The 57671-nt window shown below is 49.6% G+C and carries 62 protein-coding genes, 1 pseudogene and 1 riboswitch (2 of these 64 running past the window's edge); of the genes and pseudogenes, 14 read left to right on the forward strand and 49 right to left on the reverse strand.

What is annotated here, in order from left to right; translation table 11 throughout:
- The 15 genes from lysA to ald form a co-directional block, all read right to left on the reverse strand.
- Positions 1–626, reverse strand: the 5' end (the start) of a protein-coding gene (gene lysA / locus TY10_RS08770) for a diaminopimelate decarboxylase (protein WP_042162624.1). Its footprint begins 706 nt before the window's first position; the window shows 626 of its 1332 coding nt (coding positions 1–626); it begins with the start codon at positions 624–626; its stop codon lies beyond the left edge, outside the window.
- 144 nt (positions 627–770) lie between these two features.
- Complete coding sequence (locus TY10_RS08775) at positions 771–2423, reverse strand: spore germination protein (protein WP_042162625.1); 1653 nt, start codon at positions 2421–2423, stop codon at positions 771–773.
- A gap of 34 nt (positions 2424–2457) precedes the next feature.
- Positions 2458–2898 carry a stage V sporulation protein AB gene (locus TY10_RS08780; RefSeq protein WP_420329390.1) on the reverse strand — a complete coding sequence of 147 codons (441 nt, stop codon included), beginning with the start codon at positions 2896–2898 and terminating at the stop codon, positions 2458–2460.
- The gene (locus TY10_RS08785; RefSeq protein ID WP_042162627.1) at positions 2879–3529 is read right to left on the reverse strand and encodes a stage V sporulation protein AA; all 651 of its coding nucleotides are present in this window, start codon (positions 3527–3529) and stop codon (positions 2879–2881) included. Before TY10_RS08785 ends, TY10_RS08780 begins: the two co-directional genes overlap by 20 nt.
- A gap of 106 nt (positions 3530–3635) precedes the next feature.
- A complete protein-coding gene (gene sigF, locus TY10_RS08790) occupies positions 3636–4394 on the reverse strand; it encodes an RNA polymerase sporulation sigma factor SigF (protein ID WP_042162628.1) in 759 nt (252 codons plus the stop codon).
- Positions 4395–4413: 19 nt separating this feature from the next.
- A complete protein-coding gene (gene spoIIAB, locus TY10_RS08795; protein ID WP_042162687.1) occupies positions 4414–4842 on the reverse strand; it encodes an anti-sigma F factor in 429 nt (142 codons plus the stop codon).
- Positions 4843–4856: 14 nt separating this feature from the next.
- A complete protein-coding gene (spoIIAA, locus tag TY10_RS08800) occupies positions 4857–5210 on the reverse strand; it encodes an anti-sigma F factor antagonist (protein WP_042162629.1) in 354 nt (117 codons plus the stop codon).
- 140 nt (positions 5211–5350) lie between these two features.
- Complete coding sequence (locus TY10_RS08805; RefSeq protein WP_042162630.1) at positions 5351–6529, reverse strand: D-alanyl-D-alanine carboxypeptidase family protein; 1179 nt, start codon at positions 6527–6529, stop codon at positions 5351–5353.
- A gap of 1057 nt (positions 6530–7586) precedes the next feature.
- Positions 7587–8918, reverse strand: coding sequence for a pyrimidine-nucleoside phosphorylase (locus TY10_RS08815; RefSeq protein WP_042162632.1), 1332 nt, complete (start codon positions 8916–8918; stop codon positions 7587–7589).
- Positions 8919–8955: 37 nt separating this feature from the next.
- On the reverse strand, positions 8956–9126 hold the full coding sequence (locus TY10_RS08820) for an aspartyl-phosphate phosphatase Spo0E family protein (protein WP_042162633.1): 171 nt from the start codon (positions 9124–9126) through the stop codon (positions 8956–8958).
- A 107-nt stretch (positions 9127–9233) separates the two neighbouring features.
- Positions 9234–10058, reverse strand: coding sequence for a purine-nucleoside phosphorylase (locus TY10_RS08825; RefSeq protein WP_042162634.1), 825 nt, complete (start codon positions 10056–10058; stop codon positions 9234–9236).
- Between the two features lie 43 nt (positions 10059–10101).
- Complete coding sequence (deoB, locus tag TY10_RS08830) at positions 10102–11298, reverse strand: phosphopentomutase (RefSeq protein WP_042162688.1); 1197 nt, start codon at positions 11296–11298, stop codon at positions 10102–10104.
- Positions 11299–11333: 35 nt separating this feature from the next.
- A complete protein-coding gene (xerD, locus tag TY10_RS08835) occupies positions 11334–12224 on the reverse strand; it encodes a site-specific tyrosine recombinase XerD (protein WP_042162635.1) in 891 nt (296 codons plus the stop codon).
- Positions 12225–12343: 119 nt separating this feature from the next.
- Entirely contained in the window at positions 12344–12577 is a 234-nt protein-coding gene (locus TY10_RS08840) for a DUF4227 family protein (protein WP_042162636.1), read from the reverse strand.
- A gap of 86 nt (positions 12578–12663) precedes the next feature.
- Positions 12664–13806 carry an alanine dehydrogenase gene (ald, locus tag TY10_RS08845; protein ID WP_042162637.1) on the reverse strand — a complete coding sequence of 381 codons (1143 nt, stop codon included), beginning with the start codon at positions 13804–13806 and terminating at the stop codon, positions 12664–12666.
- A gap of 233 nt (positions 13807–14039) precedes the next feature.
- Between ald and TY10_RS08850 the strand changes: the two genes are divergently transcribed.
- Positions 14040–15245, forward strand: a complete 1206-nt coding sequence (locus tag TY10_RS08850) for a S8 family peptidase (RefSeq protein WP_042162638.1) — start codon at positions 14040–14042, stop codon at positions 15243–15245.
- Positions 15246–15306: 61 nt separating this feature from the next.
- On the opposite strand, the gene fur is transcribed toward TY10_RS08850, so the two are convergent.
- The 3 genes from fur to TY10_RS08865 all read right to left on the reverse strand — a co-directional run bounded on the left by fur (position 15307) and on the right by TY10_RS08865 (position 17149).
- Complete coding sequence (fur, locus tag TY10_RS08855) at positions 15307–15768, reverse strand: ferric iron uptake transcriptional regulator (protein WP_042162640.1); 462 nt, start codon at positions 15766–15768, stop codon at positions 15307–15309.
- Positions 15769–15855: 87 nt separating this feature from the next.
- Positions 15856–16500, reverse strand: a complete 645-nt coding sequence (gene spoIIM, locus TY10_RS08860) for a stage II sporulation protein M (protein ID WP_052350444.1) — start codon at positions 16498–16500, stop codon at positions 15856–15858.
- Positions 16501–16588: 88 nt separating this feature from the next.
- Positions 16589–17149, reverse strand: coding sequence for an NUDIX hydrolase (locus TY10_RS08865; protein WP_042162642.1), 561 nt, complete (start codon positions 17147–17149; stop codon positions 16589–16591).
- A 111-nt stretch (positions 17150–17260) separates the two neighbouring features.
- Here TY10_RS08865 and mciZ point away from each other — a divergent pair, with 111 nt between their 5' ends.
- Entirely contained in the window at positions 17261–17398 is a 138-nt protein-coding gene (mciZ, locus tag TY10_RS29700) for a Z-ring formation inhibitor MciZ (protein WP_081735170.1), read from the forward strand.
- A gap of 86 nt (positions 17399–17484) precedes the next feature.
- Here the strand turns inward: mciZ and TY10_RS08870 are convergent, their stop codons facing one another.
- Positions 17485–18618, reverse strand: coding sequence for a M20/M25/M40 family metallo-hydrolase (locus tag TY10_RS08870; RefSeq protein WP_042162643.1), 1134 nt, complete (start codon positions 18616–18618; stop codon positions 17485–17487).
- A gap of 83 nt (positions 18619–18701) precedes the next feature.
- Here TY10_RS08870 and TY10_RS32660 point away from each other — a divergent pair, with 83 nt between their 5' ends.
- Complete coding sequence (locus TY10_RS32660; protein WP_475098912.1) at positions 18702–18800, forward strand: stressosome-associated protein Prli42; 99 nt, start codon at positions 18702–18704, stop codon at positions 18798–18800.
- On the opposite strand, the gene lipB is transcribed toward TY10_RS32660, so the two are convergent.
- The 5 genes from lipB to lpdA all read right to left on the reverse strand — a co-directional run bounded on the left by lipB (position 18777) and on the right by lpdA (position 24472).
- Complete coding sequence (gene lipB / locus TY10_RS08875; RefSeq protein WP_042162644.1) at positions 18777–19499, reverse strand: lipoyl(octanoyl) transferase LipB; 723 nt, start codon at positions 19497–19499, stop codon at positions 18777–18779. The two genes, TY10_RS32660 and lipB, sit on opposite strands and share 24 nt — an antisense overlap.
- 39 nt (positions 19500–19538) lie before the next feature.
- A complete protein-coding gene (locus tag TY10_RS08880) occupies positions 19539–20816 on the reverse strand; it encodes a dihydrolipoamide acetyltransferase family protein (protein WP_042162645.1) in 1278 nt (425 codons plus the stop codon).
- Between the two features lie 70 nt (positions 20817–20886).
- Positions 20887–21870 (reverse strand): alpha-ketoacid dehydrogenase subunit beta, encoded by a 984-nt coding sequence (locus TY10_RS08885; RefSeq protein ID WP_042162646.1) that lies wholly within the window; start codon positions 21868–21870, stop codon positions 20887–20889.
- A gap of 3 nt (positions 21871–21873) precedes the next feature.
- Positions 21874–22905: a thiamine pyrophosphate-dependent dehydrogenase E1 component subunit alpha gene (locus tag TY10_RS08890; protein ID WP_042162647.1), complete on the reverse strand. Its 1032-nt coding sequence runs from the start codon at positions 22903–22905 to the stop codon at positions 21874–21876.
- A 139-nt stretch (positions 22906–23044) separates the two neighbouring features.
- Entirely contained in the window at positions 23045–24472 is a 1428-nt protein-coding gene (gene lpdA, locus TY10_RS08895) for a dihydrolipoyl dehydrogenase (protein WP_042162649.1), read from the reverse strand.
- Between the two features lie 163 nt (positions 24473–24635).
- On the opposite strand from lpdA, the gene TY10_RS08900 reads away from it, so the two are divergent.
- Complete coding sequence (locus TY10_RS08900; protein WP_042162650.1) at positions 24636–24929, forward strand: DUF2627 domain-containing protein; 294 nt, start codon at positions 24636–24638, stop codon at positions 24927–24929.
- 63 nt (positions 24930–24992) lie between these two features.
- On the opposite strand, the gene TY10_RS08905 is transcribed toward TY10_RS08900, so the two are convergent.
- Positions 24993–26819, reverse strand: a complete 1827-nt coding sequence (locus TY10_RS08905) for an APC family permease (protein WP_042162689.1) — start codon at positions 26817–26819, stop codon at positions 24993–24995.
- A gap of 151 nt (positions 26820–26970) precedes the next feature.
- Positions 26971–27143, reverse strand: a riboswitch (cyclic di-AMP (ydaO/yuaA leader).
- Between the two features lie 234 nt (positions 27144–27377).
- The gene (locus tag TY10_RS08910; protein ID WP_042162652.1) at positions 27378–28232 is read right to left on the reverse strand and encodes an alpha/beta fold hydrolase; all 855 of its coding nucleotides are present in this window, start codon (positions 28230–28232) and stop codon (positions 27378–27380) included.
- 206 nt (positions 28233–28438) lie between these two features.
- Between TY10_RS08910 and TY10_RS08915 the strand changes: the two genes are divergently transcribed.
- The 7 genes from TY10_RS08915 (at position 28439) to TY10_RS08945 (ending at position 32620) form a co-directional block, all read left to right on the forward strand.
- The gene (locus TY10_RS08915; RefSeq protein WP_042162653.1) at positions 28439–29041 is read left to right on the forward strand and encodes a nitroreductase family protein; all 603 of its coding nucleotides are present in this window, start codon (positions 28439–28441) and stop codon (positions 29039–29041) included.
- Positions 29042–29345: 304 nt separating this feature from the next.
- Positions 29346–29507 (forward strand): DUF1328 domain-containing protein, encoded by a 162-nt coding sequence (locus TY10_RS29705; protein WP_042162654.1) that lies wholly within the window; start codon positions 29346–29348, stop codon positions 29505–29507.
- A 55-nt stretch (positions 29508–29562) separates the two neighbouring features.
- Positions 29563–29967 (forward strand): YflT domain-containing protein, encoded by a 405-nt coding sequence (locus TY10_RS08925; RefSeq protein ID WP_042162655.1) that lies wholly within the window; start codon positions 29563–29565, stop codon positions 29965–29967.
- Positions 29968–30070: 103 nt separating this feature from the next.
- Entirely contained in the window at positions 30071–31207 is a 1137-nt protein-coding gene (locus TY10_RS08930) for a SpoIIE family protein phosphatase (protein ID WP_042162656.1), read from the forward strand.
- Positions 31208–31292: 85 nt separating this feature from the next.
- Complete coding sequence (locus TY10_RS08935) at positions 31293–31775, forward strand: hypothetical protein (protein WP_042162657.1); 483 nt, start codon at positions 31293–31295, stop codon at positions 31773–31775.
- Between the two features lie 87 nt (positions 31776–31862).
- Positions 31863–32195 (forward strand): STAS domain-containing protein, encoded by a 333-nt coding sequence (locus TY10_RS08940; protein ID WP_042162658.1) that lies wholly within the window; start codon positions 31863–31865, stop codon positions 32193–32195.
- Positions 32192–32620 carry an ATP-binding protein gene (locus tag TY10_RS08945; RefSeq protein ID WP_042162659.1) on the forward strand — a complete coding sequence of 143 codons (429 nt, stop codon included), beginning with the start codon at positions 32192–32194 and terminating at the stop codon, positions 32618–32620. Before TY10_RS08940 ends, TY10_RS08945 begins: the two co-directional genes overlap by 4 nt.
- Before the next feature lie 70 nt (positions 32621–32690).
- Here TY10_RS08945 and TY10_RS08950 read toward each other — a convergent pair whose 3' ends face one another.
- Together TY10_RS08950 and TY10_RS08955 are read right to left on the reverse strand one after the other, a co-directional pair.
- Positions 32691–33563, reverse strand: coding sequence for a CheR family methyltransferase (locus TY10_RS08950; protein ID WP_081735172.1), 873 nt, complete (start codon positions 33561–33563; stop codon positions 32691–32693).
- Positions 33560–36316 (reverse strand): ATP-binding protein, encoded by a 2757-nt coding sequence (locus TY10_RS08955; RefSeq protein WP_042162660.1) that lies wholly within the window; start codon positions 36314–36316, stop codon positions 33560–33562. The genes TY10_RS08950 and TY10_RS08955 overlap by 4 nt, the downstream gene beginning before the upstream one ends.
- A 120-nt stretch (positions 36317–36436) precedes the next feature.
- Between TY10_RS08955 and TY10_RS08960 the strand changes: the two genes are divergently transcribed.
- The 3 genes from TY10_RS08960 to TY10_RS08970 are packed head-to-tail and all read left to right on the forward strand — an operon-like array spanning position 36437 to position 38160.
- Entirely contained in the window at positions 36437–36901 is a 465-nt protein-coding gene (locus TY10_RS08960; RefSeq protein WP_042162661.1) for a DUF948 domain-containing protein, read from the forward strand.
- Between the two features lie 39 nt (positions 36902–36940).
- Positions 36941–37384: an anti-sigma B factor RsbW gene (rsbW, locus tag TY10_RS08965; protein WP_042162662.1), complete on the forward strand. Its 444-nt coding sequence runs from the start codon at positions 36941–36943 to the stop codon at positions 37382–37384.
- Entirely contained in the window at positions 37381–38160 is a 780-nt protein-coding gene (locus TY10_RS08970) for a sigma-70 family RNA polymerase sigma factor (protein ID WP_042162663.1), read from the forward strand. The genes rsbW and TY10_RS08970 overlap by 4 nt, the downstream gene beginning before the upstream one ends.
- Positions 38161–38313: 153 nt before the next feature.
- Here the strand turns inward: TY10_RS08970 and TY10_RS30340 are convergent, their stop codons facing one another.
- The 21 genes and pseudogenes from TY10_RS30340 to TY10_RS30740 all read right to left on the reverse strand — a co-directional run.
- The gene (locus tag TY10_RS30340; RefSeq protein ID WP_042162691.1) at positions 38314–38637 is read right to left on the reverse strand and encodes a YtxH domain-containing protein; all 324 of its coding nucleotides are present in this window, start codon (positions 38635–38637) and stop codon (positions 38314–38316) included.
- 382 nt (positions 38638–39019) lie between these two features.
- Positions 39020–40804, reverse strand: a complete 1785-nt coding sequence (locus tag TY10_RS08980; protein ID WP_238327516.1) for an ABC1 kinase family protein — start codon at positions 40802–40804, stop codon at positions 39020–39022.
- Positions 40779–40982 (reverse strand): hypothetical protein, encoded by a 204-nt coding sequence (locus TY10_RS31415; protein ID WP_238327517.1) that lies wholly within the window; start codon positions 40980–40982, stop codon positions 40779–40781. Before TY10_RS31415 ends, TY10_RS08980 begins: the two co-directional genes overlap by 26 nt.
- Before the next feature lie 176 nt (positions 40983–41158).
- Positions 41159–41968 carry a sporulation transcription factor Spo0A gene (gene spo0A / locus TY10_RS08985; RefSeq protein ID WP_042162664.1) on the reverse strand — a complete coding sequence of 270 codons (810 nt, stop codon included), beginning with the start codon at positions 41966–41968 and terminating at the stop codon, positions 41159–41161.
- Between the two features lie 271 nt (positions 41969–42239).
- Positions 42240–43589, reverse strand: a complete 1350-nt coding sequence (gene spoIVB, locus TY10_RS08990; RefSeq protein ID WP_202903166.1) for a SpoIVB peptidase — start codon at positions 43587–43589, stop codon at positions 42240–42242.
- 123 nt (positions 43590–43712) lie between these two features.
- Positions 43713–45431, reverse strand: coding sequence for a DNA repair protein RecN (gene recN / locus TY10_RS08995; protein ID WP_042162666.1), 1719 nt, complete (start codon positions 45429–45431; stop codon positions 43713–43715).
- A 38-nt stretch (positions 45432–45469) separates the two neighbouring features.
- Entirely contained in the window at positions 45470–45922 is a 453-nt protein-coding gene (gene ahrC, locus TY10_RS09000; RefSeq protein WP_042162667.1) for a transcriptional regulator AhrC/ArgR, read from the reverse strand.
- 19 nt (positions 45923–45941) lie between these two features.
- A complete protein-coding gene (locus tag TY10_RS09005) occupies positions 45942–46400 on the reverse strand; it encodes a hypothetical protein (protein WP_042162669.1) in 459 nt (152 codons plus the stop codon).
- A gap of 195 nt (positions 46401–46595) precedes the next feature.
- Positions 46596–47429: a TlyA family RNA methyltransferase gene (locus tag TY10_RS09010; protein WP_042162670.1), complete on the reverse strand. Its 834-nt coding sequence runs from the start codon at positions 47427–47429 to the stop codon at positions 46596–46598.
- A 17-nt stretch (positions 47430–47446) separates the two neighbouring features.
- Positions 47447–49372 carry a 1-deoxy-D-xylulose-5-phosphate synthase gene (gene dxs / locus TY10_RS09015; protein ID WP_202903168.1) on the reverse strand — a complete coding sequence of 642 codons (1926 nt, stop codon included), beginning with the start codon at positions 49370–49372 and terminating at the stop codon, positions 47447–47449.
- A 92-nt stretch (positions 49373–49464) separates the two neighbouring features.
- The gene (locus TY10_RS09020) at positions 49465–50379 is read right to left on the reverse strand and encodes a polyprenyl synthetase family protein (RefSeq protein WP_052350446.1); all 915 of its coding nucleotides are present in this window, start codon (positions 50377–50379) and stop codon (positions 49465–49467) included.
- A complete protein-coding gene (gene xseB, locus TY10_RS09025; protein ID WP_042162673.1) occupies positions 50376–50630 on the reverse strand; it encodes an exodeoxyribonuclease VII small subunit in 255 nt (84 codons plus the stop codon). Before xseB ends, TY10_RS09020 begins: the two co-directional genes overlap by 4 nt.
- Positions 50614–51984, reverse strand: a complete 1371-nt coding sequence (gene xseA, locus TY10_RS09030) for an exodeoxyribonuclease VII large subunit (RefSeq protein WP_042162674.1) — start codon at positions 51982–51984, stop codon at positions 50614–50616. Before xseA ends, xseB begins: the two co-directional genes overlap by 17 nt.
- A gap of 7 nt (positions 51985–51991) precedes the next feature.
- Complete coding sequence (gene folD, locus TY10_RS09035) at positions 51992–52852, reverse strand: bifunctional methylenetetrahydrofolate dehydrogenase/methenyltetrahydrofolate cyclohydrolase FolD (RefSeq protein WP_042162675.1); 861 nt, start codon at positions 52850–52852, stop codon at positions 51992–51994.
- Positions 52853–52891: 39 nt separating this feature from the next.
- Positions 52892–53365, reverse strand: coding sequence for a transcription antitermination factor NusB (nusB, locus tag TY10_RS09040; protein ID WP_042162676.1), 474 nt, complete (start codon positions 53363–53365; stop codon positions 52892–52894).
- A gap of 132 nt (positions 53366–53497) precedes the next feature.
- The gene (locus TY10_RS09045) at positions 53498–53728 is read right to left on the reverse strand and encodes a DUF2273 domain-containing protein (RefSeq protein WP_052350447.1); all 231 of its coding nucleotides are present in this window, start codon (positions 53726–53728) and stop codon (positions 53498–53500) included.
- A gap of 14 nt (positions 53729–53742) precedes the next feature.
- Positions 53743–54300 carry an alkaline shock response membrane anchor protein AmaP gene (amaP, locus tag TY10_RS09050; RefSeq protein ID WP_042162677.1) on the reverse strand — a complete coding sequence of 186 codons (558 nt, stop codon included), beginning with the start codon at positions 54298–54300 and terminating at the stop codon, positions 53743–53745.
- Positions 54301–54397: 97 nt separating this feature from the next.
- Positions 54398–54805 carry an Asp23/Gls24 family envelope stress response protein gene (locus TY10_RS09055; protein ID WP_042162678.1) on the reverse strand — a complete coding sequence of 136 codons (408 nt, stop codon included), beginning with the start codon at positions 54803–54805 and terminating at the stop codon, positions 54398–54400.
- A gap of 120 nt (positions 54806–54925) precedes the next feature.
- A pseudogene (gene accC / locus TY10_RS09060) lies at positions 54926–56270 on the reverse strand (acetyl-CoA carboxylase biotin carboxylase subunit).
- 48 nt (positions 56271–56318) lie between these two features.
- Positions 56319–56822 (reverse strand): acetyl-CoA carboxylase biotin carboxyl carrier protein, encoded by a 504-nt coding sequence (gene accB / locus TY10_RS09065; protein WP_042162679.1) that lies wholly within the window; start codon positions 56820–56822, stop codon positions 56319–56321.
- Between the two features lie 653 nt (positions 56823–57475).
- Positions 57476–57671, reverse strand: part of the annotated coding region (locus tag TY10_RS30740) for a hypothetical protein (protein ID WP_162160592.1) (this coding region is incomplete at its 5' end). 117 nt of the annotated region lie beyond the right edge of the window; 196 of its 313 annotated nt are in view.

The raw sequence follows: 57671 nt of genomic DNA on the forward strand, positions 1-57671 counted from the left end.
CCGATATGCGAGTGAACGCCAAGCACTTCTAGGTTGGCAAGCGCAAGCGCTTCTTGAATCGCTTTCTTAGCTGCGCCATTCGCAAGGTCAAAGCCGAACTTGGAATCCTGTTGTCCAGTCGAAATGTATTCATGTGTATGCGCCTCTACACCTGGCGTAATACGAAGCAAAATCTTAACAGTCAGACCTTTTTCCGCAGCCAGTGCGTTGAGAAGGTGCAGCTCGACAAAGTTATCAACAACGAAGCAGCCAATGCCCGCTTCAAGCGCCATGTTGATCTCGTCAGGCGTTTTGTTGTTGCCGTGGAAGTGGATACGCTCGACCGGGAAGCCGGCTTGCAGAGCCGTATACAGTTCGCCGTCGGATACGACGTCAAGGGAGAGTCCTTCCTGCTCTGCAATCGCGCACATCGCCATAACGCTAAACGCTTTGCTCGCATAAGCAACTTGGAATTTCAGGCCGGAAGCTTTGAACGCCTCCACGTATTCGGATGCACGCTGGCGCACAAGCGCCTCGTCAACGATATATAGCGGCGTACCGAACTCCTTCGCCAGATCGGTCGTGTCGACACCGCCGATTTCCAAATGCCCTTTGGCATTGATTTTGCTCGTTCCATGCAAATACATTTAATTATCCCCCTCGGATTTCTTCTATCCCAATGGATAGAGTACGAATCGATGCGATTCGAACGAATATCAACAGTATATCGCAATATATCGCCGAGAGAAATGGATAATTTCACAATTCATTTGCACTTTTTTTAGCCTAAATCATCTGCGGCGAGGCATCTTGTCCATCTGCTGCGGGCGAAGCAGATTTGGCCTTGTCCGGTTTTTCAGCACCGGCTGGCGTACGATAATGTTCCACATTGCCCTTGGGTCGAATGGAATGAACGGCCACATGTAAGGTCTGTTGAACGAGCGTTCCATACAGAGCACCATCATTACAGCAGTCGTTGCAATCATAAAGCCCGGCACCTGGAAGGCGGCGACTGCAACGATCAGCAAGAGCCGCACGATACGGTTGGCAAGCCCAAGCTCATAGCTCGGCGTGGCGAACATGCCGATCGCGGCGATGGCCATATAGAGCACAACTTCATTGATGAACAGCCCGGTTTTTACCGCTATGTCCCCGATCATAATCGCCGCGACCAACGACATTGCCGTTGCCAGCGAAGTAGGCGTATGGACGGAAGCCATCCTCAGCAAATCGACGCCGATCTCCACGAGCAGAAACTGGAGAACAAGCGGCATCATGCCTGTCTTTTGCGGACCCAGAAAAGAAAGAACGGCCGGCTTAAGCTCCGGATGCATGACGAACAGCAGCCACATCGGAAGCAGAAACAGCGAAGCGAAAATCCCGAGAAATCGAACCCAGCGCAAATAGGTTCCGATAAAAGGCGTCTGCCGGTTTTCTTCCGCATGCTGCACCAGATCGAAGAAAGTCGTCGGCAAAATCATGACGCTGGGCGACGTGTCGACAAAGACAGTGACGTTGCCTTCAAGCAAATGAGCAGCGACGACATCCGGCCGCTCCGAATAACGAACTAGCGGATAAGGGTTCCAGCCCCGCTTCACGGTAGCCTCCTCCAGCTGCTTGTCCGCGAGCGGCAAACCGTCGATTTCGACGAGGCTAATTTTGTCTTTGATCGATTTCAGCAGTTCTTTGTCTACCAGGTCATCGATGTACGCGATACAAATGTCCGATTGCGTCCGTTCTCCCACTCTTACGAGCTCATAGCGAAGGTGAGTATCGCGCAGCCTTCTGCGCACGAGCGAAATATTGACCATCAGCGTCTCGGTGAATCCGTCCCTGCTTCCCCTCACTACCCGTTCAAGAGATGGCTCCTCCGGACCCCGTGACGGAAAGTTTTTGGCATCGATGACGAGCGCAGTCGATTCCTTGTCGATGAAAAAAGCGGTGTCACCGGACATGACATGGGTCAGCACGTCGTTCCAATCGTCAACAGGCGTCACCTGCGCAGCGGGAACATACAGATCAAAGAAGGATCGAAAGGCATGGCCGGACAGCTCATCCGGATGCAGATAAGTCAGCCTCTTCAAAATATCAGTCAGCAGCACGCTTTGCGAAAGGCCGTTCATGAAAAACATCGCGGTCCGGTGCTCCCCGAACGTCATCTCGCGGACGACGATATCAAAGCTTGTTTTGTAGCCGATATCATGGGTCAACCGTTCCAGCACCTCATCCAGACTGCTAGGAATGGCCGAGACCTTCTGCTCTTTGGTCCCGCTTTGGCTGCCGCCTTTGGATGGGCCATTCGTTTGTTTATATTCGGATTGAGAATTTTGGGCTGCACCCGGAGATAAGCCCGTCTCCTCATTCAACTGCTCCCTCGGCACATAGCCTGCCGGCGGCATAGGCTCTGAATCGCTGCCTTGCCGCTCTTTATCGAAATCCGTCATGCTGCTTAGCCCCCTTCATTTCGTCATCTGCAAATTACCATTGATAGTAGAACCAATCAAATAGCGAACCGATCGTTTTGCCAAGCACCATTGCCATCACGAGACTAACTAAATAGCCGGAAAGATTCATTCGTTTGGCTAGTATCGGCAGCACATTCATGACCTCCGTGAGCGCTGCCGCCAGCATGCCGACAAAGATGCCTTCCAACAGCCCCGCTGGTATTAGAAAAGCTGCTTTAGGCAGCGCAAGCCGCCAATCGAGAAAATCGGCGAACGTCCAGTACATCGCTCCTCCAACAATCGCGGTCTCGAACCAGGCCGACATCCGGTAGGCTCGCGCCACCTGTGCCAATCGCGGAACCAGATCGAATACAATCAGCAATGCGACCAACCCGCTGCCGACGGCCAGCCCGCCAGACAAACCGATTAGCGCAGCGAGCAAATTGCGGGCAAGATCAATGATCATCGGTGGCATGCCCTTCGCTCGTACTATTTTTTTTGCGCATCTCGTCGGCGATGACGTAGGCATTTACATTTTCCTGATACGTATACAACTCCACTTCAAGCGGATTCGGCTCTTCATTGAAACGCTTGCGGAACAAATGATTGAAGAACAGGATCATCCCGAGACCGATGCCGAGCGAGTAAGGAATTTGAAACCAGAGAGGATGTTCTGTTCTTTCTCCGGTTATGAGCTCCACGATTCGGATATGAACCTCTCTCATACTGACGTCAGTATGAAAGTTCATAATCGCCAGCCCCGCACCGAAAAATAACAGCAGCCAGGCGAACAGCAGCACAACAATGCGCGGCTTCACCGGCTTCTCGGATACCATGATCAGCACCTGCGGATCGCCGTAAGCTTCGACGGTAAGACTGGGTTCAGCCTCTCGAATCGCTTTGACGATCTGCAGCAGGTCGATAACGACCCGGTTCCCGTCCGCCTTCGCATGGCGATACAGCACAAGATCCCCGAGACGCTGCTCCTGCTCGTCATTGGCAGCCAGCAGCCGGGCCACTTGTCCTAGCGTTACTTTATGTCTGGGACGAATCGAAATTCGTTTTTTGAGACGCAGATAGAGAGCCGATTGACGGGGTACGTCCATCTGTCATCATTCCTAACGTATTGGATTCACTTCCCTTTTAGTATGAGAAAAGGAGACGGCGGATAGTCATGCTTATCTAGGTAAAAAATTGAAAAGACCAAACCGCCTATTGGGCGATTTGGTCTCGAATGGACTGTAATATTTTTTTCTCCAGCCGCGATACCTGAACTTGGGAAATGCCCAGTCTGCTTGCTACCTCAGATTGCGTCTTATCCCGGTAATACCGCAGATAGACGATCAGCCGCTCCCGCTCGTTGAGGCCTTCGATCGCTTCCACCAGCGCCAGCTTATCGAACCAGCGCTCCTGGGAATCATCCGCAATCTGGTCCATCAGCGTAATGGGATCACCGTCATTCTCGAATACCGTCTCATGAATCGAGGTTGGCGGCTTATTCGCTTCTTGGGCGAACACGACATCCTCCGGAGTGATTCCAAGGCGCTCCGCGACCTCGCTAATCGTCGGCAGGCGCCCAAGCGTTTTGGACAGCTCATCCTTCATCTTCCGTACTTTGTTCGCCGTTTCCTTAAGTGAGCGGCTCACCTTAAGCGTGCCGTCATCGCGTAAAAACCGCTGTATTTCCCCGATAATCATCGGGACCGCATAGGTAGAAAACTTCACGTCATAGGACAAATCGAATTTGTCCACGGACTTCAATAGTCCGATACAGCCGATCTGGAACAAATCCTCCGGTTCGTAGCCGCGGTTGATAAACCGCTGCACGACCGACCATACGAGCCGGATATTGCATTGCACGAGCGTATCTCTTGCCAACGTGTCGCCAGACTGGCTTAGCGCTATAAGCCGCTTTACTTCTGCGTCATCCAAATACGGCTGAGCCGTTTGCTTCTTCAAATCGACATCCATGAGGTTCAACCCCTATGCGCTAGTTGTATAGCGCTTTTTTCGATTCGATTCGTTTCAGCATCGACAGACGGGTGCCCCCGCCAAGATCGCTGGAAACCTCGAAACGGTCCATAAAATTTTCCATAATCGTAAAACCCATGCCCGAGCGCTCGAGCTCCGGCTTCGACGTATAAAGCGGCTGGCGGGCCAAATCCAAATCCTCAATGCCGTGTCCTTTATCGCTGATAATAATGGATACGGAGTCACCTTCAATCGAGGCTTCAATCGTTACTTTGCCGGAAGGGTCACTATCATAGCCATGAATTATGGCATTAGTTACTGCTTCCGACACCGCGGTTTTCAAATCATTCAGCTCCTCCAATGTCGGATCAAGCTGAGATACGAAGGACGCGATAGCAACGCGTGCAAAAGCTTCATTCTCCGAGCGCGCGCTAAAGGTTAGCGTCATTTCATTCCGTCCGTTCACGAGACCACCTCCAGACTTGATATCGCTGTTCGCTCATTGTCATGAATCTCCAATATTTTGAACAGGCCTGACATTTCGAACAGCCGATACACATTCGGATTTACATCGCAGACGACCATCTTGCCGCCTTTGCTTTTCACCTGCTTGTACCTGCCGAGGATGACGCCGAGCCCGGAGCTGTCCATAAATTGCAGCTCTTTCAAGCTTAAGAGAATATGAACGCTCGAGCCGCGGGCGATCGCTTCCTCCATTTTGTACCGGACGACATCGGCGGTATGATGGTCAAGCTCTCCTCGCAGACGTACGATAAGCACGTTCCGGTAATGCTCCAATTCCGCTTGCAAACTCATTATCGCTGTTCATCTCCTTCTGCTACGCATTTGGATCGAACTAGCATTTCTCCAAGCTGAAGCCCGTTTCCTGCATGGCGACAAAACTAGAAGCATACCGCTAGAAGGCGACAATTTACGCCGGAGTATTTATCGGAAACCTAAGTAAATAATCCGCCTAATGAGCGTTGGAGCATTTTCCACCAGCCTGCTCTGTCAATCGATTGCGGTGCGTCTACAGGAAATTCCTTAAGCACTTGATCGCCCTGGAAGACGATCAGCTTGCCGATCGGCTGGCCGATCTTCACCGGCGCTTTCAACGGCTCAAGCTGCAGCTCGTAACGGATATCCGTCGTAGGTGTTCCTTTTTTCAACAGCACGCTGTACTGATGTTTGGCAACAATTGGCATCTGGGCGACAGCGCCCTTCTCGATGTTGACATTGCCCATCGCATCGCCTTCTTTAAAGATCGAATGGGTCATGTACTGGGCAAAAGCGTAATCGAACATCTGCGCCACTTCATTGTTTCTTGTTTTCGTATTTGGTTCGCCCATCACGACAGCGATGATCCGCAGATCATCACGTCTAGCGGTAGCGGATAAGCAAAATTTCGCCTCGCTTGTAAAGCCGGTTTTCAGCCCGTCTGCGCCGCTATAAAAGCGAACCAGCTTGTTCGTATTCACAAGCCAGAATGGCTTCTCCGATGTTTTCCGGAGATAATCCTGGTAGAGCCCCGTGTACTTCGTAATTTCCGAATGCTTGAGCAATTCTCTCGACATTACCGCTATATCATGGGCAGAAGAGTAATGATCAGTTGTCGGCAAGCCGTTGCAATTGGCAAAATGGGTATCCTTCAGCCCAAGCTGCTGCGCTTTTTCATTCATTTTCGCTACAAACTGCTGCTCCGTGCCGGCCAGCTTCTCTGCCATCGCTACGGATGCGTCATTGCCAGATGCCAGCGCAATTCCTTTAATCATGTCGTCTACCGTCATTTCCTCACCGGGCTCTAGAAAAATTTGCGATCCGCCCATCGAGGATGCATATTCGCTGGCCTGAACTTTGTCCGTCAGCTTAATCGTTCCGTCGTCAATGGCTTCCATAATAAGAAGCATCGTCATAATTTTCGTAATACTCGCAGGCGGCAGTTTATCATTGCTGTTTTTTTCATAGATGATCGTGCCGCTGTCTGCATCCATCAAGATCGCTGATCTAGCGGAAGGAGCCAGGTCGGCGGCCGAGCCCGCATTCGCCGGTGCTTTCTCTTCAGCGAATGCCGCGATAGGCATCGCCATACATAGTGCGGCTGCTAGTAGAAATAGTCTCATACATCGTTTTTTCATGGCAGGTCCCTCCAAAAGATGATGCGGCCAGGGATGACCGCAATTCGGCTAATTTTTCCTCTACAGTGTCGGCTTGTTTGTAGAAAATTATTCCACGTTTGAAATAATATCCGGGAGTGCAGCAGTAAAGCTTGGGATCACTGCGTGAAGTAACCCCGGGTCACTGCGTGTTTTGGTCCATGCTGACGTTCTTGATCCATTCCCCCATCGCTTACACGATGAATAATGAATCGAATCTGCAAAATGTCAGCCTGCACTCAAAACACTCCGTTCACCCTGAGTGCAAGTGCAACGCACACAAAATAAACACTTCAGTGCTTGCTACATTAAGCAGGATTTAGCGTTTCACTAATTTATAGGGTAGTGGTAGCGTTCTGGAATGCTAGCGATCAGCTACCATCATTTTGACTATCATTTACGCGTCGAGAGCAAGGTTGAGAAGGGTAGAAACGAAACAAAATGCAAAAGTGCAGGTTGTCAGCCGTTTTTTCGACGATTTATGGCATCAAAATGTAAAAGTGCAGGTTGATTGGCCTAAAAAGCTTAAAAAAGGCGAAAATCGGCCATTTCAAATGTATTTTTGCATTTTGATAGGTAGATTCGGCCTTTTAAGACTCATCAGCATGTATTTTTACATTTTGATTCTCAGGATGGGTAACCTCAGCAGCTAGTTGTATATACTTAAACGATTCATTGCAGCATCGCATTACTACTTGGGCAGGGAATATGCCGAAATGTGTCCGTAAATGAAGAGTTGTGAGAGACACAGCTCTTTTAGGCGAAAGCGCGAAGTTGTCTCCAGAAAGCCTGCAAGTAGACAAAAAAATTGTTCATCCGACGCGCCCGTCCCAGATACGTCTTGAAGGCAAAAAGCATAGTAAAACAAAATAACAAGATAAAACAAAGACAATAAGGAAAACAATAAGGAAACCAAAAACAACAATCAAAAACAAAAAGAAAAAAGAAAAACAAAAAGAAAAACAAAAAGAAAAAAGAAAAAGAGAAACCTCACGTTTTCAAAACACGCTGGTTTCTCTTTTTCTTTTTGTTCAATCCTTTATTCACTTCGCATTACGCCATCAGCTGTCACAATCGACAGCAGCAGCGGCCGCAGGTTCGGCTTCACCGAATCGACGGCATACGCGCCGCGGACTTGGTCGGCGATCTCTGCCTCCGCCTCGCTGTTGCCTCTTGCGTGAAGTACGGCCAGCGTCTCGCCTGCGCGAACCTGATCGCCGACTTTCTTCATCATAACGATGCCGACGGCATAATCGATCTGGGCGTCCTTCGTCGCCCTGCCCGCTCCAAGCAGCATGGCGGCTGTACCGAGGCGTTCGGCTTCAATTGCTTGTACGTAGCCATCATCTGTCGCCTTTACCTCGATAATGACAGGTGCAGCAGGCAGCCTGGAGGTGTCATCCACAACCGCGCCGTCTCCGCCTTGCGCGGTGACGAACTGTCTGAACTTTTCCAGTGCAGCGCCGTTTTCCAGTTGGGCACGCAGCAGCCCCTTCGCTTCCTCAACATTTTGCGCCTTACCGCCCAGCACCGTCATATGCGCGCCAAGCACCAGACAAAGCTCAGTTAAATCCGCAGGCCCTTTCCCCTGCAGCGTCTCAATGGATTCCTTCACTTCCAGCGCATTACCGATTGCAAAGCCAAGCGGCTGGTCCATATCGCTAATGATGGCCGCCGTCTGACGGCCAACCTTCGTTCCGATTGCCACCATCGCCTGGGCCAGCTCCTCGGATTGCTCCAGCGTCTTCATAAAAGCGCCGCTGCCCGTCTTGACATCAAGCACGATTGCATCGGCTCCTGCCGCAATCTTTTTGCTCATTACCGAGCTCGCGATTAAAGGAATGGACTCTACCGTTCCCGTTACGTCGCGAAGCGCATATAGCTTTTTATCCGCCGGAGTCATGTTGCCGCTTTGCCCGATAACGGACAAACCGAGCTCATTCACCTGATTCATAAATTTCTCACGGGAAAGCTCCGTCTGAAAGCCCGCGATCGACTCCAGCTTGTCAATCGTTCCTCCTGTATGTCCAAGGCCGCGCCCGGACATCTTCGCTACCGGAACGCCTATGGAAGCAACTAACGGCGCCACGATTAAGGTGGTTTTGTCGCCCACGCCGCCAGTGCTGTGCTTGTCTACTTTGATGCCGGCTATCGGCGCAAGATCAACCTGATCGCCGGAGTTCGCCATTGCTAAAGTAAGTGCTGCGGTCTCCGCCGCAGTCATTCCGCGAAAGAGCACGGCCATCGCCCAAGCCGACATCTGATAATCAGGGATATCGCCTTCACAATAGCCGTCGACAAGAAAAGTAAGCTCCGCAGCGGTCAATTCACCGCCATCCCGCTTTTTCTGTATTAAATCCACTGTGCGCATGTCATTCTCTCCCGTCCGCAGAACTTGAAGTCAAGTCTCATCTCATTTTTGCTAATTCCCGCTGCTCTACTTGGGCCCGGACAATGAGCTTGTCCAATGACTGGCTGAGCAGAAGCACCTCACGATTCAGCAAATTTTGCTTTAATAACGCCGTTTCCACCATTTTTCCGCGCAATTTCTCCATTTCGAAGAGCAATTGCTTGTCCATGTTCACTTCACTCCATCGTTCTGTAATCATGGACATTATACGACGAGTACCATCACAAAAACTGTCACAATAAGTCGAGGCAAATATTACAATTGTGTTACAAAATCTTAAAATCGAGGAATTATAGCTTTAACAAGCGCTAAAAACTGGGATTTCACACGTTCTGTCGTCTCTATTACTTCGGCATGCGACAAGGGCTGGTCCAAAATACCTGCGGCCATATTGCTTATACAGGAGATGCCGAGCACCTCAAGACCCGTATGTCTGGCGGCGAGAACCTCAGCAACGGTCGACATTCCGACCGCATCCGCGCCCAGCGTACGCAGCATCCTGATTTCAGCCGGCGTCTCATAGTTAGGTCCAAGCAATCCAGCGTATACGCCCTCCCGCAGCGTTAGCCCCTGCGTCACTGCGATTTCCCGTGCGACGGCACGCAGCCTTTTGCTGTAAGCCTCCGACATATCCGGGAATCGTACGCCGAGCTCATCGTCGTTAGGACCAACAAGCGGATTTTTGCCCGTCAGGTTCAGATGGTCAGAAATAACCATCAGATCGCCCGGCTCAAAACTCGTATTAACGCCGCCTGCGGCATTCGTTACTAGCAGAGCCTTCGCACCCAGCGATTTCATCACTCGAACCGGAAAAGCTGTCAGCTCAGGTCCATAACCCTCATACATGTGAAAACGTCCGCGCATAAGCACAACCGGCCGTCCCGATAAGCTTCCCACTAGCAGTTCTCCGGCATGACCCTCAACAGTTGACACCGGAAAATACGGAATGCTCTCGTAAGGAATGACGACAGCATCCTCCAAATGATCACCCAGAACGCCGAGGCCCGAGCCCATAATGAGGCCAATCTCCGGCTTAAGCGGGGTTAGGCCGGTAATATAGGCTGCCGCCTCGTTAATTTGCACTGCTGTCAATGGTTGCATCGCTCACCTCTCCTATTCCCCAGTTCGCTGTACATTTCAGTCCTTATTCCCTATTCGTATCCGTAATCAACAAATCCAGAAAACTTGTCCCGTTAGGCGGAGCTTGAACACCGAAATTATCGGCAATGGTGGCGCCCAAATCCGAAAAGGTCGTCCTAGGCTGCAATTGCCTGCATTGGCTAAAAGCCGGACTATAGAGCAGCAGAGGCACATATTCACGCGTATGATCCGTCCCCGGATGAATGGGATCATTGCCGTGATCGGCTGTCACGATCAGCAGATCACGTTCCCCGATTCGTTTCTCCAGCTCCGGCAGCGCAAGATCAAATTGCTCCAATGCTTTCGCGTAGCCTTCGGGATCACGGCGATGACCGTAGAGGGAGTCGAAGTCGACCAGATTGGTAAACAGCAGTCCATTGAAGGGTTCATCAAGCGCATCCAGCGTTTTAGCAATACCGTCGGCATTACTTTTTGTCGGAGTCGCCGCCCCGATTCCCTCACTGTCAAAAATATCGTTGATTTTGCCAACAGCAATTGTCGCATAGCCGCCATTCTGCAATGCGTTCAATACGGTAGGCTCTGGCGGTTTAACCGCGTAATCATGGCGGTGGGGCGTTCGCTTGAAAGCGCCAGGCGCACCTGTGTATGGGCGTGCAATTACGCGCCCGACTGCATAACGATCATCCAGCGTCAGCTCTCTGGCAATCTCGCAGGCCCGGTACAATTCTTCCAGCGGGATGATTTCTTCATGCGCAGCAATTTGAAAGACGCTGTCTGCGGACGTATAGACAATCCAATCTCCGCTCTCCAACTGCTGTGCACCAAGCTCGTCCAAGATGTCGGTTCCGCTGGCCGGCTTATTACCGATTACTTTACGTCCTGTACGTTCCTCGAACGCGGAGATAAGCTCCTGCGGGAAGCCTTCGGGGAAGGTCTGAAATGGCACCGTCAGCTTCAGACCCATCAGCTCCCAATGGCCGGTCATCGTATCCTTCCCGACGGATACCTCCGCCATTTTACCGAAATAAGCCTCTGTGTCGCCCGCAGCAGGCTCCCACCCGCTAATCTTCGCAATCCGGTCGAGCCCCCATCTGCGCAAATTCGGAAGCTGGATGGACGGAACACGCTCTACGATATGTCCAAGTGTGTGCGAGCCTTTATCCCCAAAGGATTCCGCATCCGGAAGCTCTCCGATGCCCACGCTGTCCAGTACAATTAATGCGATACGGTCGAATTTCATCGGCATAGGCGCTTCATTTCCCCTCTTATTATGTATTAAGCGCGCGGATGTGCCTGGGTATAGGCATCTTTCATCCGCACCTTCGCAAGCCGGGTATATCTTTGCGTTGTCGATATGTCCGCATGTCCAAGCAGCTCCTGAACAGCCCGCAGATCGGCGCCATTTTCAAGCAAATGCGCAGCAAAGGAATGACGCAGCGTGTGCGGTGTAATATCTTCTACGATCCCTGCTGCCTTCGCATACTTCTTAATCATCTTCCAGAACCCTTGCCTCGTCATTCTCGTACCCAGCACATTAACAAACAGCGCTTCCTCACCAGGCGACCTCTTGAGCAGTTCGTTCCGTGAAGCGTCCAAATAATGCTCTAGCGCCTCCTTGGCCATACGGCCGAAAGGAATTATCCGCTCCTTCATCCCGCTGCCAACGCATCTGATAATATTGAGCTGCATATTAACGCTGTCCAGATTGAGCATAATTAATTCAGTCACCCGGATGCCCGTTGCGTACAGCAGCTCTAGCATCGCCTTGTCGCGAATGCCTGCCGTTGTTACCGGCTCCGGCGCATCCAGCAACAAGCCGGCAGCTTCTATCGACAGAACGCTGGGCTCTCTTTTCTCCTGCTTGGGCGATTCCAAATAAATCGCAGGGTTATGCGCAATGACGCCTTCCAGCGCCAAATAATGAAAAAAAGCGCGGATCGATACGATATGTCTCGTCAGAGTAGCCGCTTTGCGGCCGGTTTCCTTCAGTTGCAGCATGTAATGCGACAGATGATGCCGCTGCACATCAGCCGGACGGCTGACTTCAAACTCTGACAAGTAGTCCACCAGGCTGCTCAAATCACGTCCATACGATTCAAGAGTGCTTGGAGACAATGATCGCTCCACCGCTAAATGCCGAATAAACGACTGTACTTGATCATTCATTGCAATTGGAAATTCCTTTCATTGGCGTTCCTATGGCTATCAAAAAATACTATCCATATCTTCCACGCCAACCCTCGCAAATCCTGCTTTCAAGCAAACATTGAACCGGATGCGGCCACTTATTCGCCATACCAATAAAACCAGCGAAGCCGGTCCGCTAAGCTTCCGTTGCCCGGAATCATCGGATCGGCTTGAAACACTTTCATAGCAGCGCCCTTCGGTTTATGATACGGATGCACCGGCGAGATCACATCCACGAGCCAGCTATACCCGCCAGTTGCAAGTATCAGCAGCATCGAGAAGATGATAGCGAATACTATACGGCTAATCCATTTGCGAAGCGATAGCACCATATCGGCAGCTCCCCTTTCCATTGTCCGGATGCAAAAAATGCTCGTCCGTACCACCATATGAAAAAGGGAGTCACATTATGTTAGAACTATGGCTCCAACCGGTCGTAAGCAATGGCATTCAGCCAGCGTTCCAGCGGTGTATGGGCTATTCCGGTGGAGTTAGCCACCTGCTCATGAGTAACAGCCCCGGCATGCGTATTGACGCCCTTCTGCAGCGGTACGCTGCCTTTCACAGCTTCCCAGCCGCGATTGGCGAGATCCAGTGCATAGGGAATCGTTGCATTCGTCAAGGCAAAGGTAGAGGTTCGCGGAACAGCGCCCGGTATGTTGGCTACCGCGTAATGTATAACACCATGCTTAATATAGATGGGATCCGTATGCGTCGTCGGCCGGTCTACCGTCGCAATCGAGCCTCCCTGGTCAACGGCTACGTCGACAATAACAGCACCCTTCTTCATCCCTTGCACCATTTGATCCGTAACCAGATGAGGTGCTTTGGCACCCGGAATAAGCACCGCTCCTATCAGTAAATCCGCTCTGCTGACCGCTTCCGCTATATGATAAGGACTCGACATGACCGTTTTGATCCGACCGCCAAAAATATCGTCCAAATAACGCATCCGATCGGCGCTTTTTTCCAATATAACGACATTCGCTCCCATACCGATCGCGATTTTAGCCGCATTCGTACCTACGACGCCTCCGCCGACAATAACAACATCTGCGGGAGGAACCCCTGGCACTCCGCCCAGCAGGACGCCCCGACCGCCGTTGAACGCCTCCAGAAACTGCGAGCCTACCTGCACCGCCATCCGGCCAGCTACCTCGCTCATTGGCGTAAGCAGCGGCAAGCTACCGTTCGCCAGCTGGATTGTTTCATATGCAATCGCCGTCACCTGTTTGTCGACAAGCGCCTGCGTCAAATCCGGAGCTGCCGCCAAGTGAAGGTAAGTAAACAATAGAAGCCCTGCTCGAAAATAACCAAATTCCGAGGCAAGCGGCTCCTTTACTTTCATAATCATATCCGCCTGCTCCCATACCTCCGAAGCTGTCGCTTTAACGACAGCACCCTCACGCTCATAGTCCCGGTCCTCAAAGCCGCTTCCTTCGCCGGCTCCCGTCTCCACGAACACTTCGTGGCCTGCGGCCGTCAGCATCGTAACACCCGCCGGTGTCAAGGCGACGCGGTATTCGCTCGCTTTAATCTCTTTCGGTATCCCGATTTTCATGATCTGACCCGCCTTCCTAGTTGGTCTTATTATGGTGTATGATTCGCTCTATCTGAATGTCCATCCTGCATGTAAATAACGCAATATTCGATGCACCTCAATGTCACGTTAATCACACATATGCTGTCTTATTTCCATGCAAATTATGTGCATTTGGACGTATACCCCTGCCGTCCGGATACCTCCGTTCATAATCTGAACTAATGCGGACAATGACAAGGAGGTTCCCTTCAATGCCCAGACTTGAACAACTGCTCACCATTCACTCCAGGAGAGCTCCCTCAAAGTATACTGTTCGTAAGCTCATCGCTTTAAAGACGGGTAACTCCTATAAACGCTGTATCCGGCACTTGAGGCTGAGCGGCATCCGGCCTTTTAAACGTATCCCTGGAAGCAGGCTCATTGGCTGCCACTTCGACAGCCGGCTGTCATGGGAGAAGCTAAGACGGCATCCCAGCGTCAGACTTATCGAGCCGGATAAAAAAATAAGAACACATACTATTCTGCCGTCCCGTCCAGCAACGGTAACAGGAAAATCCAAATCGGCACATACACCGCGGTTAAAAGCTGCAAGCAAGCGCAGCATGCAAAGAAACACACGTGCCTCGGTGCTTTCGGATGCTTGTCCGGCAGATCTGCCTTGGAATTTATGTGCGATCGCGGCGCATAAAGCATGGAAACGTTCGGACGGTGATTCTGTTAAAATTGCGATCATCGATACCGGTATCGCACCGCATCCAAGCCTGAGAATTGCTGGCGGAGTTAACACAGTCGACGGCGGCAGCTATATAGACGACAACGGCCATGGCACGCATGTAGCGGGTATTGCAGCAGCTATCGGCACGAAAGGCTGTAAAGGCGTAGCGCCAAAAGTGAAGCTCTATGCGGTCAAAGCTCTTGATCATGCGGGGGCAGGTTATGTATCTGACATTATTGACGGTATCGAATGGTGTATCCGCAACAAAATGTCGATTATTAATATGAGTTTTGGCTTAGAGCGAGGAGATTCGAGCCAAGTGCTTCATAACTCGATTAAAAAAGCGGTCAGCAAAGGCATTATTGTCGTTGCCTCTGCCGGCAATTCTGGTCCTAACACATTCCAGCTGGATGAACCGGCCGCATTCTCGGAGACGATTGCCGTTGCGGCAACAACAAGGGAGAACCGAATTGCGAACTTCAGCAATAGAGGTAGCGGCATCGCGATTGCGGCGCCGGGTGAGGATGTTCGTTCAACTTGGCTGAACGGAAATTTCTTGACTGTGTCGGGAACGAGCATGGCTTCGCCTCATGTAACGGGAGGAGCTGCTTTGCTGCTGGCGCTCAAACCTGGCCTCAATCCAAGCGAAGTCAAAGCGTTATTGAAAAAGCAGGCGCATACGTTGGACGGTTTCCCGTCTTTTGCCCAAGGCTCTGGTCTGCTGCAGCTTGATTTTTTATAGGACAATTCCCCTAAAAACGCCAAAACGGCTCGCCGTCCAGTTAACTGGGCAGCAAAGCCGTTTATTGTTCATTAGGTTTGTCGTTTTTTGCGTTGCAGCGGTGGCAAATGCCTTGGAAATCAAGTCGGTGATCCAGTACGGTAAAACCGAACTCCTGCTCAAGACGCTCTTCGAGCGGCAAAAGCCAATCCTCTTTGATCTCATCCATGGAACCGCACTGCACACATATCAGGTGATGATGGTGGTGTTTGCTGCTGTCCGTACGCAGGTCGTAACGGGCAACGCCATCGCCAAAGTTCAGCTTCTCCACCACATGCATTTCGCTCAACAGCTCCAATGTCCGGTAAACGGTAGCTAGACCGATTTCCGGGGCTTTGTCTCTAACGAGCATGAATACATCTTCTGCACTCAAATGGTCGTCTTCGTTTTCGAGCAATACTCGAACTGTTGCCTCACGCTGCGGGGTTAATTTGTAGCCCTGCGACTGCAACTGTTGTTTGATCTTCTCAATCCGGGCTTCCATGATTTCCCCCCTACCACATGTCTGCGCCAACTTCCGGTTTGCTTTTATTATAGGGGTTAATGGCGGAAAAAGTCAAACGTTTTGGCTTTATACGGCCGATGCGGTTCCTGTCATCAGCGGTGTTACCCACTGCATAAGAATGGGCGAAACATAGGCTTCGAGCAGTGCCGCCCCCGCAAGCAGCAGAAGCATGAATAGCGCAGTTGACGAAAAAGCCGCTATTTGCGGCGCCAGACTGCCCTTTTGCTGGAACAGCCGGTTTTTGATGACATATGTCGAAAACGAGATGGCAGCGACGCTCGCTACCATCAGCGCGGGAACGACGATTAAATTCGGCGGCGCTACGGAGACAAGAGAGAACAGCAGCCCTTCCCAGGCGTGCTGGCTTATTAAAGTACCGATTGAGAACCCGACGAGCACCCCTTTTAGAAAATCGAGCGCCAGTACAAAAGGGATACCGACTACCGTTATGCCGAGCAGCCATAACAGCAGCAGCCATTTGCCGTAAAACATAAACCGCTCCCAGAAGGAATGCGCCTCGTCGGCAACCGTTCCGTTATTGACCAAATGAATATATTGATTGACGTTGGAGGCCAGATCCTGCTGCTGCTCCAGCGTCAGCGCTTGCACCATAAGTCCGCCGAAAATGACGCCAACAACGAATAAGACCGCCACAAAAACATAAAGCGTGAAATGATTTTTGCCATTTTCCTGCAGCATAGCCGTACGCAAAACCAGCCACTCCCTTCGGACAAGATATACGTTCATTGTATGATCCGGTGTCCGTTTCTATGACGGGAGCTTTCCCTATCCTAATCTATTAAATGCTGCCGTTCGCAAGATAGAGCTTCCATGCGTATACAGCCAGTATCGTCTTCGCGTCGCTGATGCGCCCTTCAGCTATGTATGCCTCCGCTTGCTCCAGCGTGATCGCCTCGTTCTCCAAGTACTCATCCTCATCGGGATTTAAAGTTCCCGGCACGACCTTATCGGCAAAATATAAATACAGCTTCTCATCGGCGAAGCCAGGCGACGTATAAAAGGCGCTGACAAGCTTCAGCTCCTCTGCCCTGTAACCTGTCTCTTCCTCCAGTTCGCGTGCGGCAGCAACTGCCGGATCTTCTCCGGGATCGAGCTTTCCGGCCGGAATTTCGATCTGGAATTTCTCAAGCGGTTTGCGGAATTGCTCCACAACGAGCAGTTTGCCATCCAGAAGCGCCATGACAGCTGCAGCACCCGGATGCTTCACGATTTCTCTTGTTGCCGTCTTGCCGTCTGGCAGCGCAACAGTATCTACTTGTAACGAAATTATTTTCCCGTTAAAAATAGAATCCGTGCTTACCGTTTCTTCACGCCATTGCTTCAGCTCATCTTGTCCCATGTTGATCCGCTCCTTATTTTTCAAATCCTTGATGTATTTATTCAGAAGGGTATAACTTGTCCGCTCTGGACATAGATATCATTATACCAAATCACAAGGGGTGCGATAAGGATGAAACAGTATATGAGCGGCAAAGAGCTTCGATTGGTAGGAAAGGCCTGGGAAGTACGTCACAAGCTTCGCAAGCTGACCGCCTCTCACGCACCAGAACAGACGCTTCGCCAACTGCTGGCATCAAAACAAACTTAACTACTGCAATGCCGGTTCCTATAAAAAAAGGCTTCTCCGCCTATGCTCACGCATGGAGGGGAAGCCTTTTTCTCGTATCAGCAATCTTAACCCTTTGCCGCCTGTTGAATAACGGAGACGACAAACTCGGTTACTTTGACCAGATTCGATACCTTAATCTGCTCTTTGGTTGTATGAATATGCTCGTAGCCCACGGCAAGATTGACGGTAGGCAGACCTAATCCATTGAAAATATTAGCGTCGCTGCCGCCGCCGGAATGAAAGCCGCGCGGCTCCAAGCCGATTGCACGAGCAGCAGCTTGCGCCACTTGAACGACATGCGACTGCTCGTCATGTGCATATGCGGGATATACGATGCTGCTCTCAAACTCGCCCTTCGCACCGCAATCCTTCGCCGCGCTTTCTACCGCTTCGCGCATCGCATCCAGCTGACGCTCCAGCTTCTCCTGCACGATACTTCGCGCCTCTGCATCCAGCCGCACGAAGTCGCATACGATGTTCGTTGCGCCGCCGCCCTCGAAACGGCCGATATTGGCAGTCGTCTCCTTATCGATCCGGCCAAGCGGCATGCGGCTAATTGCTTTGGATGCCACTTGAATGGCGCTAATACCATCCTCCGGATTGACGCCGGCATGCGCGGATCTGCCATGCAGCTTGATCGTTACCTTCGCTTGCGCCGGAGCAGCAATCGCGATATCGCCAATTGCTCCGTTCGAGTCGATCGCATAGCCGAAGTCGGCCAGCAGCTTAGCAGGATCGATCGCTGCAGCGCCGACAAGACCTGATTCCTCGCCTACAGTGATAACAAATTGAATCCGTCCATGCGGGATTTGCTGTTCCTTCAGCACCCGTATCGCTTCCAGCAGAGCTGCTATTCCAGCTTTGTCGTCGGCGCCCAGAATGGTCGTGCCGTCGCTGCGGATATATCCGTCATCGTCCAGCTGAGGCTTGATGCCAACGCCCGGCGTCACGGTGTCCATATGGCAAGTAAATAATATCGTCGGCGCCGACTGGGCGCCGGACGGCTCCAGCAGCAGGAACAGGTTTCCCGCGCCATGCCCGGTTTGAGCCGCCGCATCATCCTCTTCTACAGTAAGACCCAGCTCTTCGAACTTTTTACGGAGCACGCGGCTAATTTCCTGCTCATGCTTCGTCTCGCTATCGACCTGCACCAGTTCCATGAACTCTTTCACAATTCGTTCCTGATTGACCACAGCCATTTCCTCCTTCGCCTTTTTCGATTAAACTAGAATAGACTTGTTTAAGATGCACGTCCAATTCCATGGAAAGGAGCGCTTTTAAGATGAACTCACAGAAAATGATCCGCCTCGTAGCGATTATCGTCGCGGGCGCGGTGCTGCTGTCCACGGTAATCGCCTCACTCGGCTGGCTCTTCTACTAGTGTATGCTGCCCATACTGAAATACGGAGCTGAAATGCGGCACGATTTCCCGTGCCGCTTGGGCCACGCTCATATTCTTCCCCGTTAAATCATTAAATGATGTTACACCGAACTGTTCAATGCCGCACGGAATAATACCGCTAAATCCCGCCTGGCCGATGCCGGATTCAATATTTAAGGCAAAGCCGTGTGACGTAATGAATCCCTTCCGTCCTCGAGACCGGTTGAACTTCACCCCGATTGCCGCAATTTTCTCATCGCCGACCCATACACCTGTATATTCGGGCTTTCTTCCCGCCTCAATTCCATAATCCGCCAACCAGTTAATTAGAACCTGCTCCACACTGCGCAAATAGCCGTGCAAATCAAGTCCTTCCGCCTGAAGAAATAGCAGCGGATAGCCGACCAACTGACCTGGCCCATGATAGGTAATATCGCCGCCCCGGTCAATTTCGAATACCGTTATGCCCCGCTCCTTAAGCTCCTCTTCATCCAAGAGCAAATGCTCCGGATGCCGATCCGAACCAAGCGTATAGGTAGGGGGATGCTGAAGAAGGAGAAGCGTCTCTGGACGCTCCTCCTTATCAACTTGCGTTACGGTCGATTTTTGCAAATCCCAGGCCTGGGCATAATCGAGTAACGGTATATAACGGGCTTCCAGTGTCGTCCTCGCGCCATGTTGCTTAGCTGCGTCAGTCATCTGTATACCCCATTTCTGTCTATCATACTGTAACTTCGCTTAATACAGCTTTGTATCTGTATTGAAGCTCTCCAAGTTATCCTTCACGCGCTGCAGGAAGCGGCCGCAAATGATGCCGTCCAAAATCCGGTGATCCAGCGAGAAGCACATGTTCGCAATCGAACGTATAGCAATCATATCATTAATGACGACTGGTCGCTTTACGATTGATTCGAACGTAATGATGGCCGCCTGCGGATAATTGATAATCGGATTCGTGATGATGGAACCAAACGAACCTGTATTGTTGACAGTAAACGTACCGCCTTGCATATCGGACAGCGTCAGTTTCCCTTCGCGGCCGCGGCGGGCCAGATCGTCGATTTCTTTGGCGAGTCCGGCAATCGTTTTGTGGTCGGCGTTTTTAATAACCGGTGTTGCTACCGATTCCTCTGTACCAACCGCGAGCGAAATATTAATATCCCGCTTTACGATAATTTTGTCAGCAGCCCACATGGAGTTGATAATCGGGAAATCCTTAATTGCATTGACGACCGCCTTCAGGACGAAAGCGAGGTAGGTCAGATTGACGCCTTCCCGTTTCATGAATTCATCCTTCAGCTTGTTGCGCAGGGCAACCAGGTTCGTCACATCCACCTCGATCATCATCCAGCCATGCGGTATTTCTGTGACACTTTGCTTCATATTACGCGCAATTGCTCCGCGAATCGGCGTAACGTCAATATAATCCTCGCCGCGTCCTTGCTCGGTCGGCTGTACAGTCGGTATGCGCGGCGTTTCCGCCAGATGCAAGCCTGAGGAACGTACATCTGCTTTCGAGATGTCGACGCTGCTTTCATTCGGAACGCCGGAAGCGACGTAGGCAAGCACATCCTTGCGCGTAATACGCCCCCCCATGCCTGTCCCAGTTACATCAGCCAAACGAACGCCATGCTCGGCAGCAAGCGTCTGTACCGCAGGCGAATAACGGTTGCGCATAGAGCCGCCATCTTCGGCCGCTTCCGTGGAAGGTCCGTCTTCGTGTCGGCCAGGTGAAGCAGCTGCAGCCGATGATACAGGCGCCGCTTCATTGCTCTCCGTCGCAATATAACAGACGACGGTGCCGACCGGTACCGTTTCTCCGCTTCCGACGACAATTCTGGTCAGCGTGCCGGATACCGTGGAAGGCAGCTCCGCACTAACTTTGTCGGTGATTAACTCGCAAATCGGTTCATATAGATCGACATGATCGCCGGGCTGCTTCAGCCACTTGTCAATGGTCGCTGATACGAGCGATTCAGCAAGCTGCGGTATGACGATTTCCTTCTCTACCTTCATTAAACATCCATCTCCCAACCCGCAGTCTGGTAAACATGCGAATACTTCCGGTCTGCCATGCGGTTTTTACTTAAAATAATGCCAGATTGCGCATTGCTTCCAACACTTTTTCCTTATTCAGCATATAAAACTTCTCGCCCGGAGGGTTGATCGGCATTGCCGGCACATCCGGTGCACAAAGTCTTTGAATCGGGGCGTCCAGCTCGAACAGAAGCTCTTCAGCAATGATTGCCGATACTTCAGCGCCTACGCCGCCGGTTTTATTATCTTCGTGAACGATCAGCACTTTGCCCGTCTTGCGTACCGCTTCAAGAATCGCTTCCTTATCCAGCGGCTGAATCGTACGCAAATCAAGAATATGAGCGCTGATGCCTTCTTTCTCCAGTTCCTCCGCTGCTTGCTCCACAAACAGGAGCGGCATGCTATAGCCGATGACTGTAATATCCTCGCCCTCGCGCAGCACATTGGCTTTGCCAATGGGAACGATGTAATCGTCCTCCGGCACTTCGCCCGTTATGAGCTTATAGCTCTTCTTATTCTCGAAATAAAGAACAGGGTCCGGGTCACGGACAGCCGCTTTCAGCAGCCCTTTCGCATCGTACGCCCGGTACGGTGCAACGATCTTAAGGCCCGGTGTTCCGAAAAACACCGATTCCGGACATTGCGAGTGATACAGCCCGCCGAAGATACCGCCGCCGATAGGCGCGCGGATGACGACCGGACAGCTCCAATCGTTATTCGAACGATAGCGGATTTTGGCCGCTTCGCTAATAATCTGGTTTGTCGCGGGGAACATGAAATCGGAATACTGCATCTCCGCAATCGGCTTCATGCCATACATGGCTGCGCCGATCGCAACGCCGGCAATCGCCGATTCCGCCAGCGGCGTATCCATTACGCGCAGTTCTCCGAACTGATCCTGAAGTCCTTTCGTCGTCGTGAATACTCCGCCCTTGACGCCAACATCCTCGCCAAGCACGAATACATCCTCGTCGCGCTCCATCTCTTCTTTCATCGCTAGACGGATTGCATCTATATACTCCATAACGGCCATCGGTTATCCCTCCCCTTGCCCGGCATCGTCGGCATACACATGGTGCAATACGGATTCCGGCACCGGGAATGGCGCATTATCGCCATATTCGGTCGCCTCGTCCACTTGCTTGCGAATAGCCGCAAGCAGCTCGGTGTCACGCTCTTCGTCCCAAATGCCGCATTCGATCAAATATTGCTTGAACTTAGGAATGCCGTCCTTCGCGCGGTTCTCGTCTACTTCTTCCTTCGTCCGGTAAGCCAGATCATTATCGGAAGTAGAATGCGGCGACAAGCGGTACATCATCGCTTCAATAAGCGTAGGTCCTTCGCCAGCGACAGCCCGCTCGCGCGCTTCCTTTACGATCCGGTATACTTCCAAAGCGTCATTCCCGTCTACGCGGATGCCCGGAAAGCCATACCCGATTGCACGATCCGATACGCGTCCGCCCAGCTGCTTATGAACAGGCACAGAGATCGCATACTGATTGTTCTCGCACATTAGAATGACCGGCAGCTTGTGGACGCCTGCAAAGTTGCAGCCCTCGTGAAAGTCGCCTTGGTTGCTGGAGCCTTCGCCGAAAGTAACGAAGCTGACAATCGGCTGCTTCTTCATCTTGGCAGAGAGCGCGATGCCTACGGCATGCGGCACCTGCGTCGTCACCGGGCTGGAGCCCGTAACGATGCGCAGTCTCTTGCTGCCGAAGTGTCCCGGCATTTGGCGGCCGCCGCTGTTCGGGTCCTCTGCTTTAGCGAATACAGAGAGCATCAGCTCTTTAACCGTCATGCCAACGGCCAATACAAAGCCGTAATCACGATAATACGGCAGGAAGTAGTCATTCTCCCGGTCCAGCGCAAAAGCGGCTGCGACCTGCGCGACCTCTTGTCCGACGCCGGAAACGTGGAAATTAATTTTACCTGCCCGTTGAAGCAATAAATTGCGCTCGTCAAATTTTCTGGCCAGCTGCATGGTTGCATACATTTCTATGGCTTGCTCATGAGAAAGGCCTAACTCCGTATGTGGAAAGGTCTGTTTAGTTGATCCGGATTGGGTCATGAGGAATGCCTCCTTTAACCTACTTTTATAACCAGGTACTAAGACTTGATGTTATATATTATAAACCCATTCAGGCGAAAAAGAAAACCTGACAAATGTAATAGATTTAGACCTGCGCTTATCATACCGCTATGCGATATTAGAAATTGATCGCTTTGCCGTCAACTGCCAGCATCGCTTCGCCAAGCGCCTCTGACAGCGTTGGATGCGGATGAATCATGCTTCCGACTTCCCAAGGTGTCGCATCAAGCACGCCCGCCAGCGCCGCTTCCGATATTAAGTCCGTCGCATGCGCGCCAATCATATGAACGCCGAGTATGTCATTGGTTTTACGATCGGCAATCACTTTAACAAAGCCGTCGGTTTCACCCAGTACGATCGCTTTGCCAATGGCCTGGAACGGGATTTTACCCGTCTTCACGTCATAGCCCTTCGTTCTTGCCCCGTCCTCCGTTAAACCATAAGAGGCGATCTCCGGACGGGAATAAATACAGCGGGGGATGAGATGTGCAGGTGTCGCTGCTTTTTTCTCCCCGGCGATATGATCTGCTGCATGCAGACCTTCATGGGCTGCCGCATGCGCCAGCTGCACGCCGCCAATTACGTCGCCAATCGCATAAATATGCGGCTCGCTCGTCTGGCCGAATTCATTGACGCGAATGAAGCCGTCCTTCGTTTTGATATCGGTATTCTCGAGGCCGATGCCTTCGATATTCGCTTGGCGACCTACGGAAAGCAGCAGTTTGTCCGCGGTCAGCAGCACCTTGCCGTCCGATGTCTCAGCAGGAACGGTTACTCCTCCACTTCCGGCTGAGAGTTCCTCTGTAATTAATTGTACGCTTGTCAGCACGCGTACGCCCCGGCGCTTGAGCAATCGGGTGAGCTCAGCCGAAACTTCCGCATCTTCCCCAGGCAGCAATCGTATACCGGATTCAACAAGCGTCACTTGCACGCCGAAGTCCTGCAGCATGGAAGCCCATTCCACGCCAATCACGCCGCCGCCGACAATAAGAATCGATTCTGGCAGCACCTCCATCCGGAGCGCGTCATCACTAGTCATAATAATTTCGCCGTCAGGCGTAACACCCGGCAGCGTCCGGGGCCGTGAGCCTGTAGCAATGATCAGGTTAGCCGAGACGACAGACTCCATCTCGCCGTCTGCCAGCTCTACTGCAAGCGAGCCGCTGCGGGGTGAGAAAATTGAAGGGCCGATAACCCGTCCCTTTCCTTGAATGACTTGAACGCCGTTCTTTCTCATCAAATGCTGCAGCCCTTTGTAGAGCTGATCAACCGTTGCTTCCTTGCGTCCCTGCACTTTCAGGAAATCAAGTGCAACCGCACCTTCCGCCAAAGTAATGCCATATGTATCCGCTTCGAGCAGCGTTGCATAAACCTCCGCGCTGCGAAGCAGCGATTTGCTTGGTATACAGCCTTTATGAAGACATGTGCCGCCCAGCTTGTCCGCCTCTACGAGAGCCACGCTTTTGCCGAGCTGCGCAGCGCGTATCGCTGCCGTGTATCCGCCGACGCCGCCGCCCAGAACTGCTACATCTACTTGTATCGCCATCTATGATTACCTCCACTCATTACGTTTGGTCACTTCACCTATTGTACCTTTTTTCATAGCTATTTTCATCCCTATTTGCTCTAGCCCCTCATCCGAAATAGACAGCCACCTGTGAAAAAGGTATCATAATGCTATTACATAGTCACAAGGAGAATAGCGTTTCATGAAATTGGTTGCTGCCCGTTTGATCGCCGTCCTATTTCTTGTCATCCCAGGCTTGCTTGCCTGCTTTGGCTTTCTTCGGATGAAAAATGATTTGTTTCATTACTTTTCCGAATTCGGCAATGATGCCGTCGTCCCCAGCTTTCAATGGCTTAGCTTCCTGCTCGGACTCGTCATGTTCATCGCCGGAGTCGGCTTTATCGGCGGCTGGATTTTTTTCCGCGACCGCAAGCGCAACTATGTGGCAACCCGCTTCAAGGAGAAGCGGCCGCGCCCGCCGAAGCCGCAAGCTTAAGGCTCATATTCACGTCATAAAAAACGGATCGCAGACGATGCTGCGGTCCGTTTTTTCATGGTCTTATTTCTTTAAATGATACGGAACTGTCGTAACGATAACATCCCGCCTGAACAGCAAGTGCGCCCGCAGCAGAAAGCTGGATTGGTTGTGTAGAATGTTATGCCACGCCTTCTTAGGAATGAACTGCGGAATAATGACAGTGACCTGATAGTTCGCTTCTCCCGCTTTGCGCTGTACCGTATCGATAAATTTAGTCAGCGGCTCGATCAGGCTCCGGTAAGGCGAATGCAGCGTAACGAGCCTCACATCCGGCTGCCATTTGCTCCATTTTTCCTCGAAGATCGCTTCCTCCTCCCGCTCAAACGGAATGTGGACAGCAATAATTTGATGCGCAGACAGCGATTTTGCATAATTCAAAGAATTTTCGACGACATGTGTAATTCCTGCCACAGGCACGATGATGACATTGCCTTCAATCGGAATGGCAGGCTCGCAGGTCGTTATCCGCAGCTGATCGGCGACAGCCTCATAATGCTTTCTAATCCGGAAGAAGAACCAGAGGATGAGCGGCAGAAACACCAGAATTGGCCAGACCTGACCGAACTTCGTAAGAAAAAACATCAGGCTGACGAGCAAGCTGATTAACGCCCCGGCCGTATTAATAATGAACTTGGGCAGCCAGCCGGCTGGTTTTTCCCGCAGCCATTTCACCATCATTCCCGTTTGCGACAGCGTGAATGGAATAAACACGCCCACTGCGTACAAAGGAATTAGCTGATCCGTACGTCCTTCAAATGCCAGAATAAGCAGAATCGAGAGCAATCCCAGACTGATGATGCCATTAGAATAACCTAAGCGGTCCCCTCTAATCGTGAACATCCGCGGAATAAATTTATCTTTCGCCAAGTTAACTGCCAGCAGCGGAAAAGCCGAATAGCCGGTGTTGGCCGCAAGAATTAGAATTAAAGCCGTCGTTCCTTGGATGAAATAATACATAAAGTGACGTCCGAATACCTGCTCAGCAATATCCGATACGACAGTTACTTCCACCCGCGGGGTGATGCCGTAATAATAGGCCAGAAACACAATGCCGGAGAGCAGGACCGCCAGCAGTGACCCCATGGCGATGAGCGTTTTGGCTGCATTATTCGGCGACGGATGTTTGAAATTCGGAATCGCATTCGATATCGCTTCGACGCCGGTCAAAGCCGAGCTTCCGGAAGCAAATGCTTTTAAGATAAGGAATAATCCAATCCCGGCAACTGGTGTTCCAATTGCAGTATGCAGCTCTGGCGACACTTGACCTGTTACAATCTTAAAGAGGCCAACGCCAATCAAGATCAGCAGTGCGAAGACGAACAAATATACGGGATAGGCTAATATAGATGCGGATTCCGTTACGCCCCTCAAGTTAAGCGTCGTAATGAACAAGACGAACAGAATAGCAATGGGCACATTGTAAGGGTGCAGGCTTGGAAAAGCCGACGTGACCGCATCTGTACCCGCGGATACACTAACGGCCACAGTCAATATATAGTCGACCAGCAGCGAGCCGCCGGCCACAAGCCCGGAGAACATCCCGAGATTATTCTTGGATACAACATAAGCGCCGCCGCCATGCGGATATGCGAATATAATTTGCCTATAAGACAGTATAAGAGCCAGGAGCAGCACCAGCACGCCAATGGCTATCGGAATCGAGTACCAAAAGGCAGCAGCCCCCACCGTCAACAATACGATCAAAATTTGCTCCGGTCCGTAAGCGACAGATGACAGCGCGTCCGAAGATAAAATAGCGAGCGCTTTAGTTTTGTTCAGCTTTTGCTCGCCCAATTGTGTTGATTTTAAAGGTCTTCCGATTAGAAATCGTTTAAGGGAAGATAGCACTTCATTCACCGCCGAATAGTTTAGTTTTTTTTTATAATTCCCTCTACCTGTACGAACAATCCAGACTGCGCCATCCCCCATTCGAACGTATCCCTTTTTTTGCATACAAAAAACACAGGCAGGGAGCCTGTGTTTTTCACACCGGTTCACAACCCTCTCTCATTCAACGCTGACGAAGTTAGCTGACGGATTCGGACGGCGAGAGTCGCCCTACCCCATGCTGGTAAGCATAGAGATTCACCCCGTATGGCACGGCTTTTAAGTGAAGCCGCGTCATGATTGGTTCCCCCGTTTTCCTTGACGGAAATTTAGCGATAAGAATTGAACCCTATTCGGTTGATTATGTTGATTACGGACTAATATTACGCCTGCCGCCAACTAATGTAAAACCTGCTTTGCTTCGTTTTTCGTTCAATTCGGATTAGAAAACATACGGAAAAGCGCTTACATGCCAATGCTGCGCTCCAAAGCTTTAATTATTGCGATTTCTCGCTGGCTATGAACAAGCGCCGCTAAGTTCGGGATACTTCATTCTCCCGAGCCCGGCGGCGCTGGCGATTATTTTGTCCGAACCGTCTCCTTCTCATTAAGCGTTTTCAAATAGTTTGCGATTACTCGTGACAACTGGTCAGGCGCCTCTACGAGACTCATATGCGCAACGCCTTCGAACGTATTCTCCGAAATATGCGGGTAATCGTATGTCGACTTATAGGCACCAAGCTCCGTTAGTGAAAATGTGGCGATCGGCGAAATTACATCATCCTTGGCGCCCGCCACTAGCAGAATCGGGAAACTGGCTTTCGACAGCACCTTGCTTCGATCCGGGCGCTGCATCATCCCTTCAAGCGTATGAATAGCTCCTTCCGGCGCCATCTGCTGGCCCGCCAATATGAACTGCTCCACATCCTCCTGCTTTTCGTCGCGCTTGGATTCCAGAAACAGTTTCGGAATAAGCTCGCTGACATAAGCAGCAATTCCGCGTTCCCGAATGGTGTCGATATCCTCCAGCCGCTTCTGCTTCATCGTTTCCGAATCCGGCAGCGCCGTCGAGTGAATGAGACCGAATCCCGCAAGCCGGTGTGGATATTGATCTGCAAAGGCCAACGTGACATATCCGCCTAGTGAATGGCCGAACAGAGAAGCTTTATGCACGCCAAGCTTGTCCATCAGGCATAGTACATCGTCAGCCATCAGTTCCATTGTATAGGCGCCTTCCGGAGCTGCCGTTTCACCATGACCGCGAAGCTGCGGCATAATAATGCGATAGTTATCACTTAACAGGGGACAAACTTTATGCCAATAACGAGAAGAACCGCAGAAGCCGTGCAGTAAAATGACCGTTTTTTTGTTGCCGCTGCCGCACTCTTCATAGACCATATCGATGCCGTTAACATGTACCGTATGTTTTTCCATCGATGAACACCATCCTTCTCTAGTTTGGTTATGCAATTGTACACTCTCTTAAACGAATCGCATTATATTGAAACAGCGCCTTTCAAGTTTTTACTATAATATGAAGGAGCTGAACAACAAGGAGAGCGAGCAGCAATCTTGTTTTATTAAAATCGAAATGATAGAATATAATCGAAACAATTCCCATTGGAAAGGTGTGTCTTAAAATGACTCATATTGTAGAACAAGTATCAACAGCTGTACAGTCTTACCGCAACGCAGAGCATGGAGTATCTTCCTTGTTCCTCAATCGCTGGTCGCCGCGCGCCTTTGACAGCCGCAAAGTAGCGGACGAGGATTTAAATGCGATTTTGGAAGCCGCACACTGGGCACCTTCCTCTTATAATGATCAGCCTTGGAGATTTGTAGTGGCGAAGACTGACGAGCAGCTCGCTGTATTCCATCAGTTCTTGGGCGAGTTTAACCAGATCTGGGCTACGAAAGCACCCGTGCTCGTTCTTGTTGCTTCCGATACGAAACGTGAGAATGGAGATCCCAATGGCGCGCATGCCTTTGATGCAGGAACAGCATGGGGATATTTGGCGCTGGAAGCGACTCTTAAGGGACTTGCTGCGCATGCGATTGGCGGATTTGACCGTCAGCAAGCGAAAGCAGCTTTGAATTTGCCAGAGCAGTTCGAGCTTCATGCCGTCATTGCAATTGGCTACCAAGGCGATAAGAGCAGCCTGCCTGCTCCCATTCAAGAAAGAGAAGTACCGAGCGGCCGGAAAGCGCTGAGCGAAGTCGTTATCGAAGGTTCATACAAATAAATCTAGGTCAGCTTCGTTCCGTTTGCTTGACGTACCCCCGGGTACGCCTTCACAAACGCGCCTTGTATGGAACGAAAATTCGGCAAAATTTGCTGCCCTCAGAGTTCTCAGACACACCCTAATATCATTACGATGTAACAACAAGCTAAAAGGGTCTTCATCCAGAAACGGATGGAGACCCTTTTATATTTTACGATTCAAAGAAAAATAGTTTCAACCCGTTCCTCAATGGTTAATACAAAGCAAGCAACAATACAACGCATCATCGTGCAGCACAACTTAAACAGAAAGAAAGGTGGTTCCAATGTTGGGATGGGCATTATTATTTTTCATCTTCGCAATCGTCGCAGGCATATTCGGTTTTCTCGGCATAGCTTCTGCCCTGGCGGGAATAGCCAAGATCTTGTTCATCGTCTTCATCGTTCTTTTCATTGCATCGCTTATTCTGGGCAGACGACGAGTTTGACGGCAATTACAATAACAGGTTGTTAACTAATTAAATCATATGAGGAGGAATTACAATGACAACTCAAACAACGACTCAAACGAAGGTACACACGGTGAAAAGCATTGTCGAGGTTCAAGAGCAGGTCTACCGCTTCCAGCGGGAGGGCTACGCAAAAGAAAACATATTCGTATTGACCCACGATAAAGACCGGACAGCTCGCATCGCTGACAATACGGACGCAGAGAAAATCGGCGTTTCCGCAGAAGGCTTGGGAACGGCAATCGCCAACATTTTCCGCTCCCACGGCGACGAGCTTCGAGCCAAGATGAGATCGCTTGGTATCTCCAAGCAGTATGCAGAGCATCTCGAGTCGGAAATGGACCGTGATAAAATATTGGTCATCGCCTGGGGCGGACGGGAATATATCGGGGATGAATTTGACCCTGCAGTCTACTATTATCCGCATTATATGATCTAGTCCCCCTTCAATTCCATTACGGAGCAAAGACCTATCCTCCAAGGGTAGGTCTTTGTACTATGATATAGTAAGAAGACAGATTCCAATTCAAAGGGGCCTTTCTATGAGCATCATAATCGTAGACGATAATGCCACTAATCAGCTCATTATAAAAACGATATTAAACAAAGCTGGTTATTCGCAGCTAAAAACCGCTTCTTCCGCTCACGAGCTTTACGAAATGCTGGGGATCCATTCCGCCGTAATGAGAGAGCCCGATGTCGAATTATTACTAATGGATATGATGATGCCGGACATCGACGGACTGGAAGCATGCCGGGTCATTCAGAAGGACGTGCGTTATAAGGATGTGCCGATCATCTTCGTCACTGCCGTTGGCGACTCCAACAAAATGGCCGAGGCTTTGGATGCTGGCGCGAGCGATTATGTCATGAAGCCGATCAATCGGATGGAGCTGCTGGCCCGTATTCGTTCGGCGCTGCGGCTGAAGAAAGAAATTGATTGGCATAAAGAGCGGGACAAACGGATGAAATATAAGCTGGAGCTGGCCAAGCAGGTTCAGCTTAGCGTGTTAAGCAAACCGATTGATGACGAGAACGTCTCGATCTATGCCGCCTATCAGCCCTCATCGGAGCTCGCCGGCGATTTCTACGCCTGGTATCGCATCGATAAGCATCGATATGGCGTTATCTTGCTAGACATGATGGGACATGGCATCTCCTCATCTCTTGTCTGTATGTATATTTCCTCCGTGCTGCGGGACACGATTACACGTATTTCCGATATGGAGCAGGTCATGCTGGAGTTGAACCGTTATATGAATCAGCTTCATTTGAAGGATGAACTGATTAATTATTATTTTACGGCAATCTATCTGGTACTGGATACGGAGCGCAAAACGATGGAGTACGTCAATGCCGGACATCCGACCGGCGTCGCCTTTGTCGACGGAGAAACGGTCCTGCTGGAACAAAGCTGCGGGGCAATCGGTTTGTTTGACAGCCTGAAGGTTGAAAAACGAGACCTCCGTTATGAGGATGAAGTTGCTATTACGCTCTATACGGACGGCTTAACGGATTCGATCGACAACGGCAAGGAAATTCCGATCGAACGAATCGTCAAGCAATTTGCCGACGGACGGTATACGGAACCGCATGAACTGGTAAGAGCAATCGTTCCCGAACCTTGTAACGGTATTCAAAAGGATGATATTTGCCTCGTTAGGCTGCAAACCAAATAAATTGATTTCGTAATCATTGTTTCAAACCGGGCAGAACGGGTTAAGTAGTTAACAGCAACCCATTACGCTGCGGGAGGAATTGCATATGAAGAATATCATTCTGATTGGTTGTCTGTTAGGCGCGCTTGTCAGCCAAATACCGGCATCCGCTTCCATGCCCCCTTTGCAGGCAAGTAAGGGAGACTCATACCCGCTTCATTCCGTAAACGGACTTACATTGGACGATGATCCTGCCGCTGTGGCAGACAAGCTCGGCAAGCCGCAAAACGTTGTGCAGGATGAATGGCTGGCGGAGCTGCAAATTTATGAATATACAGACATGGACATTGCATTCCGTGACGGATGGCTTGATTATGTCGAGATTTCCGGAGGCGCAGATGTGCTCCAGATAGACGGCAATGAATTGCCGGCAACGGAGGCTGCCATCAGGGAAGCGCTTGGCCAGCCGGACTTTATCGCGGAGGATGGCATCGTCTTTCAACGGGGTGAAGCGCTGCTTAAGCTTTTTATTGACCCGCATACGGGTAAGCTGCAATCGATTGCCTATTATCATATCGCTTCTGTGTAGCGAGTCAGCTGCAATGCTGCCTTGCGCTTGTGCATCTTGCAATCGTTTTGGTATGATTTATTAAACTATGAGACCGGAGTGAAATGAATGAGAGTCGAACCGTTTCAGATTGAACAACAAGAAACAACGAATGCTTATTTATTATCGTTAATCGGAGAATTGGACTTATCCGTCGTTCCCCAATTGAGAGCGGTGCTGGAACCGGTCGTCCATCAGACAGATCGCGAGCTCATCCTGAACTTAAAGGATTTAACGTATATCGACAGTACCGGCATCGGCATTATCGTATCCGTCCTGAAAATCCGTGACGGCTTGAAAGCCCCCTTCTCCGTGCAAAATATTCCGCCTTCGATTAAGCGGCTGTTTGATCTAACCGGCATTTCCGCCTATTTGACGGAAGGGACCGAGAATAAGGCATGAGTGAAATTCGGCTGCAAATCCCTGCTCACGCAGATTATATCGATATTGTCCGTGTTTGCCTTTATGGCTTGGCCTCCAAGCTGCGGTTTTCTTACGAAGCCATCGAAGATATGAAGGTCGCCGTATCAGAGGCATGCAATAACGCAGTGCTTCATGGTGCCCAGCCTAATAGCATCATTTCAATCGCCTTCCAGTCTGACGAGACCTCTTTGACCATAAGAATTAGCAACGAAGGCCCTCCTTTTGTTTATTCAGACGCCATTAATGGAGCATCACCGATTCAAGCTGCTGAAGTCGGCGATCTGCGTGTTGGCGGATTAGGGCTTTATCTCATGCAAGCGCTGATGGACGAAGTGGACGTCATTGCGATTGACCACGGAACGGAAGTTGTGCTGACCAAATATTTGGACGCACCTTCCTCATGAACACGTACAGTTAAAAGAGGGTGACCCTCGAGCTATAGGCTCTAGTGTCACCCTCTTATTAATTTTCCGCTCATCGTTTACGGAATATCCGTTCGGCCGGAGCGAGCTCCTCATAGCTTGGCTTATAGGCGGCTAGCATGGATTCCATGCTTCCTAATCCGAGAATGCCGCCTTCTGCCAGACTCTCATAGAACAACTGATGGACGCGGTGCTGCAGTGTAGCATCGAAATAAATAAGCACATTGCGGCAAAGAATGACATGAAATTCATTGAACGTACTGTCTGTAGCCAGATTATGCTGAGCAAATACGATATGATCGGCAAGCTCCGGATGAAAGATCGCGTACTCTTTGTCCGTCGTGTAATAAGAAGAAAACTCCTTCACTCCGCCTGCCTGCAAATAGTTTTTCGTAAAAGACTGCATGCGCTTGAGCGGAAATTTCCCCAGCTTCGCTTTCTGTATCGCCTGTTCATTCATATCAGTCGCATAAAGCTTCGTCCGGTGAAGCAGTCCCTCTTCCAACAGCAAAATAGCCATCGAATACACTTCTTCACCGGTCGAGCAGCCTGCATGCCATATCCGGATTTCAGATTTATTGCGCAAGAGCGGAACACCCCGCTCTCGAAACAGCCGAAAAAAATGAGGATCACGGTACATCTCGGTTACTTTAATCGAAAAATCATTGGCCAGCAGATGAAAATAGTCGGGCTCATGCAGCACTTTATCCAGTAGAGCCGTTATCGAGGGCAAATTGTCGAGATTGACCCGGCTCCGCACTCTTCTGTGGATCGAGGAGCGCAAATAGTGGCGGAAATCATAGCCGTAAGCGAGATAAATGCCCTCCAGCAGCAGCTGAATTTCGATTTCCTCCAAGTGATGCTGCTGACTCTCCTCGTCTTCCTCGAGTTCCGGGCCTGCTTCTGTGAAATCAGAATCACTCATTTGCCCACCTGCTTCGTCAGCCATACTCTCATTAGAGAGAATAGCTGCTCCATCTGGATTGGCTTGCTAATATAATCCGAAGCTCCCGCCTCCAGACATTTTTCCCGGTCGCTCTTCATCGCTTTCGCCGTCAGTGCGATGATCGGCAGCTCTTGCAGAAGCGACTGCTTGCGAATTTCCCGCATCGTCTCGAAGCCGTCCATAAGAGGCATCATGATGTCCATAAGCACCAGATCAAAATCTTTGTCCTGCTCCAAAATGTCCATGCAGCGTTTGCCGTTACCCGCTACCGTCACTTCGATGTTTTGCTGCTCCAGCGCGCTCGACAACGCGTATACATTTCTTGCATCGTCCTCTACAAGCAGTACCCTTTTCCCGCTGAAAATCGATCTTTCCCCTTCTTCCGTCTCCAACGGATTCAGATCTGCTTGGAGAGATTCCTCATGTTCATGGGTACGGGCATAATCGGCTGCTATCGCCGCTTCCTGGCTGGCACTCACCATTTCCGTGACAGCATCGCGGTTCATCCGTGGCAAATAAAGCGTAAAGGTGCTGCCTTTGCCAAGCTCGCTCTCCAGCTGTATGCTGCCGCCCAATAGCTTAGCAAACTCATTACAAATGGACAGCCCCAGTCCTGTACCGCCATACTGGCGATTTGTCTCGCCGTCCACCTGCTGGAACGCTTCGAATATAAGCTGCTGCTTGTCGGCAGGAATGCCTATGCCCGTATCCGTTACTGAAATAGCCAGCCATGCATCGCCGTCCTGCCCCTTCCGCAGTTGGCCCGCCTTAATAAGATCAGCCAACGCAAGCTTCAGCTCTACAGAGCCGCTTTCGGTAAATTTGAATGCATTGGACAATAAATTATTCAGTATCTGCTGCAGCCTTTGCCCGTCTGTCTGCCATAGATTTGGAAGTCCAGGCTCGGCATGAACGGTGAACGCCAAGCCTTTCTGAGCAGCAATGGGATCAAATACCGGCTTTAACAGCTCCGGTATTTCTGTCAAATTCACTTCGTCTACGGTCAGGATCACCTTGCCTGCCTCGATTTTCGACAAATCCAAAATATCGTCAATCAGCTTTAGCAAATCCTGACCGGAAGTATGGATAACGCTGGCGTAGCCTGCTTCATCTTCGCTTAAATGAGCGTGCTCATTCTCAGAAAGCAGCTGCGACAGGATCAATATGCTGTTCAACGGTGTTCGCAGCTCATGCGACATGTTCGCCAAAAAGTTCGTTTTGTACTGGCTGCTTTGCTTTAATTTCTCCGAGTAAATTTCCAGATCCCGCTTCGCCTTCTCCAGCTCTTTCGTCTTCTGCTCGGCGAACAGATTCTGCTCCTCCAGATGCTCGGTCGTCATCTTCATTTCTTCCTGCTGCATTTGGAGCTCCTCCGACTGCGTCTGCAGCTCCTCGGTCTGTGCCTGAAGCTCTTCCGTGAGCACTTGGGACTCGCTTAACAGCCTTTCGACCTCCATCCGGCCCGCCACATTGTTGACGGCAATACCGAAATCCTTCTCGATTTCCTCCAGCAGCTTCAAATGCTGTGTGGTGAACGGCTCGATCGAAGCAAATTCGATAACAGCCTCCACCTTATCTTCAAATTCAATTGGAACGATCAGAATACTTTGCGGCTTAATTGTGCCTAGCCCTGAAGTAATGACCGCTGAATGGTTCTCAGGCTGGTTAAGCAGGAAAACACGTTTCTCCAGCGCACATTGCCCAACGAGGCCTTCTCCCATCCGAAAGCTGTCTATGCCCTTCTCGTCGCCATAACTGGCGTAGGAGGCGGTTTTTACCAGCAGCTGCTGGCTGCCAGATCCTTTCCACAAATAAAATATACCGTAAGAGGCATTAACCATCGGGGCTACTCTCGTTAGAAAAGATTCCGCCAGCGTCGTCAGGTCATTAATGCCCTGATTCATTGTGGCTACTTCCGCCACCTTGGTCTGAATCCAGCTTTGCGACTCCAGACTTGCCAGCAAGCGATTGGTTGCTTCGCCAAGCTCCATAATTTCATCCCTGGTATTCACCTTAATGCGAGCGTTTAAATCTCCGCCTGCCGACGCAATTTCGGTAATCGTTCGAGCTACCTGTTTAATCGTTCTAACAATCGATCCGGAGACGAATGCAACGATCATAAAAGCGATGATTGTAACGATAATAAGCATGATATAAATGCCTATTGTCAACAATTGATTGCGGTTCTCCAACGCAACGATATGCAGCTTCGTCGATTGAATCTGTTTGCTTCTTAACGATTCGAACTGGCTTCTCAGCTGATCGATATACGTTTTTCCGACATCCTCCTGAAAATAAGCGACGATATCATTCGTCCGGTTTTGCTTTTTCATCGTAATGGTAGGTTCGGCAGCCGTGTTGATCCAGTTCACGATCGTCAGCTTAATCTCTTCCAGATCCCGCTGTCTGGCAGGATCATTGGCCAGAAATGCATAGAGACTGTTGTAATTGGCCTCCCATTGGGATTTCCCTTTATTGTAGGGCGACAGATAGGCTTCATCCCCTGTAAGGATATAACCGCGCTGCCCGGATTCCATGCTTATGGCGTCATATTGAATCGAAGCTATGAAATTATGAATGTCGATATCACGGCTCGTTATCGTCTCCACTTCATTCTGCAAGGCGGAGATACGGTCGGTTACGACGACGATAGCTACTCCGAGACAACAAATGATCAGGAAATATCCGATTGCAATTTTGGTGCGGATATTGAACTTCATATTCCGAAACATAGATTCTCCTTCGTGGTCCAGACTTGTCCTTCCAGTATACCATCAACTGCCTCCTAATTCTTGCTGTTTCAAAACCTTCCCCTGCGGGTAACTAATGAAAAAAGAGGAAGTGATGCACAAATGGATCTGTTCATTCAAATTTGCGTTGCCGTTATCGCCGTCGCCTTCATCATCCTCATGTACTCTGTTATCCAGACTATGAAAGTGTTGAAAGCGACACTGGACGAAGTGCGGATGACCGTAGGTCAACTGAGAACGGATGTCTCCCAAATTACAGTAGACGTGAAAGAGATGATTCATAATACAAATGCGATGACGCTGGACGTTCGCGGTAAATTAAGCGCATTAGATGTCGTATTTACTACAGTGAACGATATCGGACAGGCTCTTCACAGCTTCACAGGCGTCGTCAAGCAATCGGCAGCCAGCGTCGTCTCATCGATTAAAGCAGAGGACCGCCCGGCAGCACCGGCAGTATTGGAATCCAGCAGAGATCGTCAGGACTCCTCTCATCATATCGCTAGTGCCGTTATCGATGGTGTCTCCTCCTCGTTGCGAATCTGGAATAAAATCAAAAAAATATAAGCTATAATAGGAATCAGGAATAGAGAGGGTAGAAAACGAATGATAAAACCATGGATAAGTTTGACGATTCCGGCTCAGGCCGAATATATCGATATGGTCCGATTGGCTCTTTTTGGCTTTGCAAACAAAGCAGGCTTCTCCTATGAAGATATCGAAGATATGAAAGTGGCCGTAACCGAAGCCTGCAACAATGCTGTCCTTCATGCCTATGAGGACGGACAAACCGGTGTGATTGAAATTGTATTTGAGTATATAGAAGATAGGATTCATATTCGGATAAAAGATGCGGGAGAAAGCTTTTCATACAATCCAGCGGTGAATAAAGCGGCTTCTCTGCATAACAGGCCATTAAGCGAAGCGAGTGCCGGAGGGCTCGGCATCTACTTGATGCATGCATTAATGGACCAAGTAGAAGTTCGAACCGAGTTAGGCACCGAGGTGATTCTCACTAAGCGGCTCGCAAGGAAAGAGGAGATGGCATGAATTCGGATGCATCCTGCCTGAATCAGCAGCAAACGCTGGAAATGATGAATCAATATAGAGAGTTTAATTGCAATGACGCAGCCACTGCGCTGTTAGCCCACTATGAGTCCATTGTGAAAATCGCGGCGGCCAAAATGTCGCGGAACCGGCCCGATCTGTACGAGGATCTCTACCAAGTCGGCCAACTGTCGATGCTTCGTCTATTTAAGCAATTCGACCGTTCCAAAGAAATTCCGTTCGAAGGCTATGCGATGAAAAGCATCATCGGCCATCTCAAAAACTACTTGCGCGATAAATCCTGGTACATCCAGGTGCCAAGGCGAATTAAAGAAAAAGGCCTTCTCATTCAGAAGGCCATCGACCAGTTAACGACCGAGCTTGAACGATCGCCTAAAATCGATGAAATCGCTCGCCGCTTGGAGCTCTCCGAGGAGGAGACGATCGAGATTTTGTCCTCGCGTGAATCCTATCATTACGTCTCGCTGGATACGCCGCTGTCCAGTGAAGCCGATAGCGCTACGATCGGCGATGTTATCGGTGATCAGCAGGATGATTATGGCCTCGTAGAGAAACGGCTTGATCTGGAGGAAGCTCTCGCCCACTTGAAGGAAGAGGAGCGGACGGTTCTTGTTCTGGCCTATCAGCATGGGCAATCGCAGCGTGACATTGCAGACCAGCTAGGTGTCTCCCAAATGAGCGTGTCACGCTTCCAGAAGCGCGCGCTGGAGAAGCTCAAGCATCTGCTCCAGGATCGAACGGGAATTGGGGATGGCTGAAGCCATCCTATATGACTCCATTATGATGAGTATGATAAGGTAAGCCTCCTGCCCGACTTAGGCAGGGGGCTATTTCCTGTTTATTATTCACCCTGCAATCGGCACCAAAAAACCGGAGGCGCTTTCCCTCCGGTTTGCCTGCTATTAATAAAGTTAGTTGGCCGATGATTTAAGCTGTTCCTTGATTTCATCTGTGCTCGAAGCCAGAGAATCTTTAATGTTCTGATTCGATTCCTTCGCATGATCGGCGAGTCCGGTAACCTCTTCCTTCACATCCGCGACAAGCTCCTTCGTTTTACTGCCAACTGTTGAGGCCAGCTCCTGCGTTTTGCTGCTGAGTGTTTGAACCTTGTTCGAAATATCCTCCCGCAGCTCTGCTCCCGATTTGGGGGCTAACAGCAGTCCTGCTGCCGCGCCTACCGCAGTTCCGATCAGTGTACCGAGTAAAATTCCGTTGCCTGTGTTTTCCTTTGGCATGTGATATCTCTCCTTTTTCGTCAACTTGATCTGATCATTGATCATAAGGTCCATAACCTCTTGATTGATATTAACCCGATAAGGCCAATTTGAAACAAAAAAACGAAAAAAACCGGGACAGCATGTCCCGGTCTCCATATGCTTACTAGTATGAGCTGCGCGAAGCACAACATGTAAAAGTGCATTTTGATGAGCCCATAATAACCCGAAATCACGATCAAAATGAAAAAATACATTTGAAACCATTCGTACCGACTTATCGAAGCCGTTTTAGGGCAATCAGCCTGCACATTTGCATTTTGAAGCAATAAATCGTCAATAATCCGGCTTTCATCATGCAGTTTTACATTTTGATAGAGCTCAGGATGGCTGACTCGATCCCTTACTCCTTAATTTGCTTCAAATTGCGTACCGCATGGATCGCAACCCGGATGAGTAAAATCGCACTTATTAATATACCGGCATAACCGAACATCGTCACGATTTGGATGTCACTTCCGAAAGAGAGACCGCTCAAACTTAACAACCCGATGGAGATGCCCCCAATTGCAGTACCGACGAACGCAAGCAAAGCTTGCGAAATCCATTTGGTTACGAAGGATGTATTCGCCCTGTCGGAGAAAAAGCCGACCTTTACAGACATATCGCCTTTCTCCAGCATCGATCCAAGATGATCGAGCCTTCTCGGCAGGCGCCGGATAACAGGCAGCAGCTCCAGCAGTTCATTTGCCGCCGTCTTTTTCAAATCTGAGGCATCACCAACTGTAATAAATTCCGTTGGATGTTCGCGCGCGAAACGATGTGATTCCTCCATCAAACTAAATGAAGGGCTCAACTGCAGCATCGTACCCTCCAATGTAATCAACGAGCGGAACGCACCCGCCACATTGGGATAGAACGTTAGTCCAAATTCCCTGATCATGCGAAATAATCCTTGAATGAACGCATCTGTGCTTCCAGCCGTATTGTAAGCCGTCTGAACCAACAATTGGCTGAGCGCTTGCTCCATGCCTGCTTCATCCAGTTCTGCCTTCGGCTCAACCAATTGCATCAATGCATCCATGATAACGTAAGGATTACGCTGCTCGAATCCGATGAGCAATCTCTTGAGCCCCTCAAGCTGCAGCGTTCCCAGCCTTCCGACTGAACCAAAATCCAAAAGGGCAGGTGTTCCGTCTTTCAAAATATAGACATTTCCGGGATGAGGATCAGCGTGGAAGATACCTTTGAAAAAAATTTGCTCCAACATGCAATCGAAAATCCGGCGCCCGACCTCCTGCCGATCAATACCTCGTTTATCTAAAATAGCTGCACTGCTCTTAACGCTTACACCTTCCAAGTATTCAATGACGAGAATTTTTGCATTGCTAAGATCTCGATATACATGAGGTATTTTTACCTTTGAACGGTTATTCTCTAAAGACGCTGCAACTTGTGCGGAATTTCTGGCCTCAATGCGAAAATCTGTCTCTTCCTTCATCGCTGCGGAGAAGCCTTTCGCTAAATCAAGAAAACCTATATTTCTAGCCCAAGCGGATTTCCTTGACGTCCAGGCTGCGAAGCGTACTAAAATATCTAAATCAAGCTGAAGCTTAGCAGAAATATCAGGACGAAGCAGCTTAACGACGACTTGTTTCCCTCCTTCACGCAGCGTAGCCCGATGGACTTGTCCAATAGAAGCAGCGGCGAGCGGCTCCATTTCAAAATGCTCGAAAATCTCGTCTTGTGGCCTACTAAGCTCGTTAGCCAATATTTCCTTTACTTGATCTTGCGATAAGCGGGCGACGTTTTCTTGCAAATGTGACAGCTCTTCAATGATTGCTTGAGGCAACAGATCTGAGCGGGTCGACAGCACCTGTCCGAATTTGATAAAAAATCCGCCGCAGCTCTCTAACGTCTTACGAAATGAAACAGCAAGCTTTAAATCAGAAGCGGGTGTCCGTTTAACTGCCAGGTTTTTGCCTACGCCATGCCTGATTGCAATTAACAGCACTTGAATATACCGGCGCTGCCGCCGAAACCAAGCGAATACTCTTCGAACTGGATTTCTCGTATCCGATAGACGCTCGCCCCGTTCGCCAAGCGGAATAGGGTCAAATATTTCAAACAATAGATAGGAAATCAATGAGAAGACAGCCATACTAAGCAGCCATAACCAGGCCTTCAATCCCAAAGGTATCGGTGTTTTCGCGCCCACGCAAATACAGATACCAATATACTGTAGAGGTTACGATAACGCTGAAAAACGAGGCCATTACTTGCTTCTTGAAACTGATATTCGTCCCGATCAAGCGCCCAATAATGAATATCATAATTACAGCGAGCAGCAGATACTGAAAATACATGGGTTCACTCCTAGTTAAAAGACCTCCACCCATTATACATTATTTTGGTAATCTGCACTTGGACGGATGACACCCTATCTATCATGAAAAAAATACCGTCTATGTATTGGTTTTTATTTAAACCAATGCATAGACGGTATTTGCTATCAAAACTAAGTCTATTACTCCTTACCCTTTCAAGAAACCTTATGCTCGATCCGCAGCTTGTCAGCAACCATCGCGATGAATTCGCTGTTGGTTGGCTTCGACTTGCTGATATTGATCGTATAGCCAAACAGGTGGCTGATGCTGTCGATATTGCCGCGTGTCCAAGCAACTTCTATCGCATGGCGGATGGCACGTTCAACACGGGAAGGCGTCGTTTTGAATTTCTCTGCGATTGCCGGATAAAGCGTTTTGGTAATGGCGCCGAGAATTTCGATGTTGTTGTACACCATCGTAATGGCTTCGCGTAAATATTGATATCCTTTAATATGTGCAGGAACTCCGATTTCATGAATGATGCTCGTAATGTTCGCGTCAAGATTTTTGCCTTTAGCGAGCGGTACGACATTCGATTTGATCGTTGTCGAGCTGGAGCCGTAGGAAGCCGTCGAAAAAGCGGAGTTGCCGACGAGCTGACGAATCCGGTTAGCCAAGATCTCCATGTCAAAAGGCTTCAAAATATAATATGAAGCACCAAGCTGCACCGCTTTTTGCGTAATATTTTCTTGACCAAATGCCGTTAACATAATAATTTTAGGCATTGGCGACAAATTCATTTCCTTCAAACGTTCCAGAACACCGAGTCCATCCAAATGAGGCATGATAATATCGAGAATAAGCACATCCGGAATCTTGCCCGTCTCTTCAAGGTGAGCCAAAACTTCTTCTCCGTTGTACGCGACTCCGCATACGCTCATATCATTTTGTTCTGATATGTACTCCGATAACAGGTTAGTGAACTCACGGTTGTCATCTGCCAACAATACTTCGATCTTGTGCAAGGTCTGGTCCTCCCTTAAATGGTTAGATTAAAAATCACGATTACCTTCCCCTAGTTGTCTTGCTTTAAGGTTTCGACATGCTAAATCAAATTCCTTCTGTCGAAAATTATTTCTCTTTATTTTTTTACTGTTTTTCGTTATAATAAATAATTTATTACATTTATTGATTTCGTTCGTATAATTTCGACACCTTTAGCGTACGATTGTCGTTTTGTCCCTCCAAAAGAAAACCGCCGATAGCTGTAATTTAAGCCATCAGCGGTCATCTATGTTATGCGGCCGTGCCGGTCGCAGAAGGTTTATTTTCGGTTTTAGGTTCATTGGATTTCATCAATACTCCTGCATCTTGCAGCATCCATTCGATAAAGCATCCATAACCGGAAGACGGATCATTTACGAATACATGAGTAACTGCACCGACCAATTTTCCATTCTGGATAATCGGACTGCCGGACATGCCTTGGACAATGCCCCCCGTTTTATCAAGCAAGCGTTTATCCGTAATTTTAATGACCATGCCTTTAGTGGCAGGAGCAGGTTGTTTCGTTACGTGCGATATTTCGATATCGAATCGCTCCACACGCTGCCCGTTCACGACAGTTAATATTTGGGCAGGCCCTTCTTTTACCTCTTCGGCAAAACTGACTGGAATTGATTTGTCACTGTAGCTGTGATTCGGATTCTCATGCATTTTACCAAAAATGCCAAACGGCGTATTTCGTTCAATGTTGCCTAACACCTTACTGTCTTTAACGAAGTTAGCCCGTTTCTCCCCTGGATCGCCATTTTGGCTCTTGTTAATGGATGAAACGTTGGATTGCAAAATCTGTCCTTCACCAACCTCGATCGGCGTCTGGGTGTCCATATCGGTAATGACATGGCCTAATGCTCCATATACGCCTTGTTCAGGGGCGTAGAACGTCAATGTACCTACACCTGCTGCAGAGTCGCGAATATAGAGGCCAAGCCTCCAGTTATGCTCTTGAGCATCCATAACCGGGTTCAGCTGCGTCTCGGCATATGTGCCGTTTCGTTTGTAAGTAATTGCTAACGGCCGATGCGCATTACCGGCTTGCTCCACCAAATCAGCAATTTTACGTACTTCGTTAATCGGTTTACCATCGATCTTAACAATCAGATCGCCTAATCGCAATCCGGCTTCTTCCCCTGGCGATTTCTTCGCGCCATTAGCAGATGAAACTTGATGATGACCTACAACTAAAATGCCAGCTGATTTGACTTTAACACCAATTGTTTGACCGCCTGGAATGACCCTTAAATCGGGCATCACGTTTACTTTGACGGTTTTGAATGGGATTTTACCAAATAATTTCACTTTCATGCTTGTTGTACCGCTGTGATGCGGCTGAAGCGACAACGGTTCATTCAGGTTCACGGACAGTGATTGATTTTTTGATCCGTTAACTTGAAGCATATGTGGGTCCACCGTTACTTCGGCATGTACGGGTACTCCATATTGTAGTCGTTTCAATTGGCCGGAGAATAAACGGAGTTCATTCGGAAATGCGGCAAAATGCTGAAACGGTGCGGAGAGCCCGACCATGCAGACGAAGAAGACGAGAACCAGGCCAAACCATCTCTTCCTTGGGCTGGAGTTCAATGATTTCACGCTCCCTGTTATTCCATCGCATGACGAGAAAGGTATTGTCGCCATTGGCGTACCTTTAAGTTACCCTGCACCGTTTGTTTTATGACCGCAAAAACATTCCCTGAATGCCTTCCATTAGGCTCCTTTCTGTCGACTCGCCAAATCAAGCATTTCTTGTGCATGATGCCGTGTTTTTTCCGTAACTTCCACACCGCCAAGCATGCGGGCGAGTTCCTCAATTCGAGTATTCAAATTAAGCATAGCTACAGAAGTACAAGTTCTTTGTCCCACAACCTGCTTGCTTATTTCATAATGATGATCTGCCATGCAAGCAACTTGCGGCAAGTGCGTAATCGAGAAAATTTGGCATCGGGAAGACAGCTGCGACATTTTCTCTGCGATTGCTTGTGCTGCACGACCGCTAACCCCGGTATCAACTTCATCAAATATAAGAACAGGAATTTGATCGATTTCAGCAAATATGGATTTCAGCGCCAGCATTATACGCGACATTTCGCCGCCGGAAGCAATCTTGCTAAGCGGCTTCAGCGGTTCACCCGGATTTGTGGATAGCATAAATACGGCTTCGTCCATGCCGTTGCTGTTCAACTGTACGTACTCCGACAAGTTATTCGTATTATTCCCGCCGATTCTTTCCATATGTACGCAGAAAATCGTATTGTTCATTTGCAGCTGCTTTAGCTCGCTTTCAATTGATTCGGAAAGCCGTTTGGAGGCATGTGCCCGAAGCTGCGAAAGCTCCGTCGCATGCTCCAGTGCACGTTCATACAACACCTGCTGCTCCTTGCGCAGCTTTTCTAAATATTCGTCGCGGTTTTCAATCTTATCGCGCTCCAGCGATGTCTTCTCCAAATAGGCAAGAATATCGGGAATGGATTCCCCGTATTTGCGCTTCAAGCTATGGATGAGATCCAGACGATCGTCAATCACAGCAAGCTGCTCTGGGTCCGAATCAATACCATCGCGATAATCACGTAATTGGAATGCAGCATCCTCCGCTTGGTAAAAGGCAGACTGCAGTTGTTCGAGAAGCGGTGCAATACGGCTCGGGTCATAGGCTTGAATGTCCGTAAGCTTCGTTATCGCCTTGCTCAGCGCATCCAGCCCTTTACCCCCATGAAGCAAATTGTAAGCCTCAGATACGCTATCCATCCGCTTGCCGGCATATTGAAGCTTGCGCTTTTCTTCTGTCAAGCGCTCATCCTCGCCGGGCTTTAAGCTGGCATTTGTAATTTCTTCGATTTGAAACCGGTACAAATCAAGCATCTGCACATTATGCCGTGTCGTTTCCTCCAGCTCGCGAAGATCCGCTTTCGCTCTCATCAGTTGCTGGTACACTTGACGATAAGATTGTTTGCGCTCAATCAGCAAATCTCCTGCAAACATGTCGAGCCATTCCATATGCTGCTCTGTACGAAGCAGTGATTGGTGCTCGTGCTGGCCGTGAATATTAACGAGACACTCGCCGATCTCGCGAAGCATGGTCATGGTAACAAGCTGCCCATTTACCCGGCTGCTGCTCTTCCCGTGCGACGAAAGTTCCCTTCTGACCACGAGCATCTCATCTGGAGACGCATGTACGCCTAAACGCTCCAGCACGCGCCATACCGGATGGTTGCGATTCAAGTCAAACATCGCCTCCATCTCCGCTTTGTCGCAGCCGTATCTGACCATATCTGCGGAGCCTCGTCCCCCAACGATTAAACTAAGCGCGTCGATTATTATAGATTTCCCCGCTCCAGTCTCTCCTGTCAACACATGAAATCCATGGTGAAACGAAACGTTTACTTCTTCAATAACCGCTAAATTCCGAATGGACATCTCACGCAGCATGGTTCAAATACCTCCTAAGCATCTTGTGCAAATTTAAATTAATTCAACAAATCCAGAAGCTTCTCCACGAGCTCATTGCTCGTCTCTTTGTTCCGGCAAATAATAAGGATGGTGTCATCACCGCAAATCGTTCCCATTACCTCGGCCCATTCCATATTGTCGATTAGGGCGCCAATCGCATTCGCTGTGCCAGGCAAGCACTTCATGACGACCAGATTGTCTGTAAAGTCGATATGAACAAAATGGTCAAGCAGTGCCCGCTTCAGCTTATTAATCGGATTATGGCGCTGCTGATCCTGCGGCAAAGCATATCTGTATTTACCGTCTCCAGCCGGAGTCTTAATGAGCATAAGCTCCTTCATATCCCGCGACACTGTCGCTTGCGTCACTTGCAGTCCGGTTTCCCTCAATGCTTCAACCAGTTCCTCTTGCGTTTCAATAATTTGACTCGAAATTAATTCTTTGATTCGATATTGTCGAATGCCCTTCATAACATTCCTCCGTTATTATCTATTCTCCCACTTGAAAGTGGATCGTTCGTATCGCTTTCTCCTTCACATCCACGAATAGGACACCCGCACATTCCGGCAATAGCAGCGAGTAGACCAGCAGTCTATCCCTTACGCCGCTGCCTGTCCAATCCATGGGCATGCGTTCACGCGCTGTCTTTACTATATACATTGTGCCGTCAAGTTCGGCAATATAATCGATATACAATCGGCTGCCCAGCGGCTGGCCATCCAGCTCGATGCCGATCGGCACCCGATGCTTTCCGGATATCACTTCATAGCCCGCCTGCTCCAAAAATGCAATATTCTCATCGTTTGCTTCTAATTTTCCGCCTTTGCCGAGCGTCAAGCGATTAACAGCCAAAGGCGTATGCAGCCATCGGTAAAATGATCGGTACAGCCAAATCACAAGCAGCAAGCCAGCGACAAGCATAACGAACCATTCTCCGAACTTTCCCATATGCATCCCCCCATCTCATTCGAAACCATCCTAAAAAGGTTCGATACAGAGGGGACAAAATCCTGTTTTCCGATCTCCACGCATAAAGCGAACGCGTGTTTGGTGACCTTAGTTTATCAAACGAACACCCGTTCTGTAAAGTCCAAAACGCAAAAAAAAAGAGTCTGTGCCATCTAAGCAACAAGACTCTACTGTTTATTTTTTCTTAACGGTAAACGTCTCGCTTGCGCCTTCTACGACAGCCAAGATCTGATTCTCATCCGGCAGCGTTGCAAGCGGCTGATTCGCCCAGCTCCAATAAGCAAGAAATTCAATGTTGCCCTCCCCGCCAGTTATCGGAGAAAAGGTCAAATCCTTGAGCTCAAAGCCAATCTCCGCGGCGGCGGCCAATACGCCCCGGAGCACCTGAGCATGAACTTTAGGCTCGCGAACGACGCCGGACTTTCCGACTTGCTCCCTGCCTGCTTCAAACTGCGGTTTGATGAGGGCAACGACACTGGAGCCTTCCGACAACAGGGTGCCCAGCGCCGGTAAAATTAGCTTTAATGAAATAAATGAAACATCAATTGATGCAAATGTAGGCGGCGGGCCATCCAGATCAGCAGATGTAATATAACGGAAATTAGTCCGTTCCATCACCTTCACACGCTCATCCTGGCGCAGAGCCCAATCCAGCTGATTATAGCCTACATCAATCGCATAGACGAATGAAGCTCCATTTTGCAGTGCACAATCGGTAAAACCTCCAGTTGAAGCACCAATATCCAGCATAACGCGGTCCTTCAGCTCGATTCCGAACGATTTAATCGCCTTCTCCAGCTTCAAGCCTCCGCGACTGACATAAGGATGTATGGCGCCCTTCACCCGGATTTCCGCCGTTCGAGCAATTTTCGTTCCGCTCTTATCGACGGGCTCGTCATCAACCAGCACCAATCCGGCCATAAGCGCGGCTTTTGCCTTCTCACGGCTAGGATAAAAACCCCGTTCCACGAGAAGAACATCTATTCTTTCTTTGGGTGTTGTCGTCATCGTTCTCCTCTAACTTGCTAGTGCTGGCTCGAAGCGCGTTTTTGTCGGCTCGGCAGCATATTTTTCAATTCAGCAGCAACACGGTCAGCAGTTAAACCAACCTCTGTCTGCTGCTCTTTAATAGAGCCATGCTCAATGAACTCGTCAGGAATACCGATAATGCGAACCGGTACGCCGTAAAATCCTCGAAGCGAATAAAACTCAAGTACGGAGCTGCCGAAGCCGCCAAGCTCCGAGCCTTCCTCCAGTACAACAATTGGTTTTCCTTCTTCTTCAAGCCCCAGCAGCAGTTGCTCATCCAGCGGCTTAATAAATCTGGCGTTAATGATTCTGACGTTTAAACCTTCCCGCTTCAAAAGCTCCGCCGTATCATGAGCTAATTGCAGCATCGGCCCAATAGCCAATATGACCGCCGAATCGCCTTCTCTTACCGTTTCCCATTTCCCGATCGGCAAAGGCAGAAGTTCTTCGTCCATTTGTACACCCAGACCATTAATCCGCGGATAACGGATTGCGACAGGACCATCATTATAATCTAGTGCGGTCTTCATCATTCTGCGCAGCTCATTCTCATCCTTAGGCATCATAATGATGAGATTCGGGACATGGCGCAGGAAAGCGATATCGTAAACACCGTGATGCGTCTCGCCGTCCGGTCCGACAAACCCTGCCCGGTCAATCGCGAATACGACATTGGCATTCTGCCGGCAAATATCATGTACAACCTGATCATAAGCGCGCTGCAGGAAAGTGGAATATACCGCATAAACCGGCTTTAATCCTTCCATTGCAAGTGCTGCCGACAGTGTAGCAGCATGCTGCTCAGCAATGCCGACATCAATCATTCGCTCTGGAAAACGATCGGCAAACTTCAGCAGGCCTGAGCCGCCTGGCATAGCAGGTGTTATCGCAACAACTCGTTCGTCTTTTTCCGCGAGCTCAATCAGCGTGCTGCCGAATACTTCTGTATACATCGGCGGCCCAACAGCTTTGAGCATTTGACCGGATTCGATTTTGTAGGAGGTAGCCCCATGCCATTTGAAGGAATCCGCTTCTGCTGGAGAGTACCCTTTTCCTTTAACCGTAATAACGTGAACGAGCACTGGCCCTTCGATTGAATCCGCTTGCTTCATTAGTTCAAGCAGCTGATCCATGTCATGACCATCAACCGGACCCAGATAAGTCAGGCCGAATTGCTCGAATAAAATGCCGCTGACCAGCAAATACTTCAAGCTGTCTTTGAAGCGCTCCGCGGTTTTAGCCAGCTTGCCGCCAATAGCCGGTATTTTATTCAGAAAATGCTGCAATTCATCCTTTGCCTTCTGATAATGCCGGTCTGTACGGATTTTGCTCAAGTAATGATGCAAAGCGCCAACATTTGGCGCAATCGACATTTCATTGTCATTGAGCACAACGATTAAATTTTTCTTCTCGTCCCCAATATGGTTGAGCGCCTCTAGCGCCATACCGCCTGTTAGAGCGCCATCGCCGATCACGGCTACAACCCGGTTGGTCTCGCCCTTCAAGTCTCTGGCAAGCGCCATCCCCATCGCAGCAGACAAAGAGGTGCTGCTATGGCCGGCTTCCCATACGTCATGCTCGCTTTCCGAGCGTTTGACGAAACCGCTTAACCCTTTATATTTGCGCAGTGTATCAAACCGGTCCATTCGGCCGGTCAATATTTTGTGAACATACGATTGGTGGCCCACATCGAAAATAAACTTATCCTTCGGGCTGTCAAACAAATAATGGAGCACAAGCGTAAGCTCCACTACACCCAGGTTAGGAGCGAGATGACCGCCCGTAACAGAAAGCTTCTCGATTAGAAACTGGCGAATTTCTTCAGCCAGCTGCTGGAGCTCCTGGGTGGTGAGACCTTTCAAATCCTGAGGTCCGTTAATGTGGTCAAGCAGCACGTTACTTCCTCGCTTTCTGAAATGCATCATGCATTCCATTGTCCAAAGACGTCGAATAATGCAACAATTATAACATATTGCTTATTCTTTTCCCAATCGACGCTTCGGGAATGTGTCATCTAAAAATCCCGTTGTACCAAATAATCGGCGATTTCTAGCAGCCGCTGCGGCATTGCGAGCTCTGCGTCCAACACGGCCGCTTTCGCTTCGCGGGTAAGACGCTTCACTTGCGCCTTGCTCTCCTCAATGCCGATCAAGTACGGATAAGTTACTTTCTGCTGTGCAACGTCGCTGTTCGTTTTTTTGCCCAGCTTCGCCTCATCGCCGATCAAATCAAGAATGTCGTCCTGGATTTGAAAAGCAAGGCCGATATTGCGGCCATATTGCTCAAGCAGCTTCAGCTGGCTTTCCGTAGCACCGCCAACTCTAGCGCCTGCCTTAACGGAGAATACGACCAAATCACTTGTTTTATGCAAATGAATATATTCGAGATCTTCGATGGAGGTTACGCCTTGCTCGCCCAATATATCAGCAACCTGGCCTCCGACCATACCGCTTGCCCCGGCAAACATAGCCAAATCCTCAACGATATCGAGTGCAACCTGAGGCTCTAGCCGTCCTTTGCGGGCTGCTTGCGGAATCAAATGAAAAGCATGTGTCAGGAGCGCATCCCCGGCTAATATCGCCATCGCTTCCCCAAATACTTTGTGGTTCGTAAGCTTCCCGCGGCGATAATCATCGTTATCCATCGCAGGCAGATCGTCATGGATAAGGGAGTACGTATGGATACATTCGATGGAGCCTGCAATCGACAGGGCGTTTTCCGCGGCCGCTGCATTTCCTTGTATCGCTTCAGCTGCTGCCAGCACAAGTGCAGGCCGGATACGTTTGCCGCCCGCCTCAAGCGAATACATCATCGACTCGCGAAGCAGACCGGGAACATCCCATTCAGCAGGAAGTGCCGTTGCCAGCGTTTGCTCGACGAGCGACGCACAATGATTTAAGTAGGACTTGATTTCTGTAACGTCGCTCAAAATGATTCCCCTTTATCCTCGTTTACCGGAGCAAACGTTTTTTTCTGAAAGCCTTGCTCGCTTTCGATCAAAAGCTCGATCTTTTTCTCCACTTGCTCAAGCTTTCCACCGCAAAGCTGAGACAGCTTCATGCCTTGCTGGAACAAATCAATCGCCTTCTCCAGAGGTACATCGCCGCTCTCCAGCTGTTCCACGATTTGCTCCAACTGCTCCATCGCTTCTTCAAAGCTAAGCTCATTCGCTGCTTCCATCGTTTCCCTCTCCTTTCATCGACCAGACATGGCAGTCCAGCTGACCGTCCGCGACTTTAACTTTAATCAGATCCCCCGGTTGAACCTGTCCGATGGACTTGATCAATCTTGATTCCTGTTCGTCATATACAAGACTGTAGCCTCTGGACATAACCTTCAGCGGGCTTAACGCATCCAACTGACGGATATTGCCATGAAGCTGCAGTTTTTTCACTTTTACCGCTGCGCCCATCGCTTGCTCCAATCTTTTGGCAGCAGCCTGCAGCCTATTTGCCGCAAACGCTGCCTGCTCGCCTGGATGATTGCCAGCCAATGACCGGTTCAACTGTTCTAGCTTGTTCCGGCCTTTCTCCGTTGTACGCAGCGTCCGCTGCTGAAGAATTTCCTGCAACCGATCCAGTCTTTGCGCCTGCTCCAGCAAATATTTGCGCGGATGAACGAAAAATGGCGATCTGCGCGCGCGAAGCAGCCTTTCTTTTCTACCCTGCAGCATTTTTCGAAGCGCATGCTCCAAACGCTGCTGCTGACGCTCGATTTGCTGACGAAGTTCCGCCGCATGCGGGACGGCCAGCTCTGCAGCTGCTGTTGGAGTAGCGGCACGCAAATCCGCCACAAAGTCCGAAATCGTGAAATCGGTCTCATGTCCCACTGCACTAATAACGGGAATCGCCGAAGCCGCTATGCTGCGCGCAACCGATTCCTCGTTAAAAGCCCAGAGCTCCTCCAGCGAACCGCCGCCTCTACCTACAATTAATACGTCGACTTCGCCAAAACGGTTCACCGATTCAATCGCTTTCACAATTGAAGGAGCAGCCTGATTGCCCTGAACGAGCACGGGCATTATGTAGATCGGCACCGATGGATGACGCCGCTGAAGCGTAATGACAATATCTCGAACCGCTGCCCCTGTGGGCGATGTGATAACGCCAATCGCTTTCGGGAAACGCGGAATGGGCCGTTTGCGCGTTTCGGCAAACAAGCCTTCCGTTTCCAGCTTTTTCTTCAGCTGCTCATAGGCAAGGTACAGGCTGCCAATTCCGTCCGGCTGCATAGCCGTCACATAAAATTGATAATTCCCGTCCCGTTCATAGACCGCCACATTGCCTCTAGCCATCACCTTTGTCCCTTCGCGAGGGATGAAAGGCAGGCGTTGATTATGTGACGCGAACATGATGCATTTCAGCCTGCTGTCTTTATCTTTTAGCGTAAAATACATATGGCCGCTGGAATGGTGGGTGAAATTTGAAATTTCACCCCGCAGCCATACGTCTCCGAGCAGCGAATCCGACTCCAGCTTCATCCCGATATATCGATTAATTTCTTTTATCGTGTAAATGCGAGGCTGATTCGCCATCTGAGCGTCACTCCCCGATTTTATTAGCTCTTTTCGCCGCTGTAATCGTGTTGGACATCAGCATCGTAATTGTCATCGGACCTACTCCGCCAGGTACAGGAGTAATATAGCCAGCCGTCTCCAGGCAATCCTCATAATCGACATCTCCGGCAAGCTTGCCGTCAGGCAGGCGATTGATGCCAACATCGATAACGACTGCACCAGGTTTAACATAATTACGTCCGATCGCTTTTGCTTTACCAATGGCAACAACTAAAATATCGGCTTGCTTCGCAATCTCTTCCATATTCGCCGTGCGGGAATGACAGATCGTTACCGTCGCATTTTCTCTCAGCAGCAGCATGGCTACTGGTTTGCCGACAATGTTGCTGCGTCCAATAACGACAGCATGCTTGCCGGAAATGTCGCCGCTGCTGCGCTTGATCAGCTCAATAACGCCAGCAGGGGTACATGGAAGCAAGCTATCATCGCCGATTACGAGATTACCGACACTTTCCGGATGGAAGCCGTCAACATCTTTATTGACATCAATTGCATCAATAACCGCTTTTTCATTGATATGCTTTGGCAGCGGAAGCTGCACCAAAATACCGTTAATCGAAGCTTGATTGTTCAGCTTGTCGATCAAGGCAAGTAGATCGGATTCCGAAGTATTTTCCGCCAAGCGGTGAACCTCAGAATAAAAACCAAGCTGCTGGCATGCCTTTTCTTTCGAGCCTACATAAACTTTGGAAGCCGGGTCCTCGCCCACTAGCACAACCGCCAAGCCGGGTACAACACCTTGCTCTTTCAACGCTTCCGCGTCCCGTTTGATTTCTTCTCTAATCAAATCCGATATTTTTTTACCTTCGATAATTTGTGCGCTCATATTTCTCTCCCCTTCTGCCGATCCGTCAATGAACGGTGATTAATGATTCGTTTCCGTTTCTGCTTCCGTATCCTTATTCGCTTCTTCCAGATTTTGCATTAGCTTGCCCAACACACCGTTTACGAATTTCCCCGATTCATCCGTTCCGAAATGCTTCGCCAACTCAATTGCCTCATTGATTGAAGCTTTATGAGGTACATCGTCGCGGAAAACCATTTCATAGCATGCAAGACGAAGCACTTGCCGGTCGACGCGAGACAGCCGATCGATTTGCCATCCGGTCAAATGCTGCTGCAGCATATCGTCAATGGCCGCTTTCCGTTCCGCTACCCCGTTAACGAGTTCGCTTACGTAGCTGTCCGTATTTTCGTTCTCTACAAATTCAGCGCCTATCTCATTCTCAGAGCGCGCTTCTTCCATTAGCATTTCAATTGCTTCAGCCGCCGTTACTTCATTCATTTCCATTTGATATAGACTGGATACCGCTATTTCTCTTGCTAATCTTCGTTTCATACAACCTCCATGGCATTTGAGCTGTGCCTAGCTGAATTAATTCTTCTCTAGCACCAAAAAAAAACTATGATCTCCTCCCTGCCCGAAAACTGGCGGCATTCCGGCTTCCGGAGTACGGAGGAGACCACAGGATCATCTAAACGGTCTGTATCTTTCCATCAACCAATTCCAAATTCGCTGCCATTGGAATATAGGTTCTTCCCGCAAATCCTTGCGTTTGCCAATCCAATATCCGATCGAGACGAGCAGTATGAAAAACAGCATGTCCCAGAAGCCGGCAAACAAATACACGAATCCGAAAAAAAGTCCAGCCGCTGCGCCGACCGTACGTTTCCCATAGGTTGCCCAGAACTCTCTCCACATCGGCAAATTCACCTCTATTCCACTCGGCTCTTAATCGTTCCGGATTGGATGACGTTTGCGACAAACACAGCAACATTAGTTACCGGTATGCCCGCAATATCCTCGACATGCTCTTTAACAGCACGCTGAATCTCTTCGGTCAACGACGGAATCGAGCTTTCTCCGTCAACTACTGCCCGCAGCACGATATCCAAGCCGGAATCCGATGCCCGGATACGCGCCTTCAAATCTTTGACACCGCGATGCTTGGAAGCCGCCTTCAGAGCAAGATTCTCAATCGTGTCGATTGAAATCCGAATGTCTCCAAAGTCAGTGCGCTGGTCAATAGACGGCGCAGCAGCTGATCCGCGATACAACGATACAAAAAAGAAACGGAGGCTCATAAGGAGCAGCAGCAATCCGATGACTACGACTGTAATTTGAATGGAAGAAATGCGATACATATTATCAACCATATCGTTCAAATCGTCGATGGATATCCATTTGAATCCGATGCATGCGATAAAAACGGATAATGCGCCAACAATGATGCTGTATAAAAATAAAAGCAGCTTGTCCACGATTCTAATCAACGAAACGCCTCCTTTCGTCTGAGCGAATGAAAACCCCCTTGCGCGAATGCGGCATGCCCATCACGAGGGGGTTATAATCAATTCTGTACCTGCTATACTATTTCACGCGCAGATGGCTGTCTTCTTCTTCTGGTTTCTCCGCTGCCTTGAAATGGACGTCGTGAATATGTACGTTCACTTCAATGACATGAAGACCTGTCATCATCTCAATCGAGTGCTTTACATTGCGTTGAATTTCCGAGGCGATTTCCGGGATCCGGTTGCCGTACTCCACGATAATCGAAACATCAACCGCAGCTTCACGCTGTCCGACTTCTACTTTCACACCTTTGGACAAGTTTTTACGTCCGAGCAGCTCAGCGATACCGCCTGCCAACCCGCCGCTCATTCCTGCTACGCCTTTGACTTCCACGGCAGCTAGTCCAGCAATGACTTCAATAACTTCCGGTGCGATTTGAATCGTGCCAATGTCCGTCTTCTCATAATCTGCAGCAATCGTATTCATGATGGTTGTACACCTCCCTAAAGTTGCGCGTTCTCAGCCTATCAAAGCCGAGTGTTGTCTACCGCATCTTATTTCTATACTATAACATTCGACGCGAATTATGACAAACAGTTGTCCGGCTTAGACTTCATGCTCTTCCAAAAACTTAATGTCGAAGTCGCCTTCAACGAATTTGGGATGATTCAGAAGCTTCAGGTGGAATGGAATTGTCGTCTTAATACCTTCCACTGCGAATTCAGAGAGCGCTCTCTTCATCCGCGCAATCGCTTCTTCACGCGTTCTGCCCCATACGATTAGCTTAGCTATCATCGAATCATAGTGCGGCGAGATCGTGTAGCCTGGATACACCGCGCTATCAACCCGTACCCCAGTTCCTCCTGGCGGCAGATAGAATGGAATATGACCAGCCGATGGCATGAAATTGCGCTCCGAATCCTCAGCGTTGATCCGGCATTCAATCGCCCAGCCATTGATTCGCAGATCCTCTTGTTTAAAGGACAATGGGTTGCCTTCAGCAACAGAGATCATCTCTTTAATCAGATCGACGTTTGTAATCATTTCAGTAACAGGATGCTCGACCTGAATCCGGGTGTTCATCTCCATAAAATAGAAATTACCGTCCGGCCCCAGCAAAAACTCCAGCGTACCTGCTCCCGAATAGTTAACCGCGAGCGCAGCACGGACGGCTGCTTGGCCCATCTGTTCGCGCTGCTCCGGCTTCAATACCGGACATGGCGCTTCCTCAACGAGCTTCTGACGACGGCGCTGCACAGAACAGTCGCGTTCAAACAAATGAACGGCATTGCCATGCTTGTCAGCCATAATCTGAATTTCGACATGCTTCATACCAGTCAGATACTTTTCCAGATAGACGCCTGCATTGCCGAAAGCCTTTTGAGCTTCCTGTTGAGCCGTCGTAATTTGCTGGATAAGTGCCGATTCGTCATCGGCTATGCGGATGCCTTTGCCTCCCCCGCCAGCAGTCGCCTTGATGATGACAGGATAGCCAATACTTCGTGCAACTGTAATGGCTTCGTCCATATCTTCAACGAGGCCGTCAGAGCCTGGAATGACTGGAACGTTCGCTGCTTGCATCGTCATTTTTGGCAACAGCTTTGTCGCCCATCTTGCTGATAGCTTCAGGCGAAGGGCCAATGAACGTAATGTTGCAAGATTCGCAGATTTCAGCGAAATCCGCATTTTCGGCAAGGAAGCCGTAACCCGGATGGACCGCATCACATTCTGTTATCGTCGCAACGCTCATCAAGTTAGTCAAATTCAAATAGCTGTCCTTAGAAGCAGTAGGCCCGATACAGTAAGCCTCGTCCGCTAGACGAACATGAAGCGAATCGCGGTCGGCTTCGGAATAAACAGCTACCGTCGAGATCCCAAGCTCTCTGCAGGCACGAATAATGCGAACTGCAATCTCGCCGCGGTTGGCGATTAATACTTTTTGAAATTTCACGTGGTTACTCCTTTCAGGCGACAGATTCTCCAATCAGGGAGAAAAATGCTATTCCGGCTTAACGAGGAAAAGCGGCTGTCCGTATTCAACCAGTTGACCGTTCGATACGAGAATCTCAACGATTTCTCCGCGAACTTCTGCTTCGAGCTCGTTCATGAGCTTCATTGCTTCAAGTATGCACACGACGCTCTTCTCGTTAACGCGGTCGCCTACTTTTACGAATTCGGATGCGTCAGGTGACGGAGAGCTGTAGAACGTGCCAACCATCGGTGAAATAATTGAATGAAGATTTTCTTTGCTAGTGCTTGCGGCTGGCGCTTCCTGAGCGGCAGCGGGCTGAGCAGCAGGTGCTGCAATAGCTTGAGGCGCAGCAGTTGGGATTGGCGCAGGCGAATATGTATGGGTGATTGGGGCTGCTTGTACATTCACCACTTCAGTTTTGCCGGGTTTGCGGATGAGCAGGCGTGCCCCTTCATTTTCAATCTCCAGCTCATGAACGGAAGTTTGATCAACCAGTTTGATCAATTCTTTAATCTCGCTCAATTTGAACATGAATTATTTTCACTCCTTAAAATTTTGCGGTAGCAAAATTGCTCCGTTAGCATTTGCTTAAAATTTTCAGCTGCAAGATTACTCCGTTAGCTTCTGCTTAATTTTGCGGTAGCAAAATTTGCTCCGTTAGCATTTAGCTTAAAATTTTCAGCTGCAAGATTACTCCATAAGTACTAGCTCGTAATATGCAATAGCAAAATTACTTCTGTCCGCTTCCGCTTTCTTGCAGTACTGCGGCAGCAAATAGCTTCTTATGGACAAGCTTGGCGATGCCCGGGCAAATTGCTCCGTAAATTCGGGCATATAGTCGGGCGGCCATTGCGGCTCATAAGCCCATTTTACCCATTTTCTTTTACATAACGTTTAACATTATATCATAAACCTTAGCGAACACGAACCAATTTTTTATACGCCCTGTTTTCATGCCATTTTGAGCTTATTCTCTTGTAAAATAAAGGATTAAAGAGATTGCTCGGCACCGCGTTTTTTCCCTTTAGCAGCACATAGATACAATCGTAATACTGAACAAAAATGCTAGTATTTAAATCATTTAGCAATGTATTTTCCTACTTTTATCGATAACTTTGTGCCAGCGCGTTGCTCATTGCCCGTTGATTAAATCCGCTGCTACTCAATCAAAATGAGATCTACAGTTAGAATTGGCTCACAACGCCGATTTCGTTATTTTTCGCCCAACAACATGCGCTTTTATATTTTGAAGCAGCTATCGAGCCTTTGCTGTCAATCAACAGCTTGTTTAACGCCTCTATGTTGGATATTTCCAACATGGGGCGCCTTACTTGCTGCTTTCTCGCTTCTACGTTGGGTATTTCCAATGTAGGGCATATT

The sequence above is a fragment of the Paenibacillus gorillae genome, assembly GCF_000513275.1.
Classification (GTDB): Bacteria; Bacillota; Bacilli; order Paenibacillales; family Paenibacillaceae; genus Pristimantibacillus; species Pristimantibacillus gorillae.

Bases quoted from the DNA above. Each gene is read 5' to 3' on its own strand.
- xseB (WP_042162673.1), bottom strand. From the start codon at position 50,630: ATGGAAGCAGCGAATGAGCTTAGCTTTGAAGAAGCGATGGAGCAGTTG.
- TY10_RS08785 (WP_042162627.1), bottom strand. From the start codon at position 3,529: ATGGACGTACCCCGTCAATCGGCTCTCTATCTGCGTCTCAAAAAACGA.
- TY10_RS09045 (WP_052350447.1), bottom strand. From the start codon at position 53,728: ATGTGGAGAGAGTTCTGGGCAACCTATGGGAAACGTACGGTCGGCGCA.
- TY10_RS29705 (WP_042162654.1), top strand. From the start codon at position 29,346: ATGTTGGGATGGGCATTATTATTTTTCATCTTCGCAATCGTCGCAGGC.
- TY10_RS08865 (WP_042162642.1), bottom strand. From the start codon at position 17,149: ATGGGACAAGATGAGCTGAAGCAATGGCGTGAAGAAACGGTAAGCACG.
- TY10_RS08890 (WP_042162647.1), bottom strand. From the start codon at position 22,905: ATGACCCAATCCGGATCAACTAAACAGACCTTTCCACATACGGAGTTA.
- TY10_RS32660 (WP_475098912.1), top strand. From the start codon at position 18,702: ATGAACTCACAGAAAATGATCCGCCTCGTAGCGATTATCGTCGCGGGC.
- TY10_RS31415 (WP_238327517.1), bottom strand. From the start codon at position 40,982: ATGTATTTTCAGTATCTGCTGCTCGCTGTAATTATGATATTCATTATT.
- folD (WP_042162675.1), bottom strand. From the start codon at position 52,852: ATGAGCGCACAAATTATCGAAGGTAAAAAAATATCGGATTTGATTAGA.
- TY10_RS08945 (WP_042162659.1), top strand. From the start codon at position 32,192: ATGAGTGAAATTCGGCTGCAAATCCCTGCTCACGCAGATTATATCGAT.
- recN (WP_042162666.1), bottom strand. From the start codon at position 45,431: ATGCTGCGTGAGATGTCCATTCGGAATTTAGCGGTTATTGAAGAAGTA.
- TY10_RS08850 (WP_042162638.1), top strand. From the start codon at position 14,040: ATGCCCAGACTTGAACAACTGCTCACCATTCACTCCAGGAGAGCTCCC.
- TY10_RS08970 (WP_042162663.1), top strand. From the start codon at position 37,381: ATGAATTCGGATGCATCCTGCCTGAATCAGCAGCAAACGCTGGAAATG.
- lpdA (WP_042162649.1), bottom strand. From the start codon at position 24,472: ATGGCGATACAAGTAGATGTAGCAGTTCTGGGCGGCGGCGTCGGCGGA.
- TY10_RS08815 (WP_042162632.1), bottom strand. From the start codon at position 8,918: ATGCGCACAGTGGATTTAATACAGAAAAAGCGGGATGGCGGTGAATTG.
- TY10_RS08900 (WP_042162650.1), top strand. From the start codon at position 24,636: ATGAAATTGGTTGCTGCCCGTTTGATCGCCGTCCTATTTCTTGTCATC.
- TY10_RS08915 (WP_042162653.1), top strand. From the start codon at position 28,439: ATGACTCATATTGTAGAACAAGTATCAACAGCTGTACAGTCTTACCGC.
- TY10_RS09010 (WP_042162670.1), bottom strand. From the start codon at position 47,429: ATGACGACAACACCCAAAGAAAGAATAGATGTTCTTCTCGTGGAACGG.
- spoIIAB (WP_042162687.1), bottom strand. From the start codon at position 4,842: ATGACGCTAACCTTTAGCGCGCGCTCGGAGAATGAAGCTTTTGCACGC.
- TY10_RS08910 (WP_042162652.1), bottom strand. From the start codon at position 28,232: ATGGAAAAACATACGGTACATGTTAACGGCATCGATATGGTCTATGAA.
- ahrC (WP_042162667.1), bottom strand. From the start codon at position 45,922: ATGAAGGGCATTCGACAATATCGAATCAAAGAATTAATTTCGAGTCAA.
- TY10_RS30340 (WP_042162691.1), bottom strand. From the start codon at position 38,637: ATGCCAAAGGAAAACACAGGCAACGGAATTTTACTCGGTACACTGATC.
- spoIIAA (WP_042162629.1), bottom strand. From the start codon at position 5,210: ATGAGTTTGCAAGCGGAATTGGAGCATTACCGGAACGTGCTTATCGTA.
- lipB (WP_042162644.1), bottom strand. From the start codon at position 19,499: ATGACTGACGCAGCTAAGCAACATGGCGCGAGGACGACACTGGAAGCC.
- TY10_RS08840 (WP_042162636.1), bottom strand. From the start codon at position 12,577: ATGGTGCTATCGCTTCGCAAATGGATTAGCCGTATAGTATTCGCTATC.
- TY10_RS08870 (WP_042162643.1), bottom strand. From the start codon at position 18,618: ATGGCTGTGGTCAATCAGGAACGAATTGTGAAAGAGTTCATGGAACTG.
- nusB (WP_042162676.1), bottom strand. From the start codon at position 53,365: ATGAAACGAAGATTAGCAAGAGAAATAGCGGTATCCAGTCTATATCAA.
- TY10_RS08950 (WP_081735172.1), bottom strand. From the start codon at position 33,563: ATGAGTGATTCTGATTTCACAGAAGCAGGCCCGGAACTCGAGGAAGAC.
- deoB (WP_042162688.1), bottom strand. From the start codon at position 11,298: ATGAAATTCGACCGTATCGCATTAATTGTACTGGACAGCGTGGGCATC.
- TY10_RS08820 (WP_042162633.1), bottom strand. From the start codon at position 9,126: ATGGACAAGCAATTGCTCTTCGAAATGGAGAAATTGCGCGGAAAAATG.
- TY10_RS08775 (WP_042162625.1), bottom strand. From the start codon at position 2,423: ATGACGGATTTCGATAAAGAGCGGCAAGGCAGCGATTCAGAGCCTATG.
- rsbW (WP_042162662.1), top strand. From the start codon at position 36,941: ATGATAAAACCATGGATAAGTTTGACGATTCCGGCTCAGGCCGAATAT.
- TY10_RS09055 (WP_042162678.1), bottom strand. From the start codon at position 54,805: ATGAATACGATTGCTGCAGATTATGAGAAGACGGACATTGGCACGATT.
- accB (WP_042162679.1), bottom strand. From the start codon at position 56,822: ATGTTCAAATTGAGCGAGATTAAAGAATTGATCAAACTGGTTGATCAA.
- TY10_RS08885 (WP_042162646.1), bottom strand. From the start codon at position 21,870: ATGGCCGTTATGGAGTATATAGATGCAATCCGTCTAGCGATGAAAGAA.
- TY10_RS08880 (WP_042162645.1), bottom strand. From the start codon at position 20,816: ATGAAGGTAGAGAAGGAAATCGTCATACCGCAGCTTGCTGAATCGCTC.
- xerD (WP_042162635.1), bottom strand. From the start codon at position 12,224: ATGAATGATCAAGTACAGTCGTTTATTCGGCATTTAGCGGTGGAGCGA.
- TY10_RS08935 (WP_042162657.1), top strand. From the start codon at position 31,293: ATGAAGAATATCATTCTGATTGGTTGTCTGTTAGGCGCGCTTGTCAGC.
- TY10_RS08925 (WP_042162655.1), top strand. From the start codon at position 29,563: ATGACAACTCAAACAACGACTCAAACGAAGGTACACACGGTGAAAAGC.
- fur (WP_042162640.1), bottom strand. From the start codon at position 15,768: ATGGAAGCCCGGATTGAGAAGATCAAACAACAGTTGCAGTCGCAGGGC.
- TY10_RS08960 (WP_042162661.1), top strand. From the start codon at position 36,437: ATGGATCTGTTCATTCAAATTTGCGTTGCCGTTATCGCCGTCGCCTTC.
- TY10_RS08825 (WP_042162634.1), bottom strand. From the start codon at position 10,058: ATGCAACCATTGACAGCAGTGCAAATTAACGAGGCGGCAGCCTATATT.
- TY10_RS08955 (WP_042162660.1), bottom strand. From the start codon at position 36,316: ATGTTTCGGAATATGAAGTTCAATATCCGCACCAAAATTGCAATCGGA.
- TY10_RS09005 (WP_042162669.1), bottom strand. From the start codon at position 46,400: ATGGGAAAGTTCGGAGAATGGTTCGTTATGCTTGTCGCTGGCTTGCTG.
- TY10_RS08930 (WP_042162656.1), top strand. From the start codon at position 30,071: ATGAGCATCATAATCGTAGACGATAATGCCACTAATCAGCTCATTATA.
- TY10_RS08940 (WP_042162658.1), top strand. From the start codon at position 31,863: ATGAGAGTCGAACCGTTTCAGATTGAACAACAAGAAACAACGAATGCT.
- TY10_RS08780 (WP_420329390.1), bottom strand. From the start codon at position 2,898: ATGCCACCGATGATCATTGATCTTGCCCGCAATTTGCTCGCTGCGCTA.
- xseA (WP_042162674.1), bottom strand. From the start codon at position 51,984: ATGGCGAATCAGCCTCGCATTTACACGATAAAAGAAATTAATCGATAT.
- TY10_RS08805 (WP_042162630.1), bottom strand. From the start codon at position 6,529: ATGAAAAAACGATGTATGAGACTATTTCTACTAGCAGCCGCACTATGT.
- ald (WP_042162637.1), bottom strand. From the start codon at position 13,806: ATGAAAATCGGGATACCGAAAGAGATTAAAGCGAGCGAATACCGCGTC.
- mciZ (WP_081735170.1), top strand. From the start codon at position 17,261: ATGAAACAGTATATGAGCGGCAAAGAGCTTCGATTGGTAGGAAAGGCC.
- dxs (WP_202903168.1), bottom strand. From the start codon at position 49,372: ATGCATTTCAGAAAGCGAGGAAGTAACGTGCTGCTTGACCACATTAAC.
- sigF (WP_042162628.1), bottom strand. From the start codon at position 4,394: ATGGATGTCGATTTGAAGAAGCAAACGGCTCAGCCGTATTTGGATGAC.